Origin of the sequence: Bradyrhizobium sp. 521_C7_N1_3 (assembly GCF_052075975.1) — a bacterium.
GTDB classification, from domain to species: Bacteria; Pseudomonadota; Alphaproteobacteria; order Rhizobiales; family Xanthobacteraceae; genus Bradyrhizobium; species Bradyrhizobium japonicum.
In genome coordinates this window covers 6,418,859-6,473,203 of record NZ_CP197232.1, presented here as the reverse complement: position 1 = coordinate 6,473,203, position 54,345 = coordinate 6,418,859, and the positions used below count along the sequence as shown (strand labels likewise).

The 54,345-nt window shown below is 64.7% G+C and carries 58 protein-coding genes, 1 tRNA gene and 1 pseudogene (2 of these 60 only partly in view); 34 read left to right on the top strand and 26 right to left on the bottom strand.

Annotated features, from left to right (window positions below):
- From AB7008_RS30400 to AB7008_RS30375, 6 genes are all read left to right on the top strand, one after another.
- Positions 1-597 carry the 3' portion of a MaoC/PaaZ C-terminal domain-containing protein gene (locus AB7008_RS30400; RefSeq protein WP_304490231.1) on the top strand. It extends 264 nt beyond the left edge of the window, so only the last 597 of its 861 coding nucleotides appear in the window; the start codon falls outside the window, past its left edge; the stop codon is at positions 595-597.
- Positions 598-724: 127 nt separating this feature from the next.
- Positions 725-1,603 carry an SDR family oxidoreductase gene (locus AB7008_RS30395; protein ID WP_304490230.1) on the top strand — a complete coding sequence of 293 codons (879 nt, stop codon included), beginning with the start codon at positions 725-727 and terminating at the stop codon, positions 1,601-1,603.
- Between the two features lie 133 nt (positions 1,604-1,736).
- Positions 1,737-2,690: a dihydrodipicolinate synthase family protein gene (locus AB7008_RS30390; RefSeq protein ID WP_441260005.1), complete on the top strand. Its 954-nt coding sequence runs from the start codon at positions 1,737-1,739 to the stop codon at positions 2,688-2,690.
- Between the two features lie 4 nt (positions 2,691-2,694).
- On the top strand, positions 2,695-3,510 hold the full coding sequence (locus tag AB7008_RS30385; protein WP_441260004.1) for an NUDIX hydrolase: 816 nt from the start codon (positions 2,695-2,697) through the stop codon (positions 3,508-3,510).
- A gap of 80 nt (positions 3,511-3,590) precedes the next feature.
- Complete coding sequence (locus tag AB7008_RS30380; RefSeq protein ID WP_441260003.1) at positions 3,591-4,505, top strand: DMT family transporter; 915 nt, start codon at positions 3,591-3,593, stop codon at positions 4,503-4,505.
- A gap of 124 nt (positions 4,506-4,629) precedes the next feature.
- Positions 4,630-7,317 carry a PAS domain S-box protein gene (locus AB7008_RS30375; protein ID WP_038956424.1) on the top strand — a complete coding sequence of 896 codons (2,688 nt, stop codon included), beginning with the start codon at positions 4,630-4,632 and terminating at the stop codon, positions 7,315-7,317.
- An 8-nt stretch (positions 7,318-7,325) separates the two neighbouring features.
- Here AB7008_RS30375 and AB7008_RS30370 read toward each other — a convergent pair whose 3' ends face one another.
- Positions 7,326-7,679, bottom strand: coding sequence for a GrlR family regulatory protein (locus AB7008_RS30370; protein ID WP_028154926.1), 354 nt, complete (start codon positions 7,677-7,679; stop codon positions 7,326-7,328).
- Positions 7,680-7,939: 260 nt separating this feature from the next.
- On the opposite strand from AB7008_RS30370, the gene AB7008_RS30365 reads away from it, so the two are divergent.
- A complete protein-coding gene (locus AB7008_RS30365) occupies positions 7,940-8,434 on the top strand; it encodes a hypothetical protein (protein ID WP_028154927.1) in 495 nt (164 codons plus the stop codon).
- 62 nt (positions 8,435-8,496) lie between these two features.
- On the opposite strand, the gene AB7008_RS30360 is transcribed toward AB7008_RS30365, so the two are convergent.
- Entirely contained in the window at positions 8,497-8,883 is a 387-nt protein-coding gene (locus AB7008_RS30360) for a VOC family protein (RefSeq protein ID WP_441260002.1), read from the bottom strand.
- A 181-nt stretch (positions 8,884-9,064) separates the two neighbouring features.
- Here AB7008_RS30360 and AB7008_RS30355 point away from each other — a divergent pair, with 181 nt between their 5' ends.
- The 3 genes from AB7008_RS30355 to AB7008_RS30345 all read left to right on the top strand — a co-directional run bounded on the left by AB7008_RS30355 (position 9,065) and on the right by AB7008_RS30345 (position 10,517).
- Positions 9,065-9,637 carry a hypothetical protein gene (locus tag AB7008_RS30355; protein WP_441260001.1) on the top strand — a complete coding sequence of 191 codons (573 nt, stop codon included), beginning with the start codon at positions 9,065-9,067 and terminating at the stop codon, positions 9,635-9,637.
- Between the two features lie 162 nt (positions 9,638-9,799).
- Positions 9,800-10,288, top strand: coding sequence for a hypothetical protein (locus AB7008_RS30350; protein WP_441260000.1), 489 nt, complete (start codon positions 9,800-9,802; stop codon positions 10,286-10,288).
- Positions 10,289-10,440: 152 nt separating this feature from the next.
- A tRNA-Arg gene (locus AB7008_RS30345) sits at positions 10,441-10,517 on the top strand.
- 50 nt (positions 10,518-10,567) lie between these two features.
- Here the strand turns inward: AB7008_RS30345 and AB7008_RS30340 are convergent.
- From AB7008_RS30340 to AB7008_RS30325, 4 genes are all read right to left on the bottom strand, one after another.
- Entirely contained in the window at positions 10,568-10,720 is a 153-nt protein-coding gene (locus AB7008_RS30340) for a hypothetical protein (RefSeq protein WP_014494567.1), read from the bottom strand.
- A 190-nt stretch (positions 10,721-10,910) separates the two neighbouring features.
- On the bottom strand, positions 10,911-11,876 hold the full coding sequence (locus tag AB7008_RS30335) for a helix-turn-helix domain-containing protein (RefSeq protein ID WP_441259999.1): 966 nt from the start codon (positions 11,874-11,876) through the stop codon (positions 10,911-10,913).
- A gap of 141 nt (positions 11,877-12,017) precedes the next feature.
- Complete coding sequence (locus AB7008_RS30330) at positions 12,018-12,221, bottom strand: hypothetical protein (RefSeq protein ID WP_038936221.1); 204 nt, start codon at positions 12,219-12,221, stop codon at positions 12,018-12,020.
- Positions 12,222-12,351: 130 nt separating this feature from the next.
- Positions 12,352-12,630 (bottom strand): hypothetical protein, encoded by a 279-nt coding sequence (locus tag AB7008_RS30325; protein WP_028154932.1) that lies wholly within the window; start codon positions 12,628-12,630, stop codon positions 12,352-12,354.
- Between the two features lie 311 nt (positions 12,631-12,941).
- On the opposite strand from AB7008_RS30325, the gene AB7008_RS30320 reads away from it, so the two are divergent.
- Positions 12,942-13,400, top strand: a complete 459-nt coding sequence (locus AB7008_RS30320; RefSeq protein ID WP_441259998.1) for a baeRF12 domain-containing protein — start codon at positions 12,942-12,944, stop codon at positions 13,398-13,400.
- A 34-nt stretch (positions 13,401-13,434) separates the two neighbouring features.
- Here the strand turns inward: AB7008_RS30320 and AB7008_RS30315 are convergent, their stop codons facing one another.
- Positions 13,435-13,698, bottom strand: coding sequence for a hypothetical protein (locus AB7008_RS30315; RefSeq protein WP_028154934.1), 264 nt, complete (start codon positions 13,696-13,698; stop codon positions 13,435-13,437).
- A gap of 291 nt (positions 13,699-13,989) precedes the next feature.
- Between AB7008_RS30315 and AB7008_RS30310 the strand changes: the two genes are divergently transcribed.
- The 3 genes from AB7008_RS30310 to AB7008_RS30300 all read left to right on the top strand — a co-directional run bounded on the left by AB7008_RS30310 (position 13,990) and on the right by AB7008_RS30300 (position 16,251).
- A complete protein-coding gene (locus AB7008_RS30310) occupies positions 13,990-14,436 on the top strand; it encodes a hypothetical protein (protein ID WP_014494573.1) in 447 nt (148 codons plus the stop codon).
- 98 nt (positions 14,437-14,534) lie between these two features.
- A complete protein-coding gene (locus AB7008_RS30305) occupies positions 14,535-15,407 on the top strand; it encodes a DMT family transporter (RefSeq protein ID WP_028154936.1) in 873 nt (290 codons plus the stop codon).
- A 97-nt stretch (positions 15,408-15,504) separates the two neighbouring features.
- Positions 15,505-16,251 carry a hypothetical protein gene (locus AB7008_RS30300; protein ID WP_248878402.1) on the top strand — a complete coding sequence of 249 codons (747 nt, stop codon included), beginning with the start codon at positions 15,505-15,507 and terminating at the stop codon, positions 16,249-16,251.
- A gap of 55 nt (positions 16,252-16,306) precedes the next feature.
- Here the strand turns inward: AB7008_RS30300 and AB7008_RS30295 are convergent, their stop codons facing one another.
- On the bottom strand, positions 16,307-16,615 hold the full coding sequence (locus AB7008_RS30295) for a histone (protein WP_441259997.1): 309 nt from the start codon (positions 16,613-16,615) through the stop codon (positions 16,307-16,309).
- A gap of 66 nt (positions 16,616-16,681) precedes the next feature.
- Positions 16,682-18,073: a cryptochrome/photolyase family protein gene (locus tag AB7008_RS30290; RefSeq protein ID WP_441261258.1), complete on the bottom strand. Its 1,392-nt coding sequence runs from the start codon at positions 18,071-18,073 to the stop codon at positions 16,682-16,684.
- A gap of 169 nt (positions 18,074-18,242) precedes the next feature.
- On the opposite strand from AB7008_RS30290, the gene AB7008_RS30285 reads away from it, so the two are divergent.
- Positions 18,243-19,973: a methyl-accepting chemotaxis protein gene (locus tag AB7008_RS30285; protein ID WP_304490224.1), complete on the top strand. Its 1,731-nt coding sequence runs from the start codon at positions 18,243-18,245 to the stop codon at positions 19,971-19,973.
- A gap of 129 nt (positions 19,974-20,102) precedes the next feature.
- Here AB7008_RS30285 and AB7008_RS30280 read toward each other — a convergent pair whose 3' ends face one another.
- Positions 20,103-20,762, bottom strand: coding sequence for a peroxiredoxin (locus tag AB7008_RS30280; protein WP_014494579.1), 660 nt, complete (start codon positions 20,760-20,762; stop codon positions 20,103-20,105).
- A gap of 381 nt (positions 20,763-21,143) precedes the next feature.
- On the opposite strand from AB7008_RS30280, the gene AB7008_RS30275 reads away from it, so the two are divergent.
- Positions 21,144-21,716, top strand: coding sequence for a hypothetical protein (locus tag AB7008_RS30275; protein WP_014494580.1), 573 nt, complete (start codon positions 21,144-21,146; stop codon positions 21,714-21,716).
- A 54-nt stretch (positions 21,717-21,770) separates the two neighbouring features.
- On the opposite strand, the gene AB7008_RS30270 is transcribed toward AB7008_RS30275, so the two are convergent.
- Entirely contained in the window at positions 21,771-23,624 is a 1,854-nt protein-coding gene (locus AB7008_RS30270; protein ID WP_441259996.1) for an alkaline phosphatase family protein, read from the bottom strand.
- Positions 23,625-24,565: 941 nt separating this feature from the next.
- Positions 24,566-25,480 (bottom strand): LysR family transcriptional regulator, encoded by a 915-nt coding sequence (locus AB7008_RS30265; protein ID WP_441259995.1) that lies wholly within the window; start codon positions 25,478-25,480, stop codon positions 24,566-24,568.
- A 156-nt stretch (positions 25,481-25,636) separates the two neighbouring features.
- On the opposite strand from AB7008_RS30265, the gene AB7008_RS30260 reads away from it, so the two are divergent.
- From AB7008_RS30260 to AB7008_RS30240, 5 genes and pseudogenes are all read left to right on the top strand, one after another.
- Entirely contained in the window at positions 25,637-26,383 is a 747-nt protein-coding gene (locus AB7008_RS30260) for an SDR family oxidoreductase (protein WP_028154942.1), read from the top strand.
- A gap of 30 nt (positions 26,384-26,413) precedes the next feature.
- Complete coding sequence (locus AB7008_RS30255) at positions 26,414-27,184, top strand: carboxymuconolactone decarboxylase family protein (protein ID WP_441259994.1); 771 nt, start codon at positions 26,414-26,416, stop codon at positions 27,182-27,184.
- 94 nt (positions 27,185-27,278) lie between these two features.
- Positions 27,279-27,662 (top strand): annotated as a pseudogene (locus AB7008_RS30250) ((R)-mandelonitrile lyase); the annotation flags it as partial.
- Between the two features lie 5 nt (positions 27,663-27,667).
- The gene (locus tag AB7008_RS30245; protein WP_441259993.1) at positions 27,668-28,039 is read left to right on the top strand and encodes a DUF2255 family protein; all 372 of its coding nucleotides are present in this window, start codon (positions 27,668-27,670) and stop codon (positions 28,037-28,039) included.
- A gap of 145 nt (positions 28,040-28,184) precedes the next feature.
- Positions 28,185-28,634, top strand: coding sequence for a hypothetical protein (locus AB7008_RS30240; protein WP_304490219.1), 450 nt, complete (start codon positions 28,185-28,187; stop codon positions 28,632-28,634).
- An 18-nt stretch (positions 28,635-28,652) separates the two neighbouring features.
- Here AB7008_RS30240 and AB7008_RS30235 read toward each other — a convergent pair whose 3' ends face one another.
- The gene (locus AB7008_RS30235; protein ID WP_441259992.1) at positions 28,653-29,495 is read right to left on the bottom strand and encodes a GNAT family N-acetyltransferase; all 843 of its coding nucleotides are present in this window, start codon (positions 29,493-29,495) and stop codon (positions 28,653-28,655) included.
- Between the two features lie 124 nt (positions 29,496-29,619).
- On the opposite strand from AB7008_RS30235, the gene AB7008_RS30230 reads away from it, so the two are divergent.
- The 5 genes from AB7008_RS30230 (at position 29,620) to AB7008_RS30210 (ending at position 33,173) form a co-directional block, all read left to right on the top strand.
- Entirely contained in the window at positions 29,620-30,324 is a 705-nt protein-coding gene (locus AB7008_RS30230; RefSeq protein ID WP_441259991.1) for an SDR family oxidoreductase, read from the top strand.
- 55 nt (positions 30,325-30,379) lie between these two features.
- Positions 30,380-30,556, top strand: a complete 177-nt coding sequence (locus AB7008_RS30225) for a hypothetical protein (protein WP_441259990.1) — start codon at positions 30,380-30,382, stop codon at positions 30,554-30,556.
- A 348-nt stretch (positions 30,557-30,904) separates the two neighbouring features.
- The gene (locus tag AB7008_RS30220) at positions 30,905-31,408 is read left to right on the top strand and encodes a hypothetical protein (RefSeq protein ID WP_441259989.1); all 504 of its coding nucleotides are present in this window, start codon (positions 30,905-30,907) and stop codon (positions 31,406-31,408) included.
- Complete coding sequence (locus tag AB7008_RS30215; RefSeq protein ID WP_441259988.1) at positions 31,405-31,878, top strand: hypothetical protein; 474 nt, start codon at positions 31,405-31,407, stop codon at positions 31,876-31,878. Before AB7008_RS30220 ends, AB7008_RS30215 begins: the two co-directional genes overlap by 4 nt.
- Positions 31,879-32,339: 461 nt before the next feature.
- Complete coding sequence (locus tag AB7008_RS30210) at positions 32,340-33,173, top strand: outer membrane protein (protein ID WP_014494590.1); 834 nt, start codon at positions 32,340-32,342, stop codon at positions 33,171-33,173.
- Between the two features lie 67 nt (positions 33,174-33,240).
- On the opposite strand, the gene AB7008_RS30205 is transcribed toward AB7008_RS30210, so the two are convergent.
- A complete protein-coding gene (locus tag AB7008_RS30205) occupies positions 33,241-34,404 on the bottom strand; it encodes a serine hydrolase (RefSeq protein ID WP_441259987.1) in 1,164 nt (387 codons plus the stop codon).
- Between the two features lie 172 nt (positions 34,405-34,576).
- Between AB7008_RS30205 and AB7008_RS30200 the strand changes: the two genes are divergently transcribed.
- From AB7008_RS30200 to AB7008_RS30190, 3 genes are all read left to right on the top strand, one after another.
- Positions 34,577-34,966 carry an ArsR/SmtB family transcription factor gene (locus tag AB7008_RS30200; protein ID WP_041959428.1) on the top strand — a complete coding sequence of 130 codons (390 nt, stop codon included), beginning with the start codon at positions 34,577-34,579 and terminating at the stop codon, positions 34,964-34,966.
- Positions 34,966-35,457 carry an SRPBCC family protein gene (locus AB7008_RS30195; protein WP_441259986.1) on the top strand — a complete coding sequence of 164 codons (492 nt, stop codon included), beginning with the start codon at positions 34,966-34,968 and terminating at the stop codon, positions 35,455-35,457. Before AB7008_RS30200 ends, AB7008_RS30195 begins: the two co-directional genes overlap by 1 nt.
- Positions 35,458-35,661: 204 nt before the next feature.
- Entirely contained in the window at positions 35,662-36,504 is an 843-nt protein-coding gene (locus AB7008_RS30190; RefSeq protein WP_028154952.1) for a hypothetical protein, read from the top strand.
- A gap of 5 nt (positions 36,505-36,509) precedes the next feature.
- Here the strand turns inward: AB7008_RS30190 and AB7008_RS30185 are convergent, their stop codons facing one another.
- The 4 genes from AB7008_RS30185 to AB7008_RS30170 all read right to left on the bottom strand — a co-directional run bounded on the left by AB7008_RS30185 (position 36,510) and on the right by AB7008_RS30170 (position 41,016).
- Positions 36,510-37,721 carry an ABC transporter substrate-binding protein gene (locus tag AB7008_RS30185; protein WP_441259985.1) on the bottom strand — a complete coding sequence of 404 codons (1,212 nt, stop codon included), beginning with the start codon at positions 37,719-37,721 and terminating at the stop codon, positions 36,510-36,512.
- Between the two features lie 44 nt (positions 37,722-37,765).
- Entirely contained in the window at positions 37,766-38,617 is an 852-nt protein-coding gene (locus AB7008_RS30180) for a fumarylacetoacetate hydrolase family protein (protein WP_441259984.1), read from the bottom strand.
- A 22-nt stretch (positions 38,618-38,639) separates the two neighbouring features.
- Entirely contained in the window at positions 38,640-40,148 is a 1,509-nt protein-coding gene (mhpA, locus tag AB7008_RS30175) for a bifunctional 3-(3-hydroxy-phenyl)propionate/3-hydroxycinnamic acid hydroxylase MhpA (protein ID WP_441259983.1), read from the bottom strand.
- Between the two features lie 76 nt (positions 40,149-40,224).
- Positions 40,225-41,016 (bottom strand): DNA-binding transcriptional regulator, encoded by a 792-nt coding sequence (locus AB7008_RS30170; RefSeq protein ID WP_038936241.1) that lies wholly within the window; start codon positions 41,014-41,016, stop codon positions 40,225-40,227.
- A 147-nt stretch (positions 41,017-41,163) separates the two neighbouring features.
- On the opposite strand from AB7008_RS30170, the gene AB7008_RS30165 reads away from it, so the two are divergent.
- On the top strand, positions 41,164-42,147 hold the full coding sequence (locus AB7008_RS30165; protein WP_441259982.1) for a VOC family protein: 984 nt from the start codon (positions 41,164-41,166) through the stop codon (positions 42,145-42,147).
- A gap of 44 nt (positions 42,148-42,191) precedes the next feature.
- Positions 42,192-43,154 (top strand): MBL fold metallo-hydrolase, encoded by a 963-nt coding sequence (locus AB7008_RS30160; RefSeq protein WP_441259981.1) that lies wholly within the window; start codon positions 42,192-42,194, stop codon positions 43,152-43,154.
- 13 nt (positions 43,155-43,167) lie between these two features.
- Here AB7008_RS30160 and AB7008_RS30155 read toward each other — a convergent pair whose 3' ends face one another.
- Both AB7008_RS30155 and AB7008_RS30150 read right to left on the bottom strand, forming a co-directional pair.
- Positions 43,168-43,815: a response regulator gene (locus tag AB7008_RS30155; RefSeq protein WP_028154958.1), complete on the bottom strand. Its 648-nt coding sequence runs from the start codon at positions 43,813-43,815 to the stop codon at positions 43,168-43,170.
- A complete protein-coding gene (locus AB7008_RS30150; RefSeq protein ID WP_441259980.1) occupies positions 43,812-45,197 on the bottom strand; it encodes a HAMP domain-containing sensor histidine kinase in 1,386 nt (461 codons plus the stop codon). The genes AB7008_RS30155 and AB7008_RS30150 overlap by 4 nt, the downstream gene beginning before the upstream one ends.
- Positions 45,198-45,379: 182 nt before the next feature.
- On the opposite strand from AB7008_RS30150, the gene AB7008_RS30145 reads away from it, so the two are divergent.
- Complete coding sequence (locus tag AB7008_RS30145; protein WP_441259979.1) at positions 45,380-46,246, top strand: DUF2380 domain-containing protein; 867 nt, start codon at positions 45,380-45,382, stop codon at positions 46,244-46,246.
- Positions 46,247-46,260: 14 nt separating this feature from the next.
- On the opposite strand, the gene AB7008_RS30140 is transcribed toward AB7008_RS30145, so the two are convergent.
- Genes AB7008_RS30140 through AB7008_RS30130 form a run of 3 tightly spaced genes read right to left on the bottom strand, consistent with a single transcriptional unit; the run spans position 46,261 to position 49,294 of the window.
- Positions 46,261-47,292, bottom strand: coding sequence for an L-idonate 5-dehydrogenase (locus AB7008_RS30140; protein ID WP_441259978.1), 1,032 nt, complete (start codon positions 47,290-47,292; stop codon positions 46,261-46,263).
- A gap of 22 nt (positions 47,293-47,314) precedes the next feature.
- Positions 47,315-48,082, bottom strand: coding sequence for an SDR family oxidoreductase (locus AB7008_RS30135; RefSeq protein WP_441259977.1), 768 nt, complete (start codon positions 48,080-48,082; stop codon positions 47,315-47,317).
- 12 nt (positions 48,083-48,094) lie between these two features.
- Positions 48,095-49,294: a mandelate racemase/muconate lactonizing enzyme family protein gene (locus AB7008_RS30130; RefSeq protein WP_248878390.1), complete on the bottom strand. Its 1,200-nt coding sequence runs from the start codon at positions 49,292-49,294 to the stop codon at positions 48,095-48,097.
- A 174-nt stretch (positions 49,295-49,468) separates the two neighbouring features.
- Here AB7008_RS30130 and AB7008_RS30125 point away from each other — a divergent pair, with 174 nt between their 5' ends.
- Both AB7008_RS30125 and AB7008_RS30120 read left to right on the top strand, forming a co-directional pair.
- Positions 49,469-50,236 (top strand): GntR family transcriptional regulator, encoded by a 768-nt coding sequence (locus AB7008_RS30125; protein ID WP_028154964.1) that lies wholly within the window; start codon positions 49,469-49,471, stop codon positions 50,234-50,236.
- A gap of 25 nt (positions 50,237-50,261) precedes the next feature.
- Positions 50,262-51,626, top strand: coding sequence for an MFS transporter (locus AB7008_RS30120; protein WP_028154965.1), 1,365 nt, complete (start codon positions 50,262-50,264; stop codon positions 51,624-51,626).
- A gap of 46 nt (positions 51,627-51,672) precedes the next feature.
- Here the strand turns inward: AB7008_RS30120 and AB7008_RS30115 are convergent, their stop codons facing one another.
- The 3 genes from AB7008_RS30115 to AB7008_RS30105 all read right to left on the bottom strand — a co-directional run.
- On the bottom strand, positions 51,673-51,900 hold the full coding sequence (locus AB7008_RS30115) for a hypothetical protein (protein ID WP_028154966.1): 228 nt from the start codon (positions 51,898-51,900) through the stop codon (positions 51,673-51,675).
- 93 nt (positions 51,901-51,993) lie between these two features.
- Entirely contained in the window at positions 51,994-53,244 is a 1,251-nt protein-coding gene (locus tag AB7008_RS30110; protein WP_441259976.1) for an arsenic transporter, read from the bottom strand.
- A gap of 25 nt (positions 53,245-53,269) precedes the next feature.
- Positions 53,270-54,345 carry the 3' portion of an MFS transporter gene (locus AB7008_RS30105; RefSeq protein ID WP_441259975.1) on the bottom strand. The gene runs 211 nt beyond the window's last position, so only the last 1,076 of its 1,287 coding nucleotides appear in the window; the start codon falls outside the window, past its right edge — the gene reads right to left on this strand; it ends in the stop codon at positions 53,270-53,272.

Genomic DNA, 54,345 nt, shown 5'->3' with positions numbered 1-54,345 from the left:
GACATCACCTTCCATCAGCCGCTGCCGGTAGCCGCGAACATCACGGCGGACTCCTCCGTTGTCGAAGTCTACGACAAGGGCAAGGACAAGGGCGTGGTGATCAGCCACCAGACCGTGCTCAAGAACGAGAAGGGCGAGAAGCTGGCAACGCTCGTCGCCTCGCGCTTCGCCCGCGGCGACGGTGGCTTTGGCGGGCCGAACCTCACCCAGCCCGATCCGCACAAGATCCCATCGCGCAGCCCCGACAGGACCATCGATATCGTCACGCGCCCCGACCAGGCGCTGGTCTATCGCCTCTGCGGCGACCGCAACCCGCTGCACAGCGATCCCGAGTTCGCCAAGAAGGCCGGCTTCCCGCGCCCGATCCTGCATGGCATGTGCACCTACGGCATCACCTGCCGCGGCGTGCTCCAGACCTATGCCGACTACGACGCCTCAGCTTTCCGCCAGCACGTCGCGCGGTTCTCCTCGCCGGTCTATCCCGGCGAGACCGTGACCATGGACCTCTGGAAGGACGGCAACACGATCTCGTTCGAAGCGAAGGTGAAGTCGCGCGGCGTCACCGTGATCAAGAACGGCAAGACGGTGCTGGGTTAGCTTCCTTCGTCATTCCGGGGCAGCCCGAGAGGGCTGAACCCGGAATCCAGACGTTGAGGCGCGAGATTCCGGGTTCGCGCTTCGCGCGCCCCGGAATGACGACAAACAAAAACAGGGAGAAGCCACCATGGGACTACTCGACGGCAAGGTTGCGCTGATCACCGGCGCGGGCGGGGGGCTCGGTGAGGCCTACGCAAAACTGTTCGCGCGGGAAGGGGCGTCCGTCGTCGTCAACGATCTCGGCGGCCCCCGGGACGGCTCCGGCGCCGACAAGTCGATGGCGCAACTCGTGGTGGACGCGATCAAGGCCGAGGGCGGCAGGGCGGTCGCCAACGGCGCCGACATCTCCACCATGGAGGGCGGCCAGTCGGTGTTCGACGACGCCATCAAGCATTTCGGCCGCGCCGATATCCTCGTCAACAATGCCGGCATCTTGCGCGATCAGACCTTCGCCAAGGCATCCGAATCCGACTGGGACAAGGTGATCAAGGTGCATCTGAAGGGCACCTTTTGTTGCACCATGCCGGTGTTTCGCTGGATGCGGGAAAACGGCGGCGGCGTCATCGTCAACACCTCCTCGACATCAGGCCTGATCGGCAATTTCGGCCAGACCAATTACGGCGCGGCCAAGGGCGGCATCTGGGGCCTGTCCAACGTGCTGGCGATCGAGGGCCGGAAGTACAACATCCGGATATGGACGCTGGCCCCGGGCGCCCTGACCCGCATGACCGCAGACCTGCCCCGCTATAAGGAGAACCCCGGTGCGGCGCTGGGGCCGGACGGCATCGCGCCGGCCGTGCTATACATGGTCAGCGACTTGTCGGGCGACCAGACCGGCAAGGTGCTGGGTGTGTCCGGACCCCGCGGCGTGCGCGAAATGCGGATGATGGAAATGGAAGGCTGGAGACCGCCGCACTCGGGCTGGAACGCCCAGGACATCGTCGATCATGCCAAGGAAATCTTCTTCTCCGAAGAGCAGATCAAGATGGGGGCGAGGCGGTTTTAGAAGGCCGTCATCCCGGGGCACGCGAAGCGTGAGCCCGGAATCCATACTCCGGATCGTGGTTATGGATTCCGGGCTCGCGACTGCGTCGCGCCCCGGAATGACAGATAGACAGATAGAGAGAGACGAGGACTAGATGAAACTCACCGCCGACGCCAAGGGCACCTTCGCAATCGCGCCGACGCCGTTCCACGACGACGGCCGGATCGACGAGCGCTCGATCGACCGCCTGACCGACTTCTACGAGGAGGTCGGCTGCGACGGCGTCACGGTGCTGGGTATCCTCGGTGAGGCCCCCAAGCTCGACGCCGCCGAGGCCGAGCAGGTGGCGGTGCGCTACGTCAAGCGCGCCAAGAAGATGCAGGTGATCGTCGGCGTCTCCGCGCCGGGCTTTGCCACCATGCGTTCGCTGGCCAGAGCCTCGATGGACGCAGGCGCGGCCGGCGTCATGATCGCGCCGCCGCCCTCGCTCCGGACCGACGACCAGATCGTCGGCTATTTCAAGCAGGCGGCCGAGGCGATCGGGCCCGACGTGCCCTGGGTGCTCCAGGACTATCCGCTGACGCTCACGGTGGTGTTCACCCCCGCCGTGATCCGCAAGATCGTCATGGACAATCCGAATTGCGTGATGCTCAAGCACGAGGACTGGCCAGGCCTGGAGAAGATCTCCACTTTGCGCGGCTTCCGGAAGGACGGCTCGCTGCGTCCGCTCTCGATCCTCTGCGGCAACGGCGGCACGTTCCTCGATTTCGAGATGGAGCGCGGCGCCGACGGCGCCATGACCGGCTATGCTTTCCCGGAGCTTCTGATCGATGTCGTGAACCTCTCCAAGGCCGGCAAGCGTGATGCTGCGCATGATCTGTTCGACGCGCATCTGCCGCTGATCCGCTACGAGCAGCAGCCCGGCGTCGGCCTGACCGTGCGCAAATACGTGCTGCAGAAGCGCGGCATCATCGCTTCCAGCGCGCAGCGCAAGCCGGGCGCGACCATGACGGCGACGGCGAAGGCCGAGGTCGACTACCTGCTGTCGCGCGTTGCCCGTTTCGACAAGCGCGCCAATCTCGGCCCGCAATCCAGCGCCGCAGGTTAGTTGAATGCCAGAGACATCAGCATCACGCCCAGCTTCGACCATCCTTCTGCTCCGTGACGGTGCAAAGGTCGACGGCAAGAGCCGCGACGAAATCGAAGTCTTCATGATGGTCCGCCATCATCAGATCGAGTTCAACTCGGGCGCGCTGGTGTTTCCCGGCGGCAGTGTCGATGCCGGCGACAACGAGATCGTCGCCCGTGCTGACCTCTATTCGGGCGGCGAAGCCTTAAGTGAATCGGATCGCGGTTTTCGGATCGCCGCGATCCGCGAGACCTTTGAGGAAAGCGGCATCCTGCTGGCGCGGGCGAAGGGCGCGGGTACGCCGATCGACGCCAGGCGCGCCGGCGAGATCGCCGACAAGCATCGCGTCGCCCTCAACGAGCACAAGATCAGCTTCGTGAGTATCCTCGCCGACAACGGCCTCCAGCTCGCGCTCGACACGCTCGTGCCCTACGCGCACTGGATCACGCCGGAGGGCATGCCGAAGCGGTTCGACACCTGGTTCTTCCTCGCGGCCGCACCCCCCGATCAGCTCGGCGCCCATGACGGCCGGGAGTCCACCGACTCGATCTGGGTGTCGCCGCGAGAGGCGGTGGAGGGCGGCGAGAGCGGCCGCTTCAAGCTGCCGTTTCCGACCACGCGCAACCTGATCCGCCTGGCCAAGCAGGGGAGCGTGGGCGCCGCGCTGGAGCACGCCCGCGGCATGTCGATCGTCACGGTGATGCCGGTCATGACCAAGACCGAAGGCGGCCGCCAGCTCCGCATTCCCCGCGAGGCCGGCTATGACGGTGAGGTGTTCGAGGTCGGGGCGGTCGGCTAGGATACTTCGACACCAAACGAAGTATTGGCGGCCACGGACGCGCTAGGTTCCGTCCATCGCGAATGGACGGGACGCGCAATATGGATAAGGGACGGGACCCCAACATCGCCGTCGAGCTGGCGCTGCTGGTCGCGCTCGCAACGCTCTGGGGCGGCTCCTACACCTTCATCAAGCTCGGCGTCGCCACTATTCCGCCGATCACGCTGATCGCGGCGCGCACCACGATCGCCGGTCTGCTGCTGCTCGTCGTCATGTGGGCACGCGGCATCAGGATGCCCACGGATGCCGCGACCTGGCAGCGCTTCGCGTTCCAGGCCGTGCTCAACAGTGTCATCCCCTGGACGCTGATCGCCTGGGGCGAGCGCCATGTCGATGCTGCGCTCGCCACCATCCTCAACTCGGCCGGACCGATCTTCACCTTCCTGCTCACGGCCGTAGTCACGCGCCACGAGGTGACGACGCCGCGAAAACTGTTCGGCGTGGTCGCCGGCATGGCGGGCATCCTGCTGATCGTCGGCGTCGACGCTTTCCACGACATCGGCAATGGCCTTGTCGCGGAGGCCGCCATCGTCGCCGCCACGATCTGCTACGCCTGCGCCGCGATCTTCGGCCGCAGCTTTAAAGGTCTCGATCCGATGGCACCGGCCGCCGGCTCGCTGCTGGCGGGCGCGGCGGCGCTGATCCCGGCCTCGCTGATCGTCGAACAGCCCTGGACGCTGTCGCCCTCGCTGAGTTCCGTGCTGGCGCTGCTCGCGCTGGCGACCTTCTCGACTGCGGCGGCGTTCGCGATCTACTTCCGCCTGATCCAGACGCTGGGCTCGGTCGGTACCACCGCGCAGGCCTATCTGCGCGTGCCCATCGGGGTCGCCATTAGCGTCGCCTTCCTCGGCGAAACCCTGAGCCGGACCGCCTGGATCGGGCTTGCCTGCGTCGTCCTCGGCGTCGCCGCCATGACGATCCCGGCCCGGCGGCCGGCCAGCGTCAAAACGTCATAATCGGGAGGGGAGACGGGCGGCGGGCTCGCGATATTAAGGATATTCGGCAGCGCGAGGCATGTTCCCCCAGAGCCGCAAACCATCGTATATTGGGCCTCCAATAGCCCGGTCCTCAAAAGCCCCAATGTCCGCCGAATTGACGCCGACCCCTGAGAAAAAGCGAACATTCTCGCTCTCCATCGGCCAGCTCACCTTCGGCAGCTTCCTCCTGGTGCTGGCGGTGATCATCGTCACCTCGACCGCGAGCGTGATCGCGATCCGGCACATCGATACGACCTTCGCCGAGTTGCAGCGGCTCCAGAGCGTCGGCGACCTCGCCGAGGACATCGACCGCCGCATGAACGAGCTGCGGCTCGCCGCGCGCGACTTTGTCACCGATCCCGGCGCCGGGATCCAGTTCAAGCAGGTCGGCGAGGCGGCCGCGACGCTCAGCGACATCCTGAAGAAGACCCGCATCGAGCTCGCTCCCGAGCAGCAGGACATGATCGACGGGGTCACCGAGCGGCTGGCGACCTATCGCAATGGCCTCGAGCGGATCTCGACCCTGATCGACCGCCGCGCCCAGCTGCTCGCCGGCCTGCCGCCGCTGCGCGACCGGTTCGACGTGGCCGTCGGATCCGCGGCGGACCGCGAGCTCGCCTCCCGCCTGTCGGAGGCGCAGAGCCAGATCGCGCTCGGGCTGCTCGCGCGCAACCCGTCCGCCGCCGAGCAGGCCGCGCAGGGGATGCGGGCGATGGTCATCGCCGACGCCGGGCTGAAGACGGCCGTGAACGACTATGCCGAGGCCATCATCGCGGTGGCGGTCCGGGAGCGGCAGATCGCCGATATCGACCGCGAGGTGCTGGGCACCGAGGGCCGCCTGATCGGCCGCGTCACGGAACTGCTGCGCGAGGTCAGCGCGAGGCGCGGCCACGTGCTGTCGCGCGATTTCGCCCGCACGCTGACGGAGGCGCGGTGGCAGAGCATCGTGTTCGGCACCATCGGCGTCTTGATCGGCATTCTCGCGGCCGGCTTCGTGGTGCGGCGGACCGTCCGGCCGCTTGCGAAGATAGCGAGATCCATCCGCGCGCTCGCAGCGGGCGAGAAGGACACCTCGATCCCGTCGGCCGACCTCGACAACGAGATCGGCGACATCGCGCGCGCGGCCGAAGTGTTCCGCCGCGCGCTGGAGGAGGCCGACACGGCGCGCGAGGCGGCGGTGCGGGCGCTCACCGAGCAGCGCCTCGCCGAAGAGAGCTACCGCAAGCTGTTCGAGGGCTCGGTCGACGGCATCTATGTCACGACGCCGGCCGGCGATCTGCTCAATGCCAATCCGGCGCTGGCGCGGATGATGGGCTATGACAGCCCGCAGCAGCTCATCGACAGCATCAACGACATCGCCCACACCATCTACGTCCACCCCGAGGCGCGTGCCGAATATCAGCGGCTGATGGCGCGCGACGGCATCGTGCGCGAGTTCGAGTACCAGGTACGCCAGCGCAGCGGCAACATCCTGTGGCTTTCCGACAGCGCCACGGGCGTGCGGGACGAGGCGGGCAACATCGTCCGCTACGAGGGCACGCTGCGCGACATCACCGACCAGAAACGGGCGGAAGACGCCATCGCCGAAGGCAGGCGCCTGCTCCAGCAGGTCATCGACACCGTGCCCGCGGTCATCAACGTCAAGGACCGCGAGCTGCGCTACGTGCTGATGAACCGCTACATGGCCGGCATCTTCGGCATCGAGCCCGGCGATGCGCTCGGCCGCACCACCGCGGATCTGATGTCGCGCTATGGCGCGGCCAAGTCCGACGAGAGCGACAAGAGGGTGCTCAAGCTTCGAAGGGGCCTCGGCTTCTACGAGGAGGAGTACAAGGATTCCTCCGGCAACATGCGGCAATGGCTGGTCAACAAGTTGCCGCTGCTCGATGCCGACGGCGAGATCGAGCGGATCGTCACCGTGGCGCTCGACATCGGCGAGCGCAAGCGCGGCGAGCAGGAGATGCGCAAAGCCAAGGAATCCGCCGAAACCGCGCTCCGGAATCTGCGCGAGACCCAGGCCTCGCTGATCGAGGCCGAAAAGCTCGCCGCGCTCGGACGGCTCGTCGCCGGCGTCGCCCACGAGGTCAACAATCCCGTCGGTATCAGCCTCACGGTGGCATCCGCGCTGGAGCGCAAGACCGCGATGTTCACCTCCGAAGTCGAGCGCGGCGAGCTCCGTCGCTCCACGCTCAACGACTTCCTCAACACCAGCCGCGATGCGTCCTCGCAGCTCGTCTCCAACCTGAACCGCGCGGCCGAGCTGATCCAGTCGTTCAAGCAGGTCGCGGCGGATCGCAACTACTCGGACCAACGCAGCTTCGATCTCGGCGACCTCACCGAGCAGGTGGTGATGAGCCTGCGGCCGGGCTTGCGCAAACACAATCTGACGCTCAACGTCGAGTGCCAGCCGAGCCTGACCATGAACAGCTATCCCGGCCCGTATGGCCAGGTGCTGACCAATCTGTTTCTCAATTCGGTGGCGCACGCCTTTCCGGACGGCCGGCCAGGGATCATCGACATCCAGGTGCGCGAGTCCGGCAAGGACAATGTCGAGATCATCTTCTCGGACAATGGCTGCGGCATGTCGCTCGACGTCCGCCGCCGCGCCTTCGATCCGTTCTTTACCACGCGGCGCGACCAGGGCGGCACCGGCCTCGGACTGCACATCGTCTACAGCATCGTCACCAATCGCCTCGGCGGGCGGCTCGATCTCGATTCCGAGCCGGGCGAGGGGACGCGCATCCAGATCATCCTGCCGCGCACCGCGCCGCTCGAGCAGGCTGCGGAATAGTCCCGCGCCTAATCAGCTTCCGCGAGCTTGTGCAGGGTGGCGCCGAAAATCAGGCTGGCCTTGCCGACGAGCGCTGTGCCCGTCATCTCCGCGCGGCTGTCCGTGTAAGTCCCGCTGACGCCGATGCCGACGGGGGCAGGGCCGCCGAACAGCGGATTGTCATCGCCCCGCGGCGAGGTGTGCCGTTGCACCAGCACCTCGCCTTTGAAGGTGTGGTCGTCCTTCACGATGTAGCTGCCGGTGTAATAGAGGTACGCATCTCCGCCAAGGATCTTGCCGTCGCGAAAAACAATCACGCCGCTGCCCTTGCCGACTCGACCATCGAGCAGGTTCACATGAATCGAATAGAGGCCGTTCTTCATCACGTCCCACAGGCCGGCCGCCATCGCCCAACGGCGTAACCGGTAGAGCTTTTATGCCAAAGCGCGTTCCCGCGCGCAACGCGGCAGTTTGCCGGGCGGCGGTGCGATCTTGCCGCCGCCAGCCGTAGTTGTCCCGGCTTGTCTATGACACCACCACGACGGTCTGATCATGGCGCGAGGCCAGTCGTTGCGAATCAAGTTGGCCCGCGAAATGCATAACCATTGTTGCACTGGCCGCGGGGTGCTGGAGCAAGACAAACGTGAGCAACTGGATCGATTCCGGCGGCGATGAGCCGCGTCTGTACAGTGTGCGTCCCACGATTTGCGAAACACAACGGCCGCCTGGTGGCGCGCCACGCTGGCGAAGCATGGTGAGCCTCGCTTGCGCCTTGGCCCTGATCGCGCTTACAGCCCCCTCGGGGCACGCGCGCGACCGCGGCCAGTTCGTCAACACCAATGCCGAATTGAAGGCGTGGTTCGACGGCCTGCACAGCGGCAAGGGGCCTTGCTGTTCCGATGCCGACGGCTCGGCGCTCTCGGACGCTGACTGGGAGAGCAAGGACGGACATTATCGTGTCCGCATCCCGCGCCTGGGTCATGTGCTCGACGACCAGCAGCAGGAGCTCGTCTGGGTTGACGTGCCCGAGGAGGCCGTCATCTTGGAGCCGAACCGGGTCGGGCGCACCATGGTGTGGCCGATCTACGGCTACATGGGCGTCGCCATCCGCTGCTTCATGCCGGGCAGCATGAGTTAGCCGGGCGACAGTACGCCCGGCTTCTCGTCGACCTCGGATGAGGCGCCAGATGAGGCGACGGGTCAGGTATATTTCTTGTCGCGCTCGAGCAGCTCGATGGAGATGCCTTCCGGGCCGCGGATGAAGCAGATGCGCACGCCGGGCCGGATCGTGGTCGGCTCGCGCGTGAAGGTGACGCCCTTGGCCTTGATCTCGGCCGCGGCGGCGTCGATGTCCTTCACGGTGAGACCGAAATGGTCGAGGCCCTGATGCGGGTGCGGCGGCGGCGGGTTGACGGCGTTGTCGCCCTCGAGCGATGCGATGAAGATTTTTGCGCCGCCGAGATTCACGTCGATCCGTCCCGGTGCGCGCACGATCTCTCCGCCGAGGATGTCCCGCAGCCACGCCGCTGTGGCCTCCGGATCGGGACTGCGCAGATGGACGTGATCCCAAGTGACGACGACTGGCATTTCATGTTCTCCCAACGGGGTCTTCGATGTTGCAGCGCATGTTAGCGGCCCCGGCTGGTGATCGCCACCGTCCTTGCCGACTCGGCACGAGCGCGGGAACCTTAGTTCGTCTCCCGGATTAAGGTAAACAGTGGCCGAGTCCGTCGTCGAACGAACTACGGCCGCGGTCGGTGATGAAGCCATGAACGTCAGGTTTGGCCGTATCGGGTGGGGACGTTTCGCCGGGAGCGGCGAGCGCCTGGCGCGAGCCGTGACGATAGCGAGCGTCTCGTTCGGGCGAAGCCTGCTCTGGCTACTGGCGGCGATCATCGTCGGCTGCGGGGTGTGGATGCTGCTGCCGCTCTCCCGGGGCAACAGCACCGAGCCGGTGAAGTCTGACGTGGCAACGGTCGAACCGGCACCTCCGGGCAGTACGGCTGCGGCGGTCTCGCCGATTGTCGAAGCTCAGGCGCCAGCTGCGGCGGAACTCGATCGCCTCAAAATCTCATCGCAGACCTGGCGCCGTGGCGGGCTCGGCTCGAAGGCGCTGGTGACGTTCACGCTGCGAAACGACAATGACTATGCCGTTAAGGATCTGGAGATCGTCTGCGCGTTCACGCGACGCGATGGCAGTCATCTCACCGACCGCAGCCGCGTGCTTGCCGACACGGTAACGATGAAGAGCCGCAAGACCTTCGCGCGTATCCCTGTCGGCTTCATCAACGTTAACGCCGATCAGGCAAAGTGTTCGCTGGTCGCAGCACGGCGCGCGTAACGTCCGCCAGTTTCCGATAGCGGAAAAGTTACTGTCCGCAGCCCTTGGCCGAAAAACTTGGCGTTGCCATTTGAACCAAGGGCCGGGTGCAGGAACCAATTAGAGTATCGCCAGTTTAAGGCGAAGAGCCCACGCGGGGATGCGGGGGGCGGAGCGTGGCCAATGCCCATTTTCAGGTACTTCGTTTTCGTCGGTGGAGCCTTGCTCGCACTGTTGTTCGTGGCGGATTACGTTCTGCCATCACAACCGGTCGCACAGGCCATCGTCAGTGCAAGCAACGATCAGCCGCTGATCCGGATCCGGTCGGATCGCCATTTGCCTGAGCGTGTCGTGCTCGACACCAGCCAGCCGACGCTTGCCGCACCCGCAGTGAAGACCGCCGCGGTCGTTGCGCCTCAGGTGCAGGAGGCTGCTTCGCCGGAGCTGGCCGAGATGTCGGCCAAGGCCCGGGTGCGCGAGACCTTCGCCCAGTTTACGCCGGCCCCGAAGGATGCCGCCAGGAAGGCCGACGCCAAGCCGCAAGCTCAGGCCCAGCCCCCGCAGGCTACGGCTCAGCCCAAGCGCAAGGTCGCCAGGTCGCATCCAGCGCCGCAGCAGGGCCGGCCGATGATGATGGTGGCGCAGCGGCCGCAGTTCGGCTTCTTCTGGTAGGAACGCCTCTGACCCGTCTCGAAACGAGACGGGAAGGGCTTTTTATTGGTCAATCTCTCTGCTAATTCGAACCTATCCGAACGCCGTCCGGCGCGCTGGCTTGCCAGCGGCGCTCAAGCGGTTTTCGATTGCGGCCCCATACCCGGGCCGGGGCGCTCGTAGCTCAGCTGGATAGAGCATCGGATTTCGATTCCGAGGGTCGGAGGTTCGAATCCTTCCGAGCGCGCCACTCGCCAGGCAGGAGCCTCGAGGGCCGGCTGGCCCAATTCGCGGGTCCCCTCACTTGCCCTGGATCTTCAGCCCGTTGGGGCCGACATTGATCTGCAGGCCGTCGGGCTGTTTCTTCGCCTGGTAGAGATTGTAGCCGAGCACGGCTGCCGTGACGACCAGAGCGCCGATGATCAGAAACAGGACGTTACGGTTGATGGACATTCTCTTCCCTGGAACCACTTGATTGACCGCGAGAAAAACCCCGCGCGTAGGGCGCGCGGGGTTTCTCAGCGCGCCCCCGGGGCTGGCTGGCGGCGCACTGCTCGGACCTGACAACGTCGTTCGGGGGGAACCTGTTCCATGGCCGCCCGACGCGTGGTCAAGGCAAGCCATCGGCGTCGCGCCTGTGATGTCAGCCTGCGGAACGGCAGGTGTGCCGGGCCCGTGCCAGCGTGTCGGAGGGCGCCTCGTGGAAGGTTGCGCGGTAGGCCGCGGCGAACTCGCCGAGGTGATGAAATCCCTGGGCGCGTGCGCATGTGGCGACCGTGGCACCGCCGCCCTTCAGGAGCCGCGAGCGTGTGGCCCACAGCCGCTTCAGGCGGATGTATTGATGCAGGCTCATGCCGCGCACCTTGCTCACCGCGCTGCCGAGCGTTCGGACCGAAACGCCCAACTCACCGGCGAGATTGGCCGTATAGATCGGAGCGGTCGGATAGGCCGCGACGTAATCGTCGATCTGCTGCACGAGCCGGGCCGATCGCGCGCCTGCATTCGGGGCGGTGCGATCAGACGACGGGTCGATTTGAAACAGGTCGTCGAGGGCGAGCAGCAGGCCCTCCTGGAGATGCGCGGCGACCTCTGTGGTTTCGAACATGTGCGGCTCTACGGACGCGGTCCGCAGGATGTCGAGAACAAGCTGACGCGCGTAGAGATGCGCCACGGGGTCCGCGATGCGAACCCACAATGCATCGGCGCGATCGAACCAGCCGCGATCCCTGAGGGCGGGGGAGAACATGATCAGCGCGTGGTGATTGGTCTGATGCTCGACGAAATGACAATGATGATTACCGCGCAAGGCGATGAAAACGCGCGAGTCGAGTTCGATTCCGCTCGAGCTCGCCCGCAGATCGTCGGTCATCGGCAGGATCACCATGCCGCCCGGTGCGCGATAGGCGGTATCGAGAATCCGCGCAAACGACCTCGCCACGATGATCCGGCACCCCGGCAGGTTCACGATCGCGCGCGCCGCAGCGAAGTTGGCGACGTCGAGCGGAATGCTGCGGGCGTCTTCCATCGACTCGGCTGGCCGAAACGCGTCGACATCGGAAAACCGGATCAGCTGGAGGGCGGAGGAGGGGGCGAGGGCGTCGAAGAACATGCTTCTGGCCGAATGCTGAAATGTGACAATCAAATGAAAATCGATATATCGCAATCAATGGCGAAACAGGATGATTCAGTAAACCGGATTCCGAGCCGTAGTATTGCGGACATCATGCCACGTAGCAGGTCGATGTCACCGTCAACGGTCCCGGTTCATCGGTTGGCCTGAGACGAGGTCGATGAAATGAAGACGCGTGCAGGCGGGGCAGGCGAAGGACTTGAAGCTCCGCCCCTCGAGCCGCCGCCCCTCAAGCCTCCGCTCGTCAGGCCTTGGCTGCCTCTCGAGATGCGTCTGCACATTCATGCCCGTCTGGGGGCATCGGAAAACAATGAAATCCGCCATCGACGTAGAATGACGGCACAACGAATTTCATCTTTGATCTAGATCAGTTTTGGAATCGCTCCACGCACGCGAATGGACGCAACGCGCGATCTCGCAAAAGCGAAGGGGCCCGAGAGGGCCCCTTCAGAAATCACCAGCGGCGATAGCGCGGTCCGTAATAGCGAGGCCCATAGTAGCGCGGCCCATACCCATAATATCGGGGCCCGTAATACGGCCGCGGGCCGTAATACCCATAATAGTTCGGGCGCCAGAAACAGCGTCCCCAGGCGTCGCAGACCATGCGGACCTGCTCGACGTCGGAGACCTGCGGCGTCGCAGGTGCGGGCGCGATGGGCATGGCGGACGCCGCCGGCGATGCCATGATGGCACCGAACAAGGATGCGGCGACGAGGCCAGTCTTGAGATTCATGATGTCTTCCTCTGCTTACGCAATGCAGGATATCGAAGTTGTTCTGATCAAATTGTGGCGGAACCGAAATGTAATGCTGATGAACAAATCTTCAGCAAAGCTCGCCGCAGACCTGACCTTTCGCTTCGCAAGACTATCCCAGGTTCGCGCCTGTGACCAATGCTGTGCTTGCACTGGCGCTGCTTGGCCGGACATTGCGTTCATCCTTGATCCTGCGCAATTCGCCGGCACGACTTCATCCCTAATCTTGCCGTAGCCAGCGCTTCGAGGAATTCGAAGAGCAGGCTCGCGAGATTGCGTGGAGCTGTGCAATGGACAAGATGAGAATAGACAAGGGTGACTGGCTGATCGTGTGCGACGGGCGCAAGGCGCTCGTTCTGGAAAACCTCGGCGACGAGATGTTTCCGAACCTCCGCATCCGGGAGGTGCACGAGCAGCCCAATCCCTCGACCGGTGCGCAAGGGACCGATGCGCCGGGCCGGCTGAACGCCGCCGTCGGCGGCGCGCGCAGCTCGGTCGAGCAGACCGATTGGCACGATGAGGCCGAGCGTGCCTTCCTGCGGAGCCTGGCCGGCCGGCTCGATGCCGCCGTCAGCGCGGGCGAGACCTCGGCCCTGACCATGGTGGCCTCACCACGCGCGCTCGGGATGATCCGCGCCGATTATTCGGCCGTGGTGCGCAAGGCGCTTCAGGGCGAGGTCGGCAAGGACCTCGTCAAGCTGCCGGTCTACGAGATCGAGAAGCAATTGCTGCTGTCGGGCGCCAAATAGCGGCCCCCGCAGAGGATGCGCCAGCGCGCGCCCCTCAGAAGCAGGGGTGCCGCCGGCCGTCCTGGCCGATATAGGTGGCCGAACTCTGGTAGCAGCGGTTGTTCGACGGGCCGTCGTAGAAGGCGAAGGTGCCGGGAGTAATGCCGGGCCCGTAATTGTGCAGATAGCTGATCGGGTAGGGCAGCGGGTTGGTGTAGTAGCGGTGGTACCGGTGGTGTCCCCGCGCCTCCGCAAGGCTGGGGGCGAGGATTGCGGCCGACAGGGCAGCAACCGCGGCTACAAGCTTCAACGTGCTCATCTCGATTCTCCGGAACCCGCGCGAATAGGTCAGGTGTTTATAGCCATTTCGGGCCGCCGGGACACCCGTCCGGGGCCTGGAAATCGGGGCCAATCCCGCCGATTCCCGGGTGGGTGTGACAGAATTGCCCGAAGCAGGGTCGAAGGCTGCCCATTTTTGGCCTTTTCGGGATGCTTAACGAATTCCCCACACAAGTATGGCCAAAGAGAATTCGCTCAAGAATCCTGTCGCCGGCCCTTTGGGGGTCCTTCGAGGCCGGTTCATTCCTGAAGGCTTTCGCCGTCACGCACCATGCGCATCACGCTTTTGAGCCTGCTGTTGCTCTCCGTCGCCGCCGCCACGCCGGCGCGCGCCGAGCTGCACATCACCCGTGACCACGGCGGCTACGTCGAGGAGTACAAGGCCAAGTACAAGCGCGTCCGCGAGAAGGGCGAGCGGGTCATCATCGACGGCATCTGCAATTCGGCCTGCACCCTGGTGCTCGGCATCGTGCCGATGAACAAGATCTGCGTGACGCCGCGCGCCAGCCTCGGCTTCCACCAGGCCTATTACGACAAGGCCTTCACCTTCGGCATCAAGGTCACCAGCGCGGAAGGGACGTCCGATCTGATGTCCTACTACCCCAACACGGTGAAGGACTGGATTCGCCGCAATGGCGGGCTCACCACCGACATGAAGAAGATCAAGAACGGTGTCGAGCTCTGGAAGATCATCGACCCCTGTCCGGAAGAATGGTGAGTGGCTGAGCTGCGCTCCCGCTGTCCATCGCAGCGCAGCATCGCCCGTTTGGAAATTCGCATTGCCGCATAGGCCCCGGTCGGGCAATGAGGGCGGCAATGAACCATAATCAAGAAGTCCTGACCGCCCGCGCCGCACCGATCCTGTTCGTCCTGCTCTGGAGCACGGGATTCATCGGCACCAAATACATCATCAACAACGCCGATCCCTTGACCTATCTCGCCATTCGCATGGCGATCGTGGTCGGCCTGATGGCGATCATCGCGGCGATCGCGCGACCGAAATGGCCGGACCGCGTCGACGTCGCGCATAGCGCTGTTGCCGGCATTCTCGTCCACGGCTTCTATCTCGGCGGCACGGCCATTGCGATCGCGCATTCGATCCCGGCGGGACTCTCGGCGTTGATTCCGGGCCTTCAGCCGATCCTGACCTCGACCATCGCCAACCGCTGGCTCGGCGAACGCGTGACGCCGGTGCAATGGGCGGGGCTGGTGCTTGGCCTTGGCGGTGTAGCGCTGATCCTGCACGGACGCCCGATGACCGGCGAGGCCGGGCTCGGCTGGCTCGCCTCGGTGGTGTCGTTGATCAGCATCACGCTCGGCACGCTCTATCAGCGCCGCTACTGCAACCACATCGACTGGCGCGCCGGCAACCTCGTTCAATATATCGCCGTCACCGTCTTCTTCACGGTCGGCGCCTTCCTGTTCGAGGACCGCGTGGTGCACTGGACGCGAGAGTTCGTGCTCGCGCTTGCCTGGCTCGCCGTGGCGCTCTCGATCGGATCGATCGGGCTGTTGTACTGGCTGATCCGCCACGCTGCGGCGACCTCGGTTGCGAGTCTGTTCTACCTGGTGCCCGCCGTCACGGCGCTGATGGCCTATCTGCTGTTCGGGGAGAAGCTCGATGCGCTGGCGATTGCCGGCATGGCGATGTGCGCGGCGGCAGTGTTCGTGGTCAACCGGCGTTTCTAGGCAGGCAAGCCAGTACGTCGGAATACATCCCTGACGTGCGGCGCGCGCTCGTGCTAGGCTGGACTGATTTCAGCTTCCCTTTCGCAAGGTGATTTCCATGAAGAAAGCGAGACGCGCGCTGCTCGGCAGGTCCTTGAGGCCGGTCCGGATTGCCTGCATCAACTACGCGGAGGAGATGATGAGCGAGCGGATGATGGGGAGGCTCACCGCGGCGCTGCAGAAATGCTACGACGAGCATTTCCTGCCGGTCTGGGGCTATCCCATCGACCTCGACGTCACCCGCGAGCCGAAGCCGACGGACTGGCAGCTGCTTTATTTTGACGACGCCACCCACAAGAACTTCCTCGGGCGGCACGAACTGACGCACCGCGGCCAGCCGATCTCAAAGATCTTTCTGAAGGCACTCGGCGAGGATGATCCGGTCAGTCTGGCGGCTTCGCACGAACTGTTCGAGATGGTGCTCGACCCCATGGCCAATCTGTGGGCCGACAAGACCCGGCACACCCAATATGCCTACGAGGTCTGCGACGCCGTGGAAGAGGAGTCTTTTCTCGTCAACGGCTTTGCGATGTCGAACTTCGTCTATCCGTCCTGGTTCGAACCGTTCGAGCATCCCCGCGGCACCAAATTCGACCATCTGGGGTCGCTCAAGGCGCCGTTCTCGATGACGGAAGGCGGCTATGTCATCAAGAAGGTCAACGGCCGGAGGGTGATCAAGCAGTTCGGCTCACCCGAGAAGCGGAAGCGCTTCGCCAAGGAGGACCGGCGCGGCCATCGCAGCGAATTCCGCGATCCGAAGGGAGAGCATCACCCGGGCCGGCGCGCCGCCAAGCGGCGAGGGTAGGGATGGGAGAAGTCTCCGGGCGCCCCGCACCCGGAGACCTGCTCGAGCGTAGCGATCAGCGCTTGGCCTTCTTTTTCGACTTGGCGGTCTTCTTGGCAGCCTTCTTCGCGGACTTCCTGTTGGCCTTCTTTGCAGCCTTCTTGGCCGCTTTCTTCGACGACTTCTTTGCAGCCTTCTTCGCAGATTTCTTGGACGTCTTCTTGGCTTTCTTCTTGGAAACCTTCTTCGACGCTACTTTCTTCGCGACCTTCTTGGCGGCTTTCCTGACCTTCTTGACGGCGGTGACTGCGGCTTCGCTGGTTGCTTCCACGGCGGTGGTGATCGTGTCCATCGCCTGTTCGGTGATCGGCTTCTCGTCGTCCATATCGTCCCCCACGGTTTGTATGGAGCGATGACGATAGCGGGTTTCATAATTGTGTCAAAGCAACGCTCAACCTTTACGGATCCTTGCGTAGGCGGCGAGTGCGCGCTCGCGCCCCTTCGCGTGATCGACGATCGGCTGCGGATAGGTCTTGCCGAGCGTGACGCCCGCACTCGCCAGCTCGATCGGTGATGCCTGCCAGGGCTGGTGGATCAGCTTGGCCGGCACGTCTTTCAGCTCGGGCACCCAGCGCCTGACATAGACTCCATCAGGATCGAACTTCTCGCCCTGGAGAGTTGGATTGAACACGCGGAAATAGGGCGCGGCGTCGGCGCCGCAGCCGGCGACCCATTGCCAGTTGGCGGGATTGCTGCCGGCATCCGCATCGACCAGCGTGTCCCAGAACCAGCTCTCGCCGTCGCGCCAGTCGATCAGGAGATGCTTGACCAGGAAGGACGCCACCACCATCCGCACCCGGTTGTGCATCACGCCGGTGTGCCAGAGCTCGCGCAGGCCGGCGTCGACGATGGGATAGCCGGTGCGTCCGCGCTGCCAGGCGGCGAGCGCTTTCTTGTCTCCCTTCCAGGGGAAGCCATCGAAATTCGTTTGCAGGTTTTCGGTGGCAAGGCTCGGGTGATCGTGGAGGAGGTGGCGGCAGAATTCGCGCCAGCCGAGCTCGCTCAGGAACTTTTCGACGCCGGGCCCGATCGCGGGATTCTCCGCTGCGGCAAAGCGCGCGGCGTGCCAGACCTGGCGCGGGCTGAGCTCGCCGAACCTCAAATGAGGCGACAGGCTTGAAGTCCCCTCGCGATCCGGACGGTCGCGATCGCCGACATAGACGCGCGCGGTGTGCCTGAGGAAGTCGCGGAGGTGCACGCGGGCCGAGGCTTCGCCCGGCGTCCAGGTCTGGCGCAGGCCGCCAGCCCAGTCGGGCTTTGTCGGCTCGAGCGTCCAGCTCTCCAACGCGTCGCTGGCGAGCGGCGGCGCAGGGCGTAGCTCCCGCGGTGCGGGCAGAGGCTTGGGCGGATCGCCCAGCGACAGCACCCGCCGCCAGAACGGTGTGAAGACGCGAAGGCCGCGGCCCTCCTTGTTGCGGATCGCCGAGGGTGAAACCAGCAAGTCGCCGGGGAAGCTCTGCGAGTCCACGCCGAGCTTTGCCAGCGCCGCTTCGAGCTGTTTCTCGACGGACTGATGTGGCGCCTGCGCGACCCCGTTCCAGTAGACCATTGCGGCTCCGCTCTCGCGCGCCACTTCGGGGATCACCTTGGCCGCAGGCCCCTTGCGCAGGATCAGCGATCCGCCGCGCGTGGCGATCTCGGCGCCGAGCGCCCGCAGCGACTGCGCCAGCCACCAGCGCGTCGCGCCGCCCGGCGCCCGTCCGGCCATCTCATCCATCACGTAGAGGCAGATCACCGGCGCGCCTGTCTTCGCGGCAGCATGGAGGGCGGGATGGTCGGACAGGCGGAGGTCATCGCGGAACCAGACGATGACAGGCGGCGCGCTTGGGGTGGTCAGGGCAGGCCTCGTTTACAATTTGGCAAGCATGCCGCGTGCCGCGGTGTGAACCGTCGTTAATTCGGTCGTAAGCCGATTGCATGAATATGCAAGAATTCCGGGGGTAGTTCCATTCATGTCCAACCGTGCGACGGCAAAGTTCTTGCCGCAATTCAAGCTGGGTACCAAGGCCGTCCTGTGCGCCGTGCTGCTGATCGCCGTGAACACGGCGCTCGTGGTCGGCGCCGGCTACTGGTCGCTGACCTCCGCCTTCAACGATCGTGCGCTGCGCGACATCGAGGTCAATTTACGCACGCTGGCCCTGGCTTTTGCCGAGGTCGTTCCCGACGCGAAGATCACGATGCGGGATGGCGGGGTGGCGCGCGCCGAGATTCCCAAAATGCCGGAGTTCAAGGATCACGCCATCGTCGATCGCGCGGTGTCCTATGTCGGCGGCAACGCGACCCTGTTCGTGTTCGATGATGCGAGCGGCCAGTTCGTCCGCCGCTCGACCAATGTGAAGAAGGAGAACGGCGACCGCGCTGTCGGGACCCAGCTTGCCGCCGATCATCCCGGGCAGGCCGCCCTGCGCCGTGGCGAGGCATACAAGGGCCCGGCCACGCTGTTCGGCAAAACCTTCATGACCGCCTATTTCCCGGTCGCGGATGCCACCGGCAAGATCGTCGGCATTCTCTATGTCGGCATCCCCATGGCGCAGTTCGAGAGCATGCTGACCCAGGCCATCGAGAGCATGGCGATTGCGGCCGGCATTGCCGCGCTCCTGGTCCTGGTCCTCACCTTGCTGGTCGTCCGCCGTATCACCAAGCCACTCACCTCGGTCACACGCTCGCTGACGGCGCTGGCCGAAGGCCAGAGCGACGTCGAGATCGATTGCGAGGATCGCGCCGACGAGATCGGCGAGATCGCCCGCACGGTCGCAGTCTTCAAGAGCAACTCGCTGGAGCGGGCCCGCCTGCGCAGCGAGCAGACCGCGGCCACGGCTGCCGCGGCGGAGCAGCGCAAGGCGGAGCTGCGTAACTTCGTCGAGCAGTTCCGCGGCAGCGTCGGCGGCATCCTCGACAAGGTGCTGAGCTCCTCCGGTGAGTTCGAGCGGGTGGCGCGGCAACTCACCGACACCGCACGCTCCACCGCCGACCTGTCGGCGCAGTCGGCCGGCGCATCCGAGAACGCCTCCGAGCACGTCCGCACGGCGGCCTCGGCCTCCGACGAACTGTCTCAGTCGATCTCCGAGATCACCCGCCGGGTGCAGGAATCAAACGAGATCTCCGCCGAGGCGGTACGACAGGCCGAAGCCACCGACCAGCGCATGGCGCAGCTCTCGGAGGCGGGGGCGCGGATCGGCGACGTCGTCAAGCTGATCACCTCGATCGCCGAGCAGACCAATCTTCTGGCGCTGAACGCCACCATCGAGGCCGCGCGCGCCGGTGACGCCGGTCGCGGTTTCGCGGTGGTGGCCCAGGAGGTCAAGACGCTCGCCGGCCAGACCGCCAAGGCGACGGACGAGATCTCGAACCAGATCGCCAGCATGCAGCTTGCAACGGAGGAATCGGTCACCGCCATCAAGGCGATCAGTCAGACCATCGAGCGCATCAGCGGCATCGCGGGCTCGATCTCGGCCGCCGTCGAGCAGCAGAGGAGCGCCACCCACAACATCGCGGCCAGCGTTCGCGCTGCGGCCTCCGGTACTGCTGATGTCGCGGTCAATGTCCGTCACGCTGCCAAGGGCGCGAGCGAGACGGGGGAGACCTCGAGCCGGATGTTTGCCTCTGCCCAGGCGCTGTCAGGCGAGAGCCTGCATCTCAAGGCCGAGGTCGACAGCTTCCTCGACCGCGTGCACGCGGCCTAGGAGCGGACGTGTGACCCAACACTGTCATCCCGGGATGGTCCGAAGGACCAGGCCCGGGATCTCCAGATTCTCAGGTGCGCAATTGCGCACCATGGTTCGGTCCTGCGGACCGCACGGGAAGACAGTGAGTTACTTCGGCTGCGGCACGATGCGGATGTAGGGCTTCGGTTCCTTCCAGCCCTGCGGATAGATCGTCTTCGCTTCGTCGTTGGAAACCGAGCCGGCGATGATGACGTCCTCGCCCTGCGTCCAGTCGGCCGGCGTGGCGACGCGGTGCTTGGCGGTGAGCTGAAGCGAGTCGATGACGCGCAGGATCTCCTGAAAATTCCGGCCTGTCGTCATCGGATAGACCAGCACCAGCTTGATCTTCTTGTCCGGCCCGATGATGAAGACATTGCGGACGGTCTGGTTGTCGGCCGGCGTGCGGGTGAGCGGATCGCCCGAGGTCGAGGCCGGCAGCATCTCGTAGAGTTTGGAGACGTTGAAGTCGGTGTCGCCGATCATCGGGTAGTTGGGGGCGGCGCCTTGGGTCTCCTTGATGTCTTCCGACCATTTGGAGTGGCGGTCGACCGGATCGACCGAAAGGCCCATCAGCTTGACGCCGCGCTTGTCGAATTCCGGCTTCAGCTTCGCAAGCGCGCCGAGCTCGGTCGTACAAACCGGCGTGAAGTCCTTCGGGTGGGAGAACAGGAGAGCCCAGCTATTGCCGATCCAGTCGTGGAACTTGATCTTCCCTTCGGTGGTCTCGGCTTCGAAGTCGGGCGCGGTGGTGCCGATCGGGAGTGTCATGGTTCTACCTCATCTCATTGAATTTACTTGGTAATTTTTCTTTGGCCGTCGTGGCCAGTATAGGGTCTCCGCGACCCTAAGTGAACCGCTTCAAGTAAAATGTGAATTTCTTCTGTGAAGGGCCGATTTCCTAGCACCTTTCTGTTACAGCCGCGCGTGCGACGAAACATCTCGACCGGAGCCGTACGGTCTCGATTGCCCCCATAAAGCCGTTTATGACCCGCATCACGCTCGCCCCGACGCCTCCGGAACCGAAATGGTCCTCGTAGCGACTAATCGGCAACCATTGAGAAAAGTCGCGATCCCCGTATCGAATCGTTAACCACCCCTTTACGCCCGCATGAAAATGCTGGTCGATCAGAAGAAATCTGGAAGTGAACTATGTCCGCCGCTGCGCCTAAGTCTGTTGAGTCGCCGTCCCTCGAACCGTCCTGCCGCGATACCGCGGCTCATGCATTGACCGTCGTGCGCGACGGCGTGATCACGGGCGAAGGCCCGACCACCAAGGGCCGGGTCCACTTTTCCCGCTCGCTCGATGCCGATGACACCGCCTGGTGCGCGCGCATCCTGACCGCCACGGCCGTCAACGACCAGCCGGTCAGCCGCGCCGAAGCCGAGGCGCTGTTTGAGATCAATGAAGCCGCAACCGAGCGCACCGATGGCGGCCGGTTCGACGACCTGCTCGCCAAGGCCGTTGCCCATTATGCCGCGAGCGCCTCGGGCCTGAAGGTGCCGCCGCGCAGCGTAGCGCTCTCGGCAGAGTCCGAGATCGAGAGCTGGGCGCCGTCCTACGCCGCCAAGGTCAACAGCGAGATGCTGGAGTGGATTGCGGGACAGATGCGCGGCAAGCGCCAGAACAACCGTCGCCTGATGGCGATGGTGGCGACCTTCCTGGGCGCCACCGCGCTGCCTCTGGCGGGCCAATTGCCGAACGTGTTCGACATCGGCATGTAAGTTTCTTGACGAGATTGTCGCGCCCCTTGCGAGGCGCGACAGATAGCGGCGGGGTTATTTCCCCGCCGTTTTTTGTTTGCCGGCGTCCGGCTCGAGCCCGAGCGTGCGGCCCGGGAAACCGGCGGCGTCGAAATAGCGCTGGCTCCCGACGCGCTGGAAGTTCAGCACGGTCACCAGGCCGCCCTCGGCGGGCTTGGACTTCAGCGTGCCGGTATAGGCCTTCGGCACGATGCCGTTGGGCAGGGCCTCCGACATTACGCGGCCGACCAGGCCGCCGTTCTGGGGGCCGCGCAGGCCCATGAGCTGGGCGGCCGTCATGCCGACATCGGCATTGCTGACCGGGATCTGGCTGACATAGCCTGCTTTGAAGTCCGGGCCGATCGCGGCCATGAAGTTCATGGTGTCGCCGCGGCTGAAGCTGCCATGCATGCCCTGGCCCTGGCGCAGCACGGTGTCGGCGACCTGCACCGAGCAGTTGGTCGGCGCCTCACCGCAATCGCTGGCATAGGAGCGGAAATTGACGACGATCGCCGGCGTTGGCGTCGCCGACTTGCCGCGCAGATTGATGCTCGACAGCGGCAGGGTACCGGGGATGCGGCCGAGCGAGTCGTCCACGAACAGGCCGGAGACGTAGTCCTGCTCGAGCAGCGCCTTGACGGTCTTGACCGCCAGCTTCTTGTCCTTGTTCGGCAGGTAGATCAGGTCCGAGCCGCCATTGGTGGCGATGACGAGGTCAGGCTTGGTCGGATCCTTGCCGAGCACGCCGTTGCCGGCCTTCGGATGGGCGTTGCCGGTGACGGCAGCGTTCTTGTCGTTGGGGTCGAACAGCGGCAGGTCGAGCGCCTTGGCGAGGTCGATTGCCAAGAAGCCCATGGGCAAAAAGTCCTTCGGCGTGTCGTCATAGCTGACCTTGGCCGAGGGGCTGGTCTTGCTTTCCTTGGAGATGGTCGAGAAGCCGTGGTCGGCCTGGATCATGATGTTGGTATTCGCGGCCAGCCCGAGCTCGTCGAGCGCCTTGCGGAGCTGGGCGAGGTTGTTGTCGGCGTTCTTGATGCTCGCCATCGTGCTCGGGCCGTTGATGCCCGGCTTGATCTGGTTGAGGCTGTCGCCCTGGTTGTGCTGGGTGCCGTCCGGGTCGCGCGACCAGAACACCAGCACGAACGGCTTGTTGCGCGCCTTGAACATCGGCAGCACGACCTTGGCGGCGACGTCGGCGAAATAGGCCTGCTGCGCGACATTGGCGACAACGGTGCCGGGCGTCTTGGCATCGCCCGCCTTGGAATTGTCGCCGCGCGGCGGCGTGGCGAGGGGCAGGCCGGCCTTGGTCAGCGCGTCCTTCACCTCGTCCGACAGCGCCACACCGTTCTTGCCGCCGGTGGAGTCGTCGAACACGACCGAATGCAGGCCGGCCCTTTCGGGCTTGTCGGTGTGGTCGAACTGGTAGGTTGGACCGACCTTGCCGATCGCCGCGGTGCTGAAGCCCTTGTCGCGGGCCATCTTCAGGATCGTCTCTTCGTTGAGATAGTCGCCCTTGAAATGCTCGTCGATATCGCCGAGCACGGCGTCGTTCTCGATGAAGGGGACCACAGTGTCGCCGGCAGGGGCGGACGTATAGTTGGTCCAGATCGTGTTGGAGAACACGCCGGTGTCGCCGAGATAATGGCCGGTCGACATCGCCGAGCCGTTGGCCATGGTGAAGGTCGGGAAGAGCGAATGCGGGTTCTTGAAATTGACGCCCTTGTCGCGGACCTCGGCCATCGCCGGCGCCGTCTCCGGCGTCACCTTCAGCGCGCGCAGACCATCGGGGATGAAGAGGATCAGGTTGCGGGGCGTGTTGTTCTGGGCGGAGGCAAGTCCGGTGGACAAGACTGTCAGTCCGGCGGACAGCAACACCAGTGAACGGCGCATCGAAATCTCCTGCGGTGAGGCGGCAATGGCCGCGACCGCGGCCTCCGGCCATCGTTTAGTTTTGCTGTATGACAGTTTTGTTACAAGAGGGGCGGGGCATGCAAGAGGGCTGGGGAGGGGGCTCGTTCTCACGGACAAGTCATTGCCGAGCGCAGTTCGTAGGATGGGTAGAGCGAAGCGAAACCCATCACGCTCTTGTCGGCGTCGATGCATGATGGGTTTCGCAAGTGCTCCACCCATCCTTCGCCCCGCAGACACACCTTCGCATCCTCGCGGCTTACTTCGCCCGAGCTTTGCCTCGATGCCTCACCCCCGATGAAAGAGGGCGCAGGGAAGGCCGGGAGCCGGCTGGCTCCCATTGACCGCTATGCCATGAGTAGTCTGCGCTACAATGCACAGCGGGTAACAGGGCAACCGGAGCATCCCGGCCTTCCCTGCGCGATGGTTGGAACGGCTTATGTCGTGCTCTCCCCGGGGAGCGATGCACTATTGCCCCCGTCGCCGTGCGGATGGCTGACGTGTGTGCCCGGTCGGGCAACGCACATCACCGCAAGACTTGGCGCACAGACCCCGGGCGCCAGGACGACACGATTTGGCCGTACGCTGATCACATCTGTCGTTGGCGCGCGGTCTTTGCTCACGGTCGCCCGCCCTGCAAGACCCTTCGCGCCGATGTGGCCCGCGTCCACCGCCGCCCGGCCCGCGTTCGTGACGATCGCGATACGCCCCTCTTCCTTGGGCCGGAGTGAGCGCATTATCTGCCAATTCCGAATTTCGGTAAAGTGGAATATTTTGCCGATGCGGATTGACCGAGCGGTCAGGTGTTTTGCCCGACGGGCAACGCGAGGTCTTGTAGCCCGGATGGAGCGAAGCGTAATCCGGGGTTCTCGCCCGCAGATGCAGCGGCCCCGGATTGCGCTTCGCTCCATCCGGGCTACTGGCTACGGGCGCGTGTTGTTTTGCCTGCCGCGGTAGCGCAGCGCCTCCACCAGCAGTGAAAACGCCGGCGAGGATTGGCGGCGGCTCGGATAATAGAGGTGGTAACCGGAGAAGGGCGGGCACCAGTCGGCGAGCACGCGGACGAGCTGCCCGCTCGCCAGATAGGGCTGCACCTGGGTCTCTGTGATGTAGGCGAGGCCGAAGCCGCGCAGCGCGGCACTGAGCAATGCGCCGGCGCCGTTGAAGACGAGCTGTCCCTCGACACGAACGTTGAGGTCGCGGCCATTCTTCTCGAACTCCCAGGCATAGAGCCCGCCATGCGTGGGCAGGCGCAGGTTGAGGCAGTTGTGCTCGGTCAGGTCCTGCGGGGTGCGGGGCTTCTTGCGTCTTGCGAAATAGGACGGCGCGCCGATCACGGCCATGCGCATATCGGGACCGACGCGGACCGCGATCATGTCCTTGGCGACGAGACCGCCCGGCCGGATGCCGGCGTCATATTGCTCGGCGACGATGTTGGACAGGCCGTAGTCGATAATCACCTCGACCTTGATGTCGGGATAGTTAGGCAGGATCTTTTCCAGTGCCGGCAGCAGGACGGCATCGGCCGCGTTCTCGGTTGCGGTGATCCGGATGGTGCCCGCGGGCTTCTCGCGGAATTCACCGAGTGCGGCGAGCTCGACGTCCATCTCCTCGAATTTCGGAGCAATCGACCGGAACAGCTTCTCACCGGCCTGGGTCGGGGCGACGTTGCGCGTGGTGCGGCTCAACAGCCGCACGCCGAGCCGCTCCTCGAGGGCACGCACGATCTGGCTCAGCGCCGATTGCGACATGCCGAGCTTGATAGCGGCCCGTGTAAAGCTGCGTTCTCTCGCGACCGCGAGGAAGGCGAGGAGGTCACTGGCGTTGTCGCGGTCCATTCATTAGCCCAGGCGATAAATCTATTCAGGTTTTATCATCTAATCACTTGGCCGGAAACGGCCTAGCTTCAGCCGACAGCAAATCACTGGAATGTACCGCCCGTCCGCGAACGACGGAGGGATCGCCGCTGCGCGCATTGAAGAAGGTTGAACGTCATGAACGAGGGCATCTCTGGCAAGGTCGTCGTCATTACCGGCGCCAGCAGCGGTCTCGGCGAGGCTGCCGCGCGGCTGCTTGCGGCACAGGGGGCAGCGGTCGTGCTCGGTGCGCGGCGCGCCGATCGCCTTGCCGCGCTCGTGAACGAGATCACGGCGAGCGGCGGCAAGGCGCTGGCCGTCACGACCGACGTTGCCGACCGCGCGCAGGTGAAGGCCCTGGTGGACGCGGGTGTGAAGGCCCACGGCCGCATCGACGTGATGCTCAACAATGCCGGCCTGATGCCGCAGTCGCTGCTCGAACGGTTGAAGGTCGATGAGTGGGACCGCATGATCGACGTCAACATCAAGGGCGTGCTCTACGGCATCGCGGCGGCGCTGCCGCACATGACCGCGCAGAAGGCGGGTCATATCATCAACGTCTCCTCTGTTGCCGGCCACAGGGTGGGACCGGGCTCGACCGTCTATGCTGCGACGAAATTCGCGGTGCGGGCGCTCTCCGAAGGGCTGCGCCAGGAGGTGAAACCCTACAACATCCGCAGCACCGTGATCTCGCCCGGCGCGGTCGCGACCGAACTGCCCGACAGCGTCACCGACCGCGACGCGGCCTCCCGCATCCAGCAATTCTATGCGCAGGTCGCGATCCCCGCGTCCTCGTTCGCGCGCGCCGTCGCCTTCGCGATCAGCCAGCCCGAGGATGTCGACATCAACGAGATCCTGTTCCGCCCAACCCGCCAGGACTATTGAGCGAGGCGCGCCATGTTTCCCGTGAGACGAATGACCATCGCCATCGCTGCGCTCGGCCTGATCGTCGCTGCGCCGGCGAGGAGCGAGCAGGGAACCGAAGGAGCCAAACCGATGTCTGACAGCATCAGGGACGTCGCACCCGCGTTGGAAAAATACCGCGAGACCGTCGTGCTCGGCGATCTCTGGAAGCGTCCGCAGTTGAGCGCGCGCGACCGCAGCATCGTCACGCTGGCAGCGCTGATCGCGCGCAACCAGACCGTCGAGCTCGCCCATTATCTGAACCTGGCGCTCGCCAGCGGCGTCAAGCCCGCCGAGATCTCCGAGATCGTCACGCATCTGGCTTTCTACACGGGATGGGCGAATGCGATGTCGGCAGTCTCGGTTGCGAAGGATGTCTTTGCGGCCCGAAAGATCGCGTCGGACCAGTTGGCGGCAGTCTCGCCTGCGCTGTCGCCGATCAACGAGGCCGCGGAATCCGAGCGGGCAACGCGCGTGGGCCAGCAATTCGGCGACGTCGCACCCGGCCTCGTGCAGTACACGACCGATGTATTGTTCCGCGATCTCTGGCTGCGTCCGGGCCTCGCGCCGCGCGACCGCAGCCTCGTTACGGTCAGCGCGTTGGTCGCGACCGGACAGGTCGCGCAGATCACCTATCATCTGAACCGGGCGATGGATAACGGGCTGACACGGGAGCAGGCCGGCGAGGTCGTCACGCAGCTTGCGTTCTATGCCGGCTGGCCCAACGCGTTCTCGGCAGTGTTGGTGTTCAAGGACGTGTTCGAGAAGCGGCCGAAGCCGTGAGCAATTTATCGCGACGGAGCGTGCTCGTGGCAGCGCTGCTTGCGAGCGCGCCTGCAAGGCTCGCCCATGCAAAGGAGATCGACATGGACATCAACGCAATGGCTCGCAGCCCTCCCGCAAGGGACCTGCGGAATGGTTTTCGGGATCGGTGCGCATCGACCCGTTGTTCCAGGTACCCGAACCCGGCCGCGTCGGTGCCGGGCAGGTGACCTTCGAGCCCGGCGCGCGCACCGCCTGGCACACTCACCCGCTCGGCCAGACGCTGATCATCACGTCGGGTCTTGGCTGGGTGCAGCGCGAGGGCGGCCCGATCGAGGAGGTCCGGCCCGGCGACGTCGTGTGGTTTCCACCTGATCTGAAGCACTGGCATGGTGCGACGCCTGCGACCGGGATGACGCACATCGCTATCCAGGAATCGGTTGGCGGCAAGACTGTCGACTGGCTCGAGCATGTCACCGATGCCCAATACAGGGCGTGAGCATCATGACGTTCTGGCCAATTGACGAGCTGCGCCGTATCGCGGATGCGAACGACCTGCACGTTGCCCCGTTCCGCGAGGACGGCGCAACGCCGGGCACGCCGACCTGGATCTGGTCGGTCGCGGTCGACGATGCGCTCTATGCGCGCCCGTATAACGGGCGGAACTCGAGCTGGTACCAGGCCGCGGTGCGGCAGAAGGCGGGACGGATCGTCGCGGCAGGCATGATGAAGGACGTCATGTTTGCGCCGGTCGAGGGGGCGATCAACCATCGCATCGACGAGGCCTACCGGGCGAAATACGCCAAATGCGCCTATCTCCAGCCGATGATCGGGGCGCGCATGCACGGCGTCACGATCCGGATATTGCCGCGCTGACCGATTTCGGGACAGCGGCAATCGGCCGCCGCAGCGCTGTAATTCCGTGCCTTAACCAACAATTAATTATACGTTTGCGGGTGGGTGACGGCCCGGCCTAGCGTGCGGTGGGGAGCCGCCGAAGCCAAACGAGTTGGTGCGTATCATGATGTCCAGATCATATGGGGCGCTCTTCGCCTCGCTCAGCGCAGCCGCGCTGCTCCTTTCTTCCAATGACGGTTTTGCCAGGCCCGGCGCCACCGCCACCGCCGCGCACGGGATGGCCGCGCCTTCCGGCGCGATGGCGCGTCCGCAGATCGCTCCCGGCGCCCGGTTCCGCGGGCGCAACACGCCCTGGGTCTACTGGCCGGGCGGCGGCGGGTTCTTCTACGACAACGGAGGCTATAGCCAGCCTTTCGTCGATGCCGGGCAGCCGACCTCCACCGACGTGCGTTACACCTATACGTACGACGTCCCATGGGACTGGACCCATCGCTTCCCGCCGAACGTGGTGCCGTCCGACCGGCCCTATGTGCCGAGCTGCCCGACGGAGCAGGTGACGGTGCCCGGCCGCGGCGGCGGCGAGCACACGGTCAACATCATGCGCTGCTACTGAGCGGCGGCGTCCGCCCAGCTAGCCCAGCTCAAAGCTGGTCACGCCGAAAACGCGGTCGATCCGCAGCGGCGGGATCGGCCCTGTGTACATCCGCGCCGTCTCGAACACCGGCTTGAGCCCGAGCGATTCCGCGAGCGCGATGGCCTCGCGATTGATGGCGGGGACGTCGAGGAAGACCTCGCCGCCGCCTGCGCTCGCCAGCAGGGCCTGCACGATCGCGTCCGCCGCTCCGCGGTCGTCGGCGACGAGCGGGCCTATCTTGTGGCCGGTCCGGCAGGGCCGGATCACCCCCCATGCCGCGAGCTTGCCGTCGCGCAGCAGCGCGCCGCCGAGATGGCCTGATGTGTTGATCCAGGCGCGCAGGAACGCGCTGCGCGCGGCTGGGAAGACGGTCGCGTCGTCGGCTTCAACGAGCGCGAACGGGATGTTGTCGAGCGCGACGATTTCGGCAGGCGGATTCGGCGGCGCGGCGACGATGCCGCCGTACCGGATATTGGCGTAGGCAAGCTGGAAGCCGGACTTCTTGTAATTGTCCTGCTGCGCGACGACGCCATCGAGCCCGATCACGCGGGCGCCCGCATGCGCGATCGCCGCGTTCCAGATGCGCAGGCCGTGGCCCGCGCCGCGAAAGCCTGCGCGCACGATGTAGAAGCCGAGGAAGGCGAAGCGATCGTCGTAATTGACGCAGGAGACGGTCGCGACCGGCTCGCCGTCGATCTCGCCGACGAAGAAGCCTTTCGCGTCCGGGATGGCGAAACAGGCGGCGTCGCCGAGGCCCGGATTCCAGCCCTCGGCCGCGGCCCAGTCGACGGCGATGGCGATCTCCTCGGGGCGCAAATTGCGGATATGCAAATCGCTCATGTCGGATGCCTTGACGGATGGCTTGACGGATGCCCTGGGCGGTGGACCTGGCGGCAGGTCCGGCGGTAGAAGGCCTCATGATAGGCCGGGCCCGGGGCTCGCCTCAACACAGGGATGATCGGTCATGGCAGCAGAGAAGGTCGCACTGGTCACCGCCGGCGGCAGCGGCATGGGGGCAGGGGCTGCGCGGCGGCTCGCGGCCGACGGCTTTCGCGTCGCGATCCTGTCGTCCTCCGGCAAGGGCGAGGCGCTGGCAGTCGAGCTCGGCGGCCTCGGCGTCACCGGCTCCAACAAGTCGAACGATGATCTGAAGCGGCTCGTCGACGGGGCGATGGCCAAATGGGGACGCATCGACGTGCTCGTCAACAGCGCCGGCCACGGGCCGCGCGCGGCGATCACGGAGATCACCGACGAGCAGTGGCACACCGGCCTCGACACGTATCTCCTCAACGTGATCCGGCCGACCCGGCTGGTGACGCCGGTGATGCAGGCGCAGAAGAGCGGCGCCATCATCAACATCTCGACCGCCTGGGCATTCGAGCCGAGCGCGATGTTTCCGACCTCCGCGGTATTCCGCGCAGGCCTTGCCGCCTTCACGAAGATCTTCACCGACACCCATGCCGCCGACAACGTCCGCATGAACAACGTTCTGCCGGGCTGGATCGACAGCCTGCCGCAGCTGGACGCGCGCCGCGACAGCGTGCCGATGAAGCGCTACGGCAAGGTCGAGGAGGTCGCAGCGACGGTGTCGTTCCTGGCGTCCGAGGGTGCCGCCTACATCACCGGTCAGAATGTCCGCGTCGACGGCGGACTGACGCGCTCGGTGTGAAGCGTAGCACCACGCTATCATCAGCGGTGGTGCGTGGCGAGTTACGTGGTTCTACATGGCCGACGAAGTCTTGATAGCGCTGGCTGGCTCGAACCAAATCGCGGCTGGCGATCGTCAGACAATCAATATGTGCAATACTGGCCGTAGTGACGCTCACATGTCGATCGAATGGCCGGTGCGCCATGTCAGTGGCGGTTGGCTTGATGGTGATCGTACACAATTGCCTACTTGATGCACTCGTAATGGTTGCGCTATAGTTTTAAAACAATTTAAATAGGGCAGTAGTGATGGCATTTGGTTTCAAGGCCATTTCCGCCCCCCCATCGAGTCCTTGTTGGGTTGACGATTGCTGTCTTCGTCTCAAACCCGACGACATTGGCGGCACGGGTAGGAAGTCATCAAGTTGCCAACGTCCTGATCGTGGTGATCGGGATCGGTCTCTTCGTTCCGGCCGCCGTGCTATTCGGCTTCCTCCAGATCGTCAGCGACGTCAGGATCATGCGCAACAATTCGCGCCAGCAAGCCGGGCATCACGCGGCTATGCGGCAGCATTGCGGGCGCGGTCGCGCTAGGAGGTGGCATGTTTAGATTGCCATCATTGAGCCTGTTCAGCATCTGGTTCGCGCTGGCCCTTTCCGCGGGATGCGCAAGTGGTTGGGTTTGGGCACTGAATGGCGACTTTGGCGCCTGTGTGAAAGGTACCACAGGTGAGTCCTACCAGAAAACGATCATGGCGCTCGACGGTACGATTGATCTTGGTATCAAGCTCGCTGTGGCATCGATTGGGGCCGGCGGTGCCCTCTTGTTCGGCTTGAAATCCGGGATGGCATTGTCGTCCAATGGCAAAGTCATCCTATTGAGCGCAGTCTTGTTGCTGAGTCAGTCAGTGTTGGCCGGCGTATTCTGGAAAATCAAGGTTGCCAATGGCTGGCTGAACGAGTGTCTAAATCTCGTCTCTGAAGACGTGATGCAGCGATTATTTTTTTCATCGCTCTGTTTCCTTCTAGCAGGCCTTGCGATGCTAGTCATCATGATGTCGTCGTCCATTTTGACATCAGCAACACAGAGAAGGAGCGAACCATGAGCATCTTAGCGGTACTGCTTCTCAGTGGCATGCTCATCTCCGATTTGCCCAAACGTCAGGGAACAAGCATGCCAATTTCGAGTCGTGCGCTCATAGATGCAGAGGACAAAGAAATTTTTGCGGAGGCCCAACGTTGGGAAAAGCAACGAGGCGTAGTTGTCACAGAAGACTTCTTGTATAATTGGTATCGGTTCAAGCAGGGAAATACCTTGGGCACCCCTTGGGGAATAGCTGATTTCGTTGCAGCTCTACAAGAGATGCCGGTCATCCACATTGTTGTGATACCCGCCCCACCAAGAGACTATGAAGTCCGCATAAACGGGAAATCATATTTGGCAACGGAGCGTAGCGAGTACGGGGTAAACCCGATATTTTCTTTAGTAGAGGTCGAAGTTACGCGAAAAGATAAGCCGCCCTGTCGTTGGAAAGGGATTCCCGAGCGCAAGCAAAAGATTTCCTGCAACCTGTGAGGTATCGGCGCGAACGACCTGCCCGCCGATGGTAAGGCGGATAGCGATCGTCGCGACAGACAATAGACGGGATCATCTCGTCGACCATTTCCGTCATCTACGAACTAAATGGCGACCGTCCGCGTGCTTGTGCAGCGATGTTTGTGGCCAGTCTCGATCTAGGCTCGTCACCGTGTCGGTAGATAAGTGTATCGTTGAGAATCTCCATACTCGCATAGCCTTGTCGTGGTGCGACGCGTTCGTGCGTTGCGCGCCGTCGATGAAGCATAATGCGTGGCTCATCGGTCACACTCGCCATTGGTCTTGCGCGATAGGTCACTGACTACGTCACAGTCCATACGAACTGCGCCGCAGGCCGAGACGAACGGACGTCCTCCGCCTATTCCCGAACTGCGCGGGATGGCTCCCACCAGCGCGCATCGAAAACGCGAGATCAAGCGCGTGGGGGAATGGAGATTGGAATGAAGAAGCTTTTGCTGGCGGTCGCTTCGATTGTGCTCGGCACCGCATCCGCGCAGGCGGCCGACCTCGCGGCGCAATACACCAAGGCGCCGATCATGGCGCCGGCCTATAACTGGACGGGCTTTTACGTCGGCGGCAATGTCGGCGGGCAGTGGGGCGACTCTGATCTGAACACCTCGACGGTGTTCTCTCCGACCGGCTATTTTGCGGCGAGCAGCGTCCCCGCCATCAACACGGTCGGCGCCCAGGGCGTCAACAGCTCCAGCGTGACCGGCGGCTTTACCGCGGGCTACAACTGGCAGGTCAACCACGCCGTGCTCGGCCTCGAAGGCGACATCAACTATTTCGGTTTCAAGGGCAGCGCGACGGGCTCTGCTCTCTATCCCTGCTGCGCCCCGACAGGCTTTACCGTGTCGTCGTCGGTCTCGGCCGATTGGCTCGCCACCATCCGTGGCCGCATCGGCTTCCTCGCGGCTCCGACCTGGCTGCTGTACGCGACGGGCGGCGCGGCGATCTCCGAGGTGAAGGGCAATTTCAACTTCACCGACACGTTCTCGGCCGCCACCGAGTCGGCCACGATCCGCGACACGCGCCTCGGCTGGACCGCAGGCGTCGGCACCGAATATGCCTTCGGCGGCGGCTGGTCGCTCAAGGCCGAATATCTCTACGTCGATCTCGGCCGCGCCAGCGCGACCAGCACCAATTTGGTCGGCTTTGCCGGAACGACGCCATTTCCGAGCAACGTCTACACCCACTCGGTCGATCTCAAGTCGAACATCGTGCGCGTCGGCGTGAACTACAAGTTCGGCGGACCGGTCGTCGCCAGGTACTGAGCATCCCGTTCCTGATCTGGCGCGGAAAGCCCCGGCCCTGCCGGGGCTTTCTGTTGCGAGGGACGGTTCAGTGCGAGGCGACGAGCTTCGCCAGCGCGGGCAGGATCTTGTAGCGAACGATCTCGTGCGGGTATTCGCCCCGATTGGCGAGCAGGACGAAGCCGATCTGCCTGATCGGGACGAGGCCGAGATAGCCGGAGGCATTGTTGAGACCGCCGGGCTTGTCGACGATAGTGGCGTCGGGGAGGTGGACCGTCTCCCAGGCCATGCCTTGTCCGAATTTGTCGTCGACGCGGAAGCTCTCGCTCTGCGTCATCTGCAGCGCCTCGCGCAAATGCGGATCGACCGAGCGGCCGTCGACGCAGGCCGCAACGAAGGTCGCGAGATCCCGCGCGGACGAAAACATCTGGCCGGCGCCGGGAAAGTCGAAATAGCTCTGCTGGTTGCCGGGTGGGCCGATCGCCATTCCCTGATCCGAATAGCCTTGCACGACGCGCTGCATCCACGCCGCGTCCATCACGGCGCGGTTGTCCTCGCCGCGCTCCGGCAGGGAGGTCGCATTCATGCCGATCGGTCCAAGGATGCGCTGTTCGAACAGGGTTGCGATCGGAGCGCCGTAGCAGCGCTCCAGCGCGAGCTGAAGCAGCACGTAACAGGCATGGCTGTAGACGCGCTGCTTGCCGGGCGCTTCGCCGGCCTGCGGCTCGAAGGCGTTGAACATGTCGATGAACTGCGCCTGCGAGAACGAGTCGTTCGGCCAGGGTGGATGGTCGGTCGACAGCAGCATGCCCGACGTGTGCGTGGCGAGCTGGCCGACGGTGACGCGGCGGACATAGTCTCCGGTGAGCTCGGGCAGATATTTCGGCAGCGGGTCGTCGAGCCGCAATTCACCCCGGAGCGAGCCCAGCGCCACCAGCGTCGCCTCGAACGGCTTGCGCAGCGAACCAAGGTTGAACAGCGTATCCGGCGTGACCGGTCGTCGCGTGGCGTCGTCGGCGAAGCCGTAGTTGAAGAACTCGACATGGCGGCCGGCATAGAGCGCGGCGGCGAGGCCGCCCGGCTGGTCCGGCGTCATGGTCGGCGCCAGCTCGTGAGCGACGATGTCGCGCATCTGCGCGATCATGTCGGAATCCGCGGATGCGCGGCGCGGCCAGGCCAGCGCGAAGGGAACGAGCGCAGCCCCGGTGAACGCCCGCCGGGTGAGGTGTGATGAGGTGACAACAGACGGCACGGCTCTGACGCATGATGCGATGCGCCCCCTCTCTCTTCTAACGGGGAGGGCCGGCTGCCCCAATTCACGATTGCGCGTTGTGGGTTCCGTCGGCGCGGGCTTGCGGAAAAATACTTAGCTTGTGGGCTAACAATTATTGACGGCGGACGGTGGCGAGTCTATAGTTAGCTTCATGGCTAACCAATTATCCCAGCTCGACCAGATCTTCGCAGCCCTCGCTGATCCCACAAGGCGCGCGATCGTGATGCGGCTCTGTGCCGGCGAGGCGTCGGTCGGCGAGCTCGCCGATCCGTTCGAGATGGCGCTGCCGAGCTTCATGAAACACATCCATGTGCTGGAGACGAGCGGGCTCGTTCAGTCGGAGAAATCCGGCCGCGTGCGCACCTGCCGTCTCAGCCCGGACGCGCTCGTCGGCGCGGAGGACTGGTTCCAGCGGCAGCGCGCGATCTGGGAGGCACGGCTCGACCGGTTCGAGGCTTACGTCTTGCAACTGAAGAAAGAGAAGGAGAGGGCGGCCGCCAAGCGGCCGTCCCGCACAACCAAACGGAAAGGTTCCGAGTGATGACGAATTCTGCCAATCCCGCTCTGTCGCAATGGTCGATGGACCGCGAGATCGTGATGTCGCGCGTGATCGACGCGCCGCGCGATCTGGTGTTCGAGGCGTGGTCCGATCCAAAACATCTCCCGCAATGGTTCGGGCCGAAGGGCTTCAAGCTCGAGACCTTCGAGATCGACGTGCGTGTCGGCGGCGTCTGGCGCTTCAACATGATCGGTCCCGACGGCACCGTCTATCCTAACCGCATGCGCTTCCGCCGCATCGAGCGGCCGTCGCTGATGGAGATGGATCACGGCGTCGACCGGGACGACGATCCCGGCATGTTCCGCTTCACCATCACCTTCGCCGAGCAGAGCAACGGCAAGACCGTGCTGATGATGCGGCAACTGGCCTCGAGCACCGAGCAGCGCGATGGCATGATCGGCTTCGGCGCCGTCGAATACGGCTACCAGACGCTGGACAAGCTCGCGGCGTATGTTGGTGGGATGAAAAAATAAAGTCCTCGCGCTAATCCGGGGGCCTCGAAGAGGCGCCCCGGAATAAGCTCGGAAATACGTGGGGAGAGCAGTCGTCTTCGCGAATATGACAGCGCGCAGGTCAATTATGACAGCGCCATAACGTAGATTTTTGTCGCGTCGTGCCGCCAATTTATGACAGAATTGCTACCGCTTGATGTCATATCGATTACGGCGGAGCGATTCATGTTGCAGTGGCAGGCGCGGTCAAATCCCCTCGCGTGGTGGTGGGGCTCCCTGACGCTTGTAAGCAGTGCCAACATCCTCGTCTGGTTCATGCTGTACCGCGAGTTCTATCCGACGGTTGCCGGCAGCGCCGGCGGCGGTTCGGATATCGGGCTGATGTTCCTGCTCTGCGCCGGCTATGTGTTCGGCTGCGCGTTCCGATCGTTCCTGCCGCGCGCCGACGTGCAGCGCATCTGCCTGTTCGACACCTGGCTCTCCAGTGTCTTCGTCGGCCGCACCGTCGCGACCGTGGCCGAGCTGTGCTTCGTCGCGCAATGGGCGATCATCCTGCATCAGCTGGGTCACATGACGGGGGCGGAGACCGCGGTGAACATCGCGCTGGTGATCGTGCCCATCATCATCATCGCGGAGTGCTTCTCCTGGTACGCGGTCGTCACCACGAATTTCCTCTACAACGCGATCGAGAATTCGCTGTGGGCGGTGACGTTTTTCCTCGCCGGCATCGCGCTGTGCCGCCTGATGCCGGAATTCCAGGGACCGGTGCGCTGGGCGCTGATGTCAGGCATCATCGGCATCGCCTGCTTCCTCGCCTTCCTCGTCACCGTCGACGTGCCGATGTATCTCAGCCGCTGGCGGGCGGGGCATGAAGAGGGCAACAAGCTCCTCGGCCTGCTCGAAGGCCTGCACGACGTCGCGACGCGCTGGGTGGTGACCCACGACATCGCGCACTGGAAGGGCGAGCTGACCTGGATGTTCCTGTATTTCACCGCCGCGGTGTGGTCGAGCCTCGCGCTCTGCGCGCTCTACGCCATGGAAGGCTATCTCACGCGTTATCTCGCCTGATTCGATTACCTGCCGACCAGGCTGCACTTGCTGCGGTCGAGCGGGCGGAAGGCTTGGTCGGGCGGGATGGTCGCGACCAGCTTGACGAAGTCCCACGGGCCCTTCGACTCCTCGGGCGTCTTGACCTGCACCAGATAGAGATCGTGCACCATGCGCTGGTCCTCGCGGATGCGACCGTTCGGCGTATACGCATCCGACACCGGCGTCGCCTTCATCTTGGCCATCACGGCCGCGCTGTCGTCCGTATCGCTGTCCTTGACGGCCTGCAGATAGTGACGCACGGCGGAATAGACGCCGGCCTGGATCTGTGACGGCATCGCCTTGCGGCGGGCATAGAACGCGTCCGAGAATTTCCGGGCGTCCGGCGAGACGTCCTCGAAGAACGAGGTGACGATGAGATCGCCGCGCGTCGCCTTCAGGCCGACCGCCTCGATGTCGACGTTCTGGAACGACATCGGCACGATCTTCATGCCCTGGTCTGCGAGCCCGAATTCCTCCGCCTGCTTGATCGCGGTGGCGTTGTCGCCGGCGACGTTGATCGCGAGGATTTTTGCGCCGGACGACTGGGCCTGAAGCAGGAACGACGAGTAGTCGGGCGTGCCGAGCTGGGCTTTCACGCTGCCGGCAACCTTGCCGCCGAGCGCGGCGATGCGGTCGCGCGCGGTCGCCTCGATCGAATGGCCGAAAGCATAGTCGCCGGTGATGAAGAACCACGGCTCCTTGCTGGTCTGCATGATGCCGGAGACCACGGCGGTCGCGGTGGAGTAGGCGTCCTGGGTCCATTGCACGCTGGTCGGTGCGCAGGCCTCGTCCGTGAGCTGGTTGGCGCCGGCGCCGGAGACCAGGAAGATCTTGCCGTTGCCGCGCACCAACTCCTGCACCGCGAGCGCCGCACCGGAACTGCCACCGTCTGCGATCGCCTGCACACCGTCGCTGAACCATTTGCGGGCGAGCGAGGCCGCAAGGTCCGGCTTGTTCTGGTGATCGGCCTGCAGGATCTCGATCGGCTTGCCGTTGATCTTGCCGCCGAACTCCTCCGCCGCCATCCGCGCCGCCTCGACCGAGCCCGGGCCCATGGCGGTCGTAAAAATGCCGTTCATGTCGGTGAGGACGCCGATGCGGATGGCGTCGCCCTTGATCTCGGCGCGCGCGGTGGGGCCTGCGAGCGCCAGCGCAATGAGCAGAGTGGCGGCGGATGTCGTGCGAAGGGGGACCATGGCGTTTCCTGATGTTGTTATGTTTGATTGATCGGCGTCGGCGGTCAGGCCGGTTCGGCGATGACCTCGTTGCGCAAGGTGCCGATGCCGGAGATCTCGACCTCGACGGTGTCGCCGGGGCGCATCCACAGCGGCGGCGTGCGCTTGGCGCCGACTCCGCCCGGCGTGCCCGTCACGATGACGTCGCCGGGGACGAGCGGACAGATCGTCGAGATGTAGGCGATCAGCTCGGGGATGCCTGTGATCAGGAGATCCGTGGTGGTGTCCTGCACCACAGTGCCGTTCAGCCGCGTCTGCAGGGTGAGCTTGGACGGATCGGGAATCTCGTCCGCGGTCACCAGCCACGGACCAAAGCTGCCGCTCTCGGCAAAGGACTTGCCGGAGAGGAACTGGCTGGTGTGGCGTTGCCAGTCGCGGATGCTGCCTTCGTTGTAGCAGGAATAGCCGGCGATATGGTCGAGCGCGCGGCCTGCGGGGATATGCCGGCCTGCCTTGCCGATGACGAGCGCGAGCTCGCCCTCATAGTCGAAATCGTCGCTCACTTTCGGCTTCACGATGGGCTGGAGATGGCCGACCTGGCTGCAGGGGAAGCGGACGAACAGCGCCGGCTTCTCGGTGACGGTGCGCCCCGTTTCGGCGACATGATCGCGATAATTGAGGCCGACGCAGATGATCTTGCCGGGATCGGGGATCACGGGAGCGAAGGCAATGCTGCCGAGCGGATGATCCGGCGCGGTGGATGCCACCAGCCTTGCCGCCTCGGCGACGCGGCCGGCTTCGAGCAACTGTCGCAGCGTGGTGCAGGGCGTCATGCGCGCGCCGAGATCGACGACGCCATTGTCCTTGACGGCCCCGAAGGAGGTGCGGCCATTGGCGACGAAAGAGAGCAGCTTCATAGGATGTCCTTGAGAGGTTCGGTCAGGCCGCGGACGGCACGTGGGTTGGAGGCGTGATGGCGGCGATGAGCCGGCCGAGTTCGATCTCGTTGCGGGCGGTACCGCGAATGTAGCGGTCGGGGCGAACGAGCGCGGCGATGACGCCGTGCTCGCGGAGCCAGGGGCCGATGCCGTCTGCATCATCGCTGGTCAGGATATCGAGCCCTGCCTGCGAATGAGCCAGATGCGACGGGAGCGTGGCGGCGCTTTCGACGAGCAACACATGCCTGTAGCCGATCTGATCGTCGGAGCGGGCGCCATCGCCGAGTATGAATTGCGGTGCGAGATGTCCGGCAACCGGCAGATCGCCGAGCGCGAGCCCCGGGCCGAGCAGGGGCTTTTTCACCTCGAGCCTGACCGGCGCATTCTCGCGCGCTTGCCCGGCGGCAAGGCCCGTTTCGATCGCCTTGGTGTTGATGACGCCGCCGAGGCGAATGGCAAGCTCGATGAACTCGCGCACATGCGGCTGGCGCTCGCTCTGATAGGTGTCGAGCAGATCGGGCGCGACGCCCTCGCGTATGACCGCAGCAAGCTTCCAGGCGAGGTTTGCGGCATCGCGGATGCCGGCGCACATGCCCTGGCCGAGGAAGGGTGGGGTCTGGTGCGCGGAGTCGCCCGCGAGCAGCAGCCGCTCGCTCCGCCATTGCTGCGCAATGACGGAATGAAAGGTGTAGACCGCGGCGCGCTCAAGCTCCGCATCGTCGGGGGTGACCCAGCGCGACAGCAACTCCCAGACCCTGGCCGGCTGCGCGACCTCCTGGGAGGTCTCGTCGGGAAGAACCGTGATCTCCCAGCGCCGCCGCGTGCCGGTGCCGCGCACATAGGTCGCAGGCCGCCGCGGATCGCAATGCTGGAGGCTGTAGTCGCCGAGATCGTCGCGCTCGCGCTTGAGCAGCACGTCGATGACGAGCCAGCGCTCGTGGAAGCCGAGATCCTCCATGCCGGAGCCGATGAAGCGTCGCACCAGCGAGCGGGCGCCGTCGCAGCCGATGACGTAGCCGGCACGAACCTCGCCGAGCTGTCCGTTGGAAAGGTCTTCGTAGCGGACGCGCGCGCCGGTCTCGTCCTGATCCAGCGCAAACACGTCGCAGCGGCTTCGCAAGGTAACATGCGGCCAGCGCGAGAGGCCACCGATCAGCACGTCCTCCAGATCAGGCTGGTGGAAGCGGTAACTGAGATTCCAGCCCATCGGCGTGAGCGTCTGCGGCCGTGACCAATCCAGCAGCATCCGGCCGTCGGCGTCGAGGAAGAGCATGCCGGGGCTGAGGATGGTTTGCGGCAGGATCGCGTCGGCGAGGCCAATGGTCTGAAACACGCGCATGCATTCGTCGTCGAAATGCACCGCGCGCGGCAAATGATAGGTTCGCGCCTCTCGATCCAGTATCAGCGTCCGCACACCGCAAAGGCCGAGCAGATTGGCGAGCGTGGCCCCGACCGGGCCACGGCCGACGATCACGACATCAAACTCTTCGGGGGCGGATTTATCTTGCATGGGGCTATCTCTTCCCCAAGCGATGCCACCCGTTCAACGTCGCCGCGCCAAGTGTCCGCCCAGCGGACGGGCCCGCCTACACCTCGACCGGAATGGCGGATGCCGTCTCCTGAAGTTGCGCTGCAAACTGCGCTATTGCTTCCTCGATCCCCAGAGCCGAGCGGATCCAGATGATGGAGATACACCCGAACACAACGCCGTTCCGCGTGATGGGGACGGCAATCGAGGCGGTCTTCGGATTGTATTCGCCCTGGCTGCGGATCGCGTAGCCGCGAGCGGCAGTCTCCGCGATCATCTGGTCGAGGCGGGCTTGGTCGAGGAAGGGGCGGTCGTCGGCCTCGTCGATACGGCGGAGATGATTGACGATCAGGTCGCGCTCGCGGGCCGGGCACGCGGCGAGATAGGCGCGGCCCGCAGATGTCCGCAACATCGGCAGGCGCTTGCCGATCATGCCGCGGTCGATCGAGAGAGGGCTGCGGGAATGGGTGGTCTCCTGCACCACCATCGCGGCGTTCTCGTAAGTGGAGAGATCGACCGGCCAGACCAGGGTCTTGCTCAGTTCCGCGAGAAAAGGTGCGGCGGCCTGGCAGATCACCACGCCGGGATCGTATCCGTCGCCGAGACTGAGCGCGCGCCGGGTCACGCGAAAGCGGTCGTCGCTGGCGCTGCGGGCAACATAGCCGAGCTCCTCCAGCGTTTCGAGCAGGCGATAGACCGTGGGACGGGGCAGGTCGAGCGCGCGCGCGACGTCGCCGGCACGGATGCCGCCGGAGCGGTTGACCTCCTGCAGTACGTCCAACCCGCGCTTGAAGGCGCGGACGCCCTCCGATTGCCGCGGTTGTCCGTTCCGCGTCCGCTCCTTGGACACTTCGTATTTCCTCCCTTGTGACCGATCGTGGCGCGACTATCGTCTTTGCGAACGCGCAGCGATTGCGGGAGGCCACCGTAGGATCGCGCGCGGCCGGTATCAAGTTCGCCGCAGTGCGGCGAATGCGATGCCCTCGGGAGGACGTCGATGGAAATCACCGCGCTCGGCTATGTCGGGATCAATTCATCCCAGCTCGATCAGTGGGGCCAGATGGCGACCGGGCTGCTCGGCATGCAGCAGGTCGATCGCGGCGGCAAGATGCGCGCCTTCCGCATGGATGATCGCAAGCAGCGCCTGATCGTCGATGGCAGCAGCGACGCCGGCCTTGCGGTGATGGGCTGGGAGGTTCCCTCGACCGCGGAGCTAGATCAGTTGGCTGGGCGGCTGGAAAACCACGGCGTGAAGGTGACGCGCGGATCGCGCGCGCTCGCCGACGAGCGTCACGTGGCTGAATTGATCGCGTTCGCCGACCCCGCAGGCAACCGGCTCGAAGCCTTCTGCAAGCCGGAGCTTGCGAGCGAACCCTTCAAGCCGGGCCGGCCGATCACGGGTTTCCGCACCGGGGCACTCGGCATGGGGCATGTTGTGCTCAATGTCGAGGACGTCGAACCGTTGGTGCCGTTCTATCGCGACGTGCTCGGCTTCCGCGTCTCCGATTTCGGGCTGAAGCCGTATGGGCTCTATTTCTTCCACGTCAACGGCCGCCACCACTCCTTTGCGATGGTCGGGTCGGGGCGGAAGGCCCTGCACCATTTCATGGTCGAGCTCGGCAGCCTCGACGATGTCGGGCAGGGCTACGACCTTGCGCAACTCGAAGATGGCCGCGTCGTCTATACGCTGGGTCGGCACACCAACGACCACATGACCTCGTTCTACGTGAATACGCCGTCCGGCTTCTTCATCGAATATGGCTGGGGCGGGCGCGTGATCGATCCCGAGACCTGGCAGCCGCACGAGACCTTTGACGGGCCCTCGCTGTGGGGCCACGAGCGCCTTTACATGCCGGAGGAGCCGCGCAAGCGCCTGCGCGACATGCGGTTGGATGCGGCGGCCCGCGGCGTCCGTGTCGCCGACCCGCGCGTTCCGCCGCTTAACTGCGCATGGCTGGACGCGGTGGTCGCGCGCGAATGATCCGCGGCGACGCGGCAACAATCTGACATCCAGGGAAGGACACTATGCTCAAGATCCTTTTGCGGGCAGGCTTTGTGCTGCTCGCGTTCACCACCGCTGTCTCGGCCGAACCGATCAAGGTGACGCTGCTTGGCACCGGCGTGCCGACGCCGCGGCCGACCAGTTTCAGCGCTTCGACGCTGGTGGAGGCGGGGAGCGAGAAGCTGCTGTTCGATCTCGGCCGCGGCTCGACCATGCAGCTCTACAAGCTGAAGATCCCGCTCGGCGCGATCACCGGGAATTTCGTCACCCATATGCATTCCGACCACCTCGTCGGCCTTCCCGACATGTGGCTGACCGGCTGGCTCGCCACGCCATGGGCCTCGCGCAAGGGACCTATGAAGCTCTATGGCCCCAAGGGCACCGTCGCCATGACGGAGAACCTGACCAAGGCGTTCGCCGACGACATCCGCATTCGCATCGACGACGAGCATCTCGATCCGAAGGCTGTGGAGTTCGCCGCGACGGATATCGAGGCCGGAACTATCTACGACAACAACGGCGTCAAGGTCACCGCGATCGAGGTCAACCATGGCGACAGGATCAAGCCGTCGTTCGGCTATGTCGTCGACTATGGCGGCCACAAGATCGTGCTGTCCGGCGACACCAAATACGATGAGCGCATCGCGAAGGCGGCTGAAGGCGCCGATCTGCTGATCCACGAGGTTGCGGTGATCGAGCCGGACCTGCTGGTCAGAAATCCGGTCTATAAGGACATCCAGGCGCACCACACGTCACCCGAGGAAGCCGGCCGGATCTTTGCGTCCGCCAAGCCAAAGCTCGCCGTCTATTCCCACATCGTGTTCGGCACGGTGAAACCGGGGCCCGACATTCCGGAGGAGCCGCTGATCCTGCGCACGCGGACCGCCTACAAGGGGCCGCTGCTGGTCGGCCGCGACATGATGTCGTTCAGGATCGGCGACACGGTCGAGGCATTTGCACCTGACGGAGCGAAGCTGGAGCCTTAAGCTTTCGTCGAGATCAGACCTCCGTCAATATCCCCTGCCGCAGCGCCAGCCGGACCAGCTCGATGTCGGAGCCGACGCCGAGCTTGTCCTTGATCAGCGAATGCAGGTTCGCCACCGTCTTCGGGCTGACATGGAGCGTCTCGGCGATCTCCTCCGTCGTGTTCTCGGCGAGCAGCAGCCGCAACACCTCGAACTCACGCGGCGTGAGCACGTCGGCGGCCGAGCTCTCGCCGCTGATGCGGCTGAGCGCGAGCTCGTGGTCGATGTCGGGGCTGATGGCGATCTTGCCGGCGAGCACGTCCATCACGGCGCGCACCAGCGTCTCGGGCGGGCTGGTCTTGGTGACATAGCCCCGCGCGCCGGCGCGGATCGCCTGCACGGCAAAGCCGGCATTCTCGTGCATGGTGAAGACGAGGATCCGTGCTGCCTTGTCCCATTGCCTGATGCGCCTGACGGCCTCGATGCCGCCGATGCCGGGCATGCTCAGATCCATGATGACGAGGTCGGGCGCCTCGGATTTGAACAGACGGTAGGCCTCGGCGCCGTCGGCGGCTTCGGCGACGACGCGAAGTCCCGGCTGCTTCTGGAGCACGGAGCGATAGCCCTCGCGAACGACGGAATGGTCGTCGACCAGCAGAATCGTCGCATCGGCCGCGCTCATGCCGCGCGCTCCAGTGGGTGCCGGTCGAGACCTGCAAGCGGAATGACCACGCGCAGCGCGGAGCCTCCGTTCGGCGCGGCCTCGAAGCTCAGCTGGCCGCGCAAGGCCGCGACGCGCTCGCGCATGCCGAGCAGGCCCATTCCGGACTTTGCGACGGGATCGTTCGACCGTCCGTCATCGTCGATCGCAAGTGCGATCTCGTCGGCACGCATCGCAAGCTCCAGGCTGACCCGCGTGGCGCCGGCATGCTTGGCGGCGTTGGTGAGTGCCTCCTGCACGATACGGTAGAGGCTCGCGCTGATCGTGGCGGGCAGGGTCGCGAACGCACCGTCGAACCGGATCGAAAAGCGCGTCTGGCCGCGGCTGCGACCGTTCCAGCCCGCAACCAGGCCTTCGAGGCTCGCCACAAGCCCGAGCTCCTCGACGTCAGGCGGGCGCAGCCGGAACAGCGCGCCGCGCAGCGTCTCCATCATGCCGGTTGCGGTCCGCGCGATGCCGTCGCACTCGCCAAGCAGGGAGGGGCAGTCCTGTACGGCGGTCTGGCGGGCAGAGGAGGCGAGCGCGCGGATGGCGGCCAGCGACTGGCCGAACTCGTCATGCAGCTCGCGCGCGAGATGGCGGCGCTCCTCGTCCTGGAGTGCGATCAGTTTCCGCGTCAGCTCGCTGCGCTCGGCCAGCGCGGTGTCGAGGCTTTCGGCGAGATGGTTGAAGACGTCGCGGATCGCCGAAAGCTCGGCGAGATCGAACGGCGGCAGCCGCGTCGACAGGTCATTGGCGGCGATCCGTTCGAGGCCGGAGCGGATCATGCGGGTGGGCCGCAGCGCACGCGCCAGTGCGGCGTAGACCAGGACGCACAACAGCGGCAGTGCGATCGCAAGTGCGAGCATCAGGCGGCCGGCCTCGTGCCAGGCGTCGGCCGTCTGCACGGCCGGATCGAGCGAGACCACGGTCTCGCCGAGCTTCGTTCCGCGCACGATCACGGGCCGCGCCGCCTCGCGGCCGGGGTCGAACAGGCTGCGATAGAAGGCCGCGAAGACTTGCGGCGGCGGGTTCGCCGGAATCGGCGCGCCGCTGCAGAATCGCTGGAGGATGTCGCCGCTCACGCCGCGGAACGCCAGGCACAGGCCGGGCGTCATCACATAGGCCGAAACGGGATCGAGGTTGGGAAAGTCCGAGCGCGGGCTCGCCACCCACTGGATCTTGCCCTGTTGCAGCTCCAGCGTCTTGGCCACGATGGCCGCAATGTCGTCGAGGCGCGCATGGGCCGCGCGGTCGGCGGTGATGAGGAAATAGGCGGAGATCGCGGCGAAGCACGCGGCCGAAATGGCGGCCACGCGCAACGTCAGACGGACCTTGAGATCGAACCTCGGGCGGTTCCACATCGGCGGCGCGCGAACGGAATTGTCGCCCCGGCATTAAACGGCAGAACGCAAGCGGGGCAAAGCGCTGCGCATACCGCGGTGCAACGTCGTGAAATTTTCCCGGCACGCGCCGGGACGGGGACGGCTGCATGACCCGAGGCTGCCGTCCAGATTGCGCCGCCGCTCCATCACACGAGGCCCGCATGCGCCGTATCAGCTTGATCCTCTCTGCTTTCCTCCTCTTCGTCCTCCCGGCGGCCTCTTCGCCTGCCGGTGCCGAGGATGCCATCGGCGTTGCCATGGACGATTTCAGCTACACCGATACGTCGGCCGAGCCGGCCAACCAGACCGCCGCCCACGAGCGGCGGCTGTCGGCGTTCATGGCCGCGCTCCGGCGGGATATCAGTGTCGGCGGCCGCTACCGGCCAGTGCCGTCTGCCCAGGACGGCGCGGCCTTCAAGGTCATCGGCGGCATCCAGAAGACCAGCACGCTGGTGCAATGGGCCAAGGTTGCCGTCATCGACGTCGGCGCCAAGAAGCTCGTAATGGACAAGCTCTACACCTTCCGCGGCGACAATGATGAATCATGGGAGCGTGCCGAGATCTTTGTGTCTCGCGAGGTCATGGCCGCGCTCGCCACGCCCGCGCCGGTCGCGCTGGCGGTGTTCGATTTCGAGCTCGAGGACACGACCGCCGCCGCGGCGGGCACTTCGGCCGCGTCGGATGCGTCATATCTGGCCGAGGTCACCGGCAGCGTGCGCGAGGCGCTGGGTCAATCCGGCCGCTACCGCATCGTTGATGCCGGCGGCGAGGTGGTCAAGGCGCGCGCCTTGCGGGATTGTGATGGCTGCGAGGCGGCGATCGCGCAAAAGCTCGGTGCGGACCAGTCGCTGATCGGCGTGGTGCGGCGGGTCAGCCGCACCGAATACACGCTCGGCTTCCAGGTCCGCGATGCCAGGACCGGTGCGGTGCTGTCCCGTGGCGACAGCGGCCTGCGCATGGGCGCCGACTATTCGTGGAAACGAGGCGCGGTCCGGCTGGTCAGCGATAAGCTGATCGGGAGCCAGTAACCGCGATACCAGCCCTAGAACGTCAGTTGCACCTTCATCGACTGCGAGCGGTCGCTGGCGAGTTCAAACGCGGCGACCGCGTTCTCGAACGGCATGGTGGCCGTGATCAGCGGTTTCACGTCGATCAGCCCTTCGCCCATCAGCCGTACCGCGAGCTCGAATTCGGGGTCGAAGCGGAAGGTGCCGCGGAGCTGCAATTCCTTGGCGACGATAGAGTTGATCGGCAGCGTCATCTCGCCGCCGAGACCGAGCTGCACCAGCGTCGCGCCGGGCCGGAGCACGTCGAGCGCGGTGCGAAGTGCGGCCTGGTTGCCGGAGGCCTCGAACAGGGTGTCGAACACGCCCTTGCCGGTGCGCCAGGGATCGAGCGCTGTGGCATCGGTCGCGACATTGATGGCGTGGGTGGCGCCGAGCTTGTTTGCGACCGCGAGCGGCGCGTCGGCGACATCGGTCACCACGATCTCGGACGCGCCGCCGAAGCGCGAGACCAGGATCATCAGCGCTCCAATCGGCCCGCAACCCGTAATCAGCACGCGCTTGCCGAGGAGGGGGCCGGCCTGCTTGCCGGCATGCAGGCACACTGCGAGCGGCTCGGCCACCGCGGCTTCCGCCAGCGACAGCTTGTCCGCGATCGGCACGGCTTGCGTGGCATCGACCGTGATGAACTCGCGAAAGCCGCCCTGGACATGGGGGAAGCGCATCGCGCTGCCGAGGAAGCGCATGTCGAGGCACTGGTTGCGCATGCCTTCCTGGCAATGAAGGCACTGGCCGCACGGTCTGCTCGGATTGACGGCGACACGCACGCCCGGCTTCACATTGGTGACGCCGTCACCGACGGCCGCGACCACGCCCGCGATCTCATGGCCCAGCGCCATCGGCTGCTGGATGCGCACGACGCCGAAACCGCCGTGATGATAGTAGTGCAGGTCGGAGCCGCAGATGCCGCCGTTCGCAATCTTGACGCGGACTTCGCCCGGGGCGGGGGCTGGATCGGGATAGCTGTCGATCCGCAGGTCTTTCGGGGCGTGGATGACGACGGCGCGCATGGTCTCGTTCCCTGTTTCGCGATTACATCGCGGCGATCATGCCGCCATCGACATAGATGATCTGTCCGTTGACGTAAGTCGAAGCGACCGATGCCAGGAAGATCGCCGCGCCCACCAACTCGTCCGGCTTGCCCCAGCGCTTGGAGGGGATGCGACCCATCAGCCAGTTGTTGAAGTCGGTGTTGTTGACCAGCGCCTCGTTCATGTCGGTCAGCATGTAGCCAGGGCCGATCGCGTTGGCCTGGATGCCGTGCTGGGCCCATTCCACCGCCATTGAGCGGGTGAGATTCTTGATGCCGCCCTTGGCCGCGGTGTAGGGCGCGATGGTGGGACGTGCGAGCTCACTGCCGAGCGAGCCGATATTGATGATCTTGCCACGCTTGCGCGGGATCATGCGCTTGCCGGCCTCGCGGCCGATCACGAAGGCGCTGGTGAGGTCAGTCTCGATTACCTTGCGCCATTCGTCGGTGGTGAACTCGACCAGCGGCTTGCGGTGCTGGATGCCGGCATTGTTGACGAGAATGTCGACCGCAATACCCTTCTTGTCGAAGTCGTTGAAGGCGGCGGCGATCGCCGGCTCGTCGGTGACGTTGAACGCGGCGCCCTCGGCCTGATGTCCGGCGGCGCGAAATTCGGCCACGGCCTGCTCGACCCGCTTGGGATCGACGCCGTTGATGATGATCCTGGCGCCGGCTTTCGCCATGCCCTCGGCAATGGCGCGGCCGAGCCCGCGGGAGGAGCCGGTCACGAGCGCGGTGCGGCCGGAAAGGTCGAAGAGGGCGGTGCTCATCTCAAGAAATCCTCAGACGTTGGAGCGGCGCACGGTGAGATCGGAGCGGTTGAATACGGCGGGCAGAAGGTCGACGCCGAGGCCGGGTCCTTCCATCGGATAGACAAAGCCGTCCTTGATCGTCGGCATCGTGGTGACGAGCTCATTGTACCAGCCCTTGTAGAAGGCGCGTACCGATTCCTGGATCAGCGTGTTGGGCTGGCTGAACGACATGTGGATGGCGGCGATGAAGCCGATCGGGCCGATGCAGTCATGCGGCGCAAACGGGCGGTGATAGGTCTCGGCCATCGCCGCGATCTTGCGGCCTTCGGTCAAGCCACCGGTCCAGCACAGATCCGCCATCACCACATGCATGGCGTCGCGGTCGAGCATGTCCTTGTAGGGGAAGCGCGAGCCCAGCGTCTCGCTGGCGCAGACCCAGACGTCGGTCGAGCGGGCATATTCGGCCAGCGCCTGCGGCGAGTTCATCCGGATCGGGTCTTCGTACCAGGTCGGCTTGTAGGGCTCGAGCGCGCGCGCGATCTGCTTGGCGGTCGGCAGGTTCCAGAGCGAGTGGAGCTCGACCATGATCTCCATCTTGTCGCCGACGGCCTTGCGGATCTTCTCGAACGGTTCGATCGCCCGCTTCATCTGGGCTGCGGTGATGTAGAGGCCCTTGTTCTCCTGGGCCGCCGGATCGAACGGCCAGATCTTCATCGCGGAGATGCCGCTCTCCAGCAGGCTTTCGGCCAGCGCGTCGGCGTGGTGCATGAAGCCGTCGAGGTCTTCGTAGGGGCCTTTGGAGGCGCCGAGATTCCAGTTGGCGACGGGGCTGATATTGGTCGAGCGGACATATTGGGTGCCGGCGCAGGTGTTGTAGATGCGCTGCTTGTCGCGGCAGAGGCCGCCGAGCATCTGGTGCACAGGCTGATTGCAGACCTTGCCGAACAGATCCCATAGCGCGATGTCGATTGCGGAAGCCGCGCGGTATTCGACGCCGGTCGAGGATTGCGCCATCGGCAGGTTGAGCATGTCGCGATGGATCGCCTCGATGTGCAGCGGATTGCGGCCGAGCAGGCGGCCGGCAAAGGTGTCGTGGATCTGCGCTTCGACCGCGCCCGCGCCATAGAAGGTTTCGCCGAGACCGATCATGCCCGTGTCGGTGTGAACGCGCACCCAGATGACGTTGGAAAATTCCTCGGTGCGCAGCGTCTCGATCGACGTGATCTTCACGGCAACAATCCTCCCATTACAGGCGCCTCGCGCCTGACGTCTCATTTCGCACTGCAACATGTTGCAGGTCGCGCGAACGTCTTACGCCTGCTTGTAATATATCACAACATGTTTTAAGGGTCCCACAAATATCGCGCCACCGAGCAATGAGAGCGCGGCTGACAGGAGGACGACATGGCACGACGCAAGCGCGCGCTCGAGGTGGTGAGAAACGAGGACGACGGCGAGGGCAAGCCCTCCCGGCACAACCGGCTCAACTTCTTCGAGCTGGCTTACCAGAAGATCGAAGAGCTGCTCGTCCACTGCGAGCTCAAGCCCGGACAATTCATGACGATGCTGGAATTGCAGCACATCACCGGTTTCGGGCGCACACCGGTGCATCACGCCATCAATCGTCTCTCCGCCGACACGCTCATCATCATCCGTCCGCGCCACGGCCTGCACATCGCGCCGATCGATCTTGCGCGCGAGCGGATGCTGCTGGCCTTGCGCCGCGACATGGAGCGCTTTGTCGTGCGGCTCGCGGCCGATCGCGCCAGCCTGTCGCATCGCAATCAGGCGCTGCACATCGAGCGTCTGCTGCGCGAACGCCGTGCCACCCTGACCCTCGACGAATTCAACAGCATCGATCGCCGCATCGACGCGCTGGTGCTGGAAGCCGCCGGCGAGCCCTTCCTGGTGCACACGCTGCGGCCCTTGCACACGCTGTACCGCCGCATCGGCTACATCCACCATCGCTTCATGCCGGGACAGGCCGACCTGTCGGGCACGATCGATCACCACCTCGCCATTCTCAGTGCGGTCGCCGGCCGCCACGTCGAGGACGCCGTGAAGGCGAGCGATGCGTTGATCGACTACATGGACCAGATGTTCACGGGCATGGAGGCGGGGATCGATCCGCGCCTGCTCGATTGCAGCATCGAGCCGCTGCTCGGCACGTAAGAGAGTTTTGAAGAGAGGACCAAAGATGTCAACGATGGCGATGCCACAACCGACCGCGAGCGAAGCCGCGGTCCGCTACCTCATTACGAACTACAGTCCCAAGGGCAACAAGGTCGGCTGGCTGATGATGGCCTCGATCCTGGTCGAAGCCTGGGATCTCTATTCGATCGCCTTCGTGCTGATCTTCATCAAGGAGCAGTACAATCCCGATCCGTTGATGCTGGGTCTTGCCGCCGCCGGCACGCAGGGCGGCGCCTTGATCGGCGCGCTGCTCGGCGGCTGGCTCTCCGACAAGATCGGCCGCCGCGTCATGTTCCTGGTGACGATGGTGCTGTTCATCGTGCTGGCGCTGGCGCAGGCTTTCGTACCCAATGTCACCTGGCTCATCGTGATCCGCTTCCTGCTCGGCATTCCGCTCGGTTCGGATATCTCGACCGGCTACACCTACATCATGGAATCCATGGCCAAGGGTGAGCGCGAGGTCATGGGCAATCGCTGGCAATTCATGTTCGCCGTCGGTGAAGTTCTCACTATCGGCGTCATCGTGATCTTCCTGCTGACCGACATGCAGCACGAGATGCTGTGGCGCGTGACGCTCGGCCTCGGCGCTTTGCCGGCGCTGATCATCCTGGTCATGCGCCACGACGTGCCGGAGACGGCGGTGTGGCTCGTGCAGAAGGGACGCTACCGCGAGGCCAAGCAGGTCGCGCGCGAGATGTTCAACGACAATCTCGACATGCTGCCGAACCATGACGTGGAGGTGCCGAAGGTCTCGACCCGCGCGTTCCTCGCCGATCTCAAGAAGGATCCGATCCGCTGGCGCGCCACGATCTACGGCTGGATCGCCTGCTTCGCCCAGGGCAGCGAGTTCTCGACCTTCGCGTTCTACCTGCCGGTCCTCTTTGTCATGGTCGGGGTGTCGAGCGTGCTCGGCATCAATCTGGTGACGATGGCGCTGTTCTGCTTCGCCGCTCTGTCCGGCTGGGTCGGCCCGCTGCTGACGCCGAAGATCGGCCACCGCGGCATCGCGATCGCCGGTTTCGGCATCGTGCTGGCCTCGCTGCTGGTCGCGGCCTTCGCGCTCTACACCGACAACAAGATCCTGCTGCCGTTCGCAGCGGCCGCCATGTTGTGGGGCCATTATTGGGACGCGTCGAACTGCATGACGATCCCGACCATGGTTGCGAAGCCCAAGTATCGCGGCACGGCCAGCGGCTTCGCCTACATGTTCGTGAAGCTGCCGTCGTTCCTGGCGATCTTCCTGTTCCCGACGGTGTTCGCGGCGATCGGACAGGCGAATGCCACGCTGATGGTCGCGATCTTCCCGTTGATCGGATTGCTCGCCGCAATCTTCATCCTGCCGGAAGTCTACGGCTACGAGAACGACTAACGCGTTGCCCGGTCGCGGCCTTGTGGCCGCGATCGGGCTTTTCCCGCTACGGGCTCAGGAAGACGGGATTGATCCCGGACCCGAGCAGACCGATCGCCTGAAGCTGGGCGCTGTGGAGATCGATCTCCACGATCGCGAACAGGGTCAGCAGCACCACGACCGAGACGACGAGCAGGGGGTGGAATGTCCCGCCTCCTTGTTCCGGCGCGGTGAAGCTCCGAAACGAGCGACGCGGCGAAGGACTCTGCGGCAATGCCTTTGACTGAATCTGCATGATGGACCTCCGTGCCGCGCCGTAGCTGCGCGACGAGGTCAAGCATAGGTCCGGCTTTGCCGGCGACATTGATGCGCCGCAAATTGCGCGCGATTACCGGATTGCAGCCGCAAGCGCTGCGATCAAGGCGGGGGGCGTCACCAGCAGGCCCAGCTTGAGGAACGGCCAGGCGCCGACCTCGATTTTTTCGCGGCGGAGTGCGACCAGCCAGAGGATCGTGGCGAGCGAGCCGGTGATCGAGCAATTCGGTCCCAGGTCGACGCCGATCAGGATGGCGCTGACGACCGAGGTGGGCAGGTGATCGGCGGCCACGATCGACCCGGCGACGAGGCCGACCGGCAGGTTGTTGGCAATATTGGTGGCGATGGCGGTGGCGATCCCAACGCTCCAGCCGGCCCCGGGTACGGACTGCGCGACGGCCTCGTGCAGAAGTGCGCTGAGATGGCCGATCACGCCGGTCTTCACCAGTGCTTCCACCATCACGAAAAGCCCGCCGACCAGCGGCAGCACGCTCCAGGACACGTGTTTCAGTACCGGCATGGGCGACTGACGGCTGAGCAGCAGGACGAGGCCGGTCGTCACGGCGCCGCAGATGAAGGTCGGCAGGCCAAGCTGCTTGTCGAGCGCGGAGGCCGTGATCAGCACGACGCCGATCGCGGCAATGCCGATCGCGGTCAGCTTGCCGCCGCGGCTGAGCACCTTGTGCGGCACGCGGCGCTCGATGGTCTCCTCCTTCAGCGCGCGATGCTGGGTGAGACGCAACACGACATAGGTCAGCACGATCGAGGCGAGCGAGGGCAGGGCGAACTGACGCAGCCATTCGGTCAGATGCGGCATGCGCGAGCCGAACACCACGAGATTGGCGGGGTTCGAGATCGGCAGCACGAAGCTCGCAGCGTTCGCGATGAAGGCGCAGACGAAGAGATAGGGCAGCGGCTTGGCGCCAGCCGCGCGCGTCGCGGCGTAGACGGCGGGTGTCAGCACGATCGCGGTGGCGTCGTTGGACAGCAGCACGGTGACGAGCGTGCCGACCAGATAGATCAGCAGGAACAGGCGCTGCGGCGAGCCGGCTGCATATTCGACGGCGAGGGCGGCGAGATAGTCGAACAGGCCTTCGAGCCGGGCGAGCTCGGCAATCAGCATCATGCCGATCAGGAAGAGATAGACGTCGACGCCTTTCTCGATGCCTGTGAGCGCGTCCTGCCACGGCAGGAGGCCGAACAGCACCAGAGCGCCGGCGCCGATCACGGCCCAGATCGCCTCGGGCAGGCGAAAGGGCCGGATGATGACGCCTGCGGTCGCGGCGACGATGATGCTCCAGGCCCAGATGGCGTCAGACGGCACGTTCAGTCCTTGAGGTTGGGTCGGTTCATTCGGCAGCGATAACCGATGCTGGAGCCGCTGTCTTCCCCTGTGCCTGCAAGGTGCCACGCCGGGTCTCGGGCAAAGCGAGGAGGCAGACGATGGCACCGATTGCGGCGACCGCGCCGAGCGTGATGAACGCCGCGCTGTAGCCGGCGCCGACCACGACGAGGCCCGCAAGCGTCGTCGACAGCGCCGCGCCGATGCTCTGGGCGGTGATGATCGCGCCCTGCGCGACGTTGAAGCGGCCGGTGTTGCGCACGAGGTCGGCGACGATGACGGGGAAGATCGCGCCAAAGATGCCGGCGCCGACACCGTCCAGAAGCTGCACGCCGACCAGCCAGAATGGATTGTCGGAGAGCGTATAGAGCGCGCCGCGAATAGGCAGGATCAACAATGCGGCGAGGAAGAAGCGCTTGTGGCCCCAGCGGTCGGCCTTCGCGCCGACCAGCATCGCGAACGGCACCATCACTATTTGCGCTGCGACGATGCAGGCCGACATCAGGCTCGTGCCCATGTTCTTGTCCTGCAGCGCGAGTTTCTGCCCGACCAGCGGCAGCATGGCCGCGTTGGACAGGTGAAACAGCACGACGCAGATCGCGAAGACGAGCAGGGGGCGGCAGGTCAGGAGCACCGCGAGACCTGAGGGCTGCTCCGCCTGGTCACCGGTATCGGCATCGTGCAGCCCGCGGGCGAGGTCGTGGTCGATGGCACGAGCGGGGATCGCGAGAATGCTCACGAGGCTTGCGACCGCCATGGCAGCGAGAAGGTAGAACACCACGGTCGGGCCGAACCAATAGGCGGAAAGTCCCGCCAGGCCGGCGGCGACTGCATTGCCGGCGTGATTGAAGGTCTCGTTGCGGCCGATCCGCCGGGTGAAGGCGGCATGGCCGAAGATCCCGAGCGAGACGGCGGCGATCGCCGGCGGAAAGATCACGGCGGCAGCCTGCGCGATCCCTTGCGAGACCGCGACCGGCAGGAAGCTGGGAAACAGCGGCAGCGACAGTGACGCCAGCGTCACCATGATGGCGGCGATGACCATCGCGAGCCGCTTCGCCCGCGTCGCATCGATCAGCGCGCCGG

Bases quoted from the DNA above. Each gene is read 5' to 3' on its own strand.
- AB7008_RS30395 (WP_304490230.1), top strand. From the start codon at position 725: ATGGGACTACTCGACGGCAAGGTTGCGCTGATCACCGGCGCGGGCGGG.
- AB7008_RS30390 (WP_441260005.1), top strand. From the start codon at position 1,737: ATGAAACTCACCGCCGACGCCAAGGGCACCTTCGCAATCGCGCCGACG.
- AB7008_RS30385 (WP_441260004.1), top strand. From the start codon at position 2,695: ATGCCAGAGACATCAGCATCACGCCCAGCTTCGACCATCCTTCTGCTC.
- AB7008_RS30380 (WP_441260003.1), top strand. From the start codon at position 3,591: ATGGATAAGGGACGGGACCCCAACATCGCCGTCGAGCTGGCGCTGCTG.
- AB7008_RS30375 (WP_038956424.1), top strand. From the start codon at position 4,630: ATGTCCGCCGAATTGACGCCGACCCCTGAGAAAAAGCGAACATTCTCG.
- AB7008_RS30370 (WP_028154926.1), bottom strand. From the start codon at position 7,679: ATGAAGAACGGCCTCTATTCGATTCATGTGAACCTGCTCGATGGTCGA.
- AB7008_RS30360 (WP_441260002.1), bottom strand. From the start codon at position 8,883: ATGCCAGTCGTCGTCACTTGGGATCACGTCCATCTGCGCAGTCCCGAT.
- AB7008_RS30355 (WP_441260001.1), top strand. From the start codon at position 9,065: ATGAACGTCAGGTTTGGCCGTATCGGGTGGGGACGTTTCGCCGGGAGC.
- AB7008_RS30350 (WP_441260000.1), top strand. From the start codon at position 9,800: ATGCCCATTTTCAGGTACTTCGTTTTCGTCGGTGGAGCCTTGCTCGCA.
- AB7008_RS30340 (WP_014494567.1), bottom strand. From the start codon at position 10,720: ATGTCCATCAACCGTAACGTCCTGTTTCTGATCATCGGCGCTCTGGTC.
- AB7008_RS30335 (WP_441259999.1), bottom strand. From the start codon at position 11,876: ATGTTCTTCGACGCCCTCGCCCCCTCCTCCGCCCTCCAGCTGATCCGG.
- AB7008_RS30330 (WP_038936221.1), bottom strand. From the start codon at position 12,221: ATGGCGGATTTCATTGTTTTCCGATGCCCCCAGACGGGCATGAATGTG.
- AB7008_RS30325 (WP_028154932.1), bottom strand. From the start codon at position 12,630: ATGAATCTCAAGACTGGCCTCGTCGCCGCATCCTTGTTCGGTGCCATC.
- AB7008_RS30320 (WP_441259998.1), top strand. From the start codon at position 12,942: ATGGACAAGATGAGAATAGACAAGGGTGACTGGCTGATCGTGTGCGAC.
- AB7008_RS30315 (WP_028154934.1), bottom strand. From the start codon at position 13,698: ATGAGCACGTTGAAGCTTGTAGCCGCGGTTGCTGCCCTGTCGGCCGCA.
- AB7008_RS30310 (WP_014494573.1), top strand. From the start codon at position 13,990: ATGCGCATCACGCTTTTGAGCCTGCTGTTGCTCTCCGTCGCCGCCGCC.
- AB7008_RS30305 (WP_028154936.1), top strand. From the start codon at position 14,535: ATGAACCATAATCAAGAAGTCCTGACCGCCCGCGCCGCACCGATCCTG.
- AB7008_RS30300 (WP_248878402.1), top strand. From the start codon at position 15,505: ATGAAGAAAGCGAGACGCGCGCTGCTCGGCAGGTCCTTGAGGCCGGTC.
- AB7008_RS30295 (WP_441259997.1), bottom strand. From the start codon at position 16,615: ATGGACGACGAGAAGCCGATCACCGAACAGGCGATGGACACGATCACC.
- AB7008_RS30285 (WP_304490224.1), top strand. From the start codon at position 18,243: ATGTCCAACCGTGCGACGGCAAAGTTCTTGCCGCAATTCAAGCTGGGT.
- AB7008_RS30280 (WP_014494579.1), bottom strand. From the start codon at position 20,762: ATGACACTCCCGATCGGCACCACCGCGCCCGACTTCGAAGCCGAGACC.
- AB7008_RS30275 (WP_014494580.1), top strand. From the start codon at position 21,144: ATGTCCGCCGCTGCGCCTAAGTCTGTTGAGTCGCCGTCCCTCGAACCG.
- AB7008_RS30270 (WP_441259996.1), bottom strand. From the start codon at position 23,624: ATGCGCCGTTCACTGGTGTTGCTGTCCGCCGGACTGACAGTCTTGTCC.
- AB7008_RS30265 (WP_441259995.1), bottom strand. From the start codon at position 25,480: ATGGACCGCGACAACGCCAGTGACCTCCTCGCCTTCCTCGCGGTCGCG.
- AB7008_RS30260 (WP_028154942.1), top strand. From the start codon at position 25,637: ATGAACGAGGGCATCTCTGGCAAGGTCGTCGTCATTACCGGCGCCAGC.
- AB7008_RS30255 (WP_441259994.1), top strand. From the start codon at position 26,414: ATGACCATCGCCATCGCTGCGCTCGGCCTGATCGTCGCTGCGCCGGCG.
- AB7008_RS30245 (WP_441259993.1), top strand. From the start codon at position 27,668: ATGACGTTCTGGCCAATTGACGAGCTGCGCCGTATCGCGGATGCGAAC.
- AB7008_RS30240 (WP_304490219.1), top strand. From the start codon at position 28,185: ATGATGTCCAGATCATATGGGGCGCTCTTCGCCTCGCTCAGCGCAGCC.
- AB7008_RS30235 (WP_441259992.1), bottom strand. From the start codon at position 29,495: ATGAGCGATTTGCATATCCGCAATTTGCGCCCCGAGGAGATCGCCATC.
- AB7008_RS30230 (WP_441259991.1), top strand. From the start codon at position 29,620: ATGGCAGCAGAGAAGGTCGCACTGGTCACCGCCGGCGGCAGCGGCATG.
- AB7008_RS30225 (WP_441259990.1), top strand. From the start codon at position 30,380: ATGGCCGACGAAGTCTTGATAGCGCTGGCTGGCTCGAACCAAATCGCG.
- AB7008_RS30220 (WP_441259989.1), top strand. From the start codon at position 30,905: ATGTTTAGATTGCCATCATTGAGCCTGTTCAGCATCTGGTTCGCGCTG.
- AB7008_RS30215 (WP_441259988.1), top strand. From the start codon at position 31,405: ATGAGCATCTTAGCGGTACTGCTTCTCAGTGGCATGCTCATCTCCGAT.
- AB7008_RS30210 (WP_014494590.1), top strand. From the start codon at position 32,340: ATGAAGAAGCTTTTGCTGGCGGTCGCTTCGATTGTGCTCGGCACCGCA.
- AB7008_RS30200 (WP_041959428.1), top strand. From the start codon at position 34,577: ATGGCTAACCAATTATCCCAGCTCGACCAGATCTTCGCAGCCCTCGCT.
- AB7008_RS30195 (WP_441259986.1), top strand. From the start codon at position 34,966: ATGACGAATTCTGCCAATCCCGCTCTGTCGCAATGGTCGATGGACCGC.
- AB7008_RS30190 (WP_028154952.1), top strand. From the start codon at position 35,662: ATGTTGCAGTGGCAGGCGCGGTCAAATCCCCTCGCGTGGTGGTGGGGC.
- AB7008_RS30185 (WP_441259985.1), bottom strand. From the start codon at position 37,721: ATGGTCCCCCTTCGCACGACATCCGCCGCCACTCTGCTCATTGCGCTG.
- AB7008_RS30180 (WP_441259984.1), bottom strand. From the start codon at position 38,617: ATGAAGCTGCTCTCTTTCGTCGCCAATGGCCGCACCTCCTTCGGGGCC.
- mhpA (WP_441259983.1), bottom strand. From the start codon at position 40,148: ATGCAAGATAAATCCGCCCCCGAAGAGTTTGATGTCGTGATCGTCGGC.
- AB7008_RS30165 (WP_441259982.1), top strand. From the start codon at position 41,164: ATGGAAATCACCGCGCTCGGCTATGTCGGGATCAATTCATCCCAGCTC.
- AB7008_RS30160 (WP_441259981.1), top strand. From the start codon at position 42,192: ATGCTCAAGATCCTTTTGCGGGCAGGCTTTGTGCTGCTCGCGTTCACC.
- AB7008_RS30155 (WP_028154958.1), bottom strand. From the start codon at position 43,815: ATGAGCGCGGCCGATGCGACGATTCTGCTGGTCGACGACCATTCCGTC.
- AB7008_RS30150 (WP_441259980.1), bottom strand. From the start codon at position 45,197: ATGTGGAACCGCCCGAGGTTCGATCTCAAGGTCCGTCTGACGTTGCGC.
- AB7008_RS30145 (WP_441259979.1), top strand. From the start codon at position 45,380: ATGCGCCGTATCAGCTTGATCCTCTCTGCTTTCCTCCTCTTCGTCCTC.
- AB7008_RS30140 (WP_441259978.1), bottom strand. From the start codon at position 47,292: ATGCGCGCCGTCGTCATCCACGCCCCGAAAGACCTGCGGATCGACAGC.
- AB7008_RS30135 (WP_441259977.1), bottom strand. From the start codon at position 48,082: ATGAGCACCGCCCTCTTCGACCTTTCCGGCCGCACCGCGCTCGTGACC.
- AB7008_RS30125 (WP_028154964.1), top strand. From the start codon at position 49,469: ATGGCACGACGCAAGCGCGCGCTCGAGGTGGTGAGAAACGAGGACGAC.
- AB7008_RS30120 (WP_028154965.1), top strand. From the start codon at position 50,262: ATGTCAACGATGGCGATGCCACAACCGACCGCGAGCGAAGCCGCGGTC.
- AB7008_RS30115 (WP_028154966.1), bottom strand. From the start codon at position 51,900: ATGCAGATTCAGTCAAAGGCATTGCCGCAGAGTCCTTCGCCGCGTCGC.